This window comes from Acinetobacter brisouioides, assembly GCF_004331075.1.
Lineage (GTDB): Bacteria > Pseudomonadota > Gammaproteobacteria > Pseudomonadales > Moraxellaceae > Acinetobacter.
Window position 1 is genome coordinate 288,358 of the sequence record NZ_SJNX01000002.1, and the last position, 57,671, is coordinate 346,028.

Annotated in this window: 54 protein-coding genes, 1 tRNA gene and 1 other RNA gene (1 of these 56 running past the window's edge); 15 read left to right on the forward strand and 41 right to left on the reverse strand. The window is 42.0% G+C overall.

Going from position 1 to position 57,671, the window contains the following annotated elements; all coding sequences use genetic code 11:
• Positions 1-36: 36 nt before the first annotated feature.
• The 3 genes from E0H77_RS04280 to pheA all read right to left on the reverse strand — a co-directional run bounded on the left by E0H77_RS04280 (position 37) and on the right by pheA (position 5,056).
• Positions 37-1,497 carry an aminoacyl-histidine dipeptidase gene (locus tag E0H77_RS04280; RefSeq protein WP_131375291.1) on the reverse strand — a complete coding sequence of 487 codons (1,461 nt, stop codon included), beginning with the start codon at positions 1,495-1,497 and terminating at the stop codon, positions 37-39.
• Positions 1,498-1,641: 144 nt separating this feature from the next.
• On the reverse strand, positions 1,642-3,900 hold the full coding sequence (locus tag E0H77_RS04285; RefSeq protein ID WP_131375293.1) for a bifunctional prephenate dehydrogenase/3-phosphoshikimate 1-carboxyvinyltransferase: 2,259 nt from the start codon (positions 3,898-3,900) through the stop codon (positions 1,642-1,644).
• A 49-nt stretch (positions 3,901-3,949) separates the two neighbouring features.
• Positions 3,950-5,056: a prephenate dehydratase gene (gene pheA, locus E0H77_RS04290; RefSeq protein WP_131375295.1), complete on the reverse strand. Its 1,107-nt coding sequence runs from the start codon at positions 5,054-5,056 to the stop codon at positions 3,950-3,952.
• A gap of 336 nt (positions 5,057-5,392) precedes the next feature.
• Here pheA and E0H77_RS04295 point away from each other — a divergent pair, with 336 nt between their 5' ends.
• Positions 5,393-6,391, forward strand: a complete 999-nt coding sequence (locus tag E0H77_RS04295; RefSeq protein ID WP_131375297.1) for a glycosyl transferase family protein — start codon at positions 5,393-5,395, stop codon at positions 6,389-6,391.
• A 44-nt stretch (positions 6,392-6,435) separates the two neighbouring features.
• On the opposite strand, the gene E0H77_RS04300 is transcribed toward E0H77_RS04295, so the two are convergent.
• Both E0H77_RS04300 and E0H77_RS04305 read right to left on the reverse strand, forming a co-directional pair.
• Complete coding sequence (locus E0H77_RS04300; protein ID WP_131375299.1) at positions 6,436-6,702, reverse strand: YeaC family protein; 267 nt, start codon at positions 6,700-6,702, stop codon at positions 6,436-6,438.
• Positions 6,699-7,610, reverse strand: a complete 912-nt coding sequence (locus E0H77_RS04305) for an NAD(+) kinase (protein WP_171063163.1) — start codon at positions 7,608-7,610, stop codon at positions 6,699-6,701. Before E0H77_RS04305 ends, E0H77_RS04300 begins: the two co-directional genes overlap by 4 nt.
• A gap of 190 nt (positions 7,611-7,800) precedes the next feature.
• Between E0H77_RS04305 and mrcB the strand changes: the two genes are divergently transcribed.
• Positions 7,801-10,191 (forward strand): penicillin-binding protein 1B, encoded by a 2,391-nt coding sequence (gene mrcB, locus E0H77_RS04310; RefSeq protein WP_131375301.1) that lies wholly within the window; start codon positions 7,801-7,803, stop codon positions 10,189-10,191.
• Between the two features lie 73 nt (positions 10,192-10,264).
• Complete coding sequence (locus E0H77_RS04315) at positions 10,265-10,828, forward strand: tetratricopeptide repeat protein (RefSeq protein WP_131375303.1); 564 nt, start codon at positions 10,265-10,267, stop codon at positions 10,826-10,828.
• Here the strand turns inward: E0H77_RS04315 and E0H77_RS04320 are convergent.
• Positions 10,825-11,721, reverse strand: a complete 897-nt coding sequence (locus tag E0H77_RS04320) for an NUDIX domain-containing protein (RefSeq protein ID WP_131375305.1) — start codon at positions 11,719-11,721, stop codon at positions 10,825-10,827. The genes E0H77_RS04315 and E0H77_RS04320 overlap by 4 nt on opposite strands.
• Positions 11,722-11,870: 149 nt before the next feature.
• Here E0H77_RS04320 and hemP point away from each other — a divergent pair, with 149 nt between their 5' ends.
• Positions 11,871-12,041 carry a hemin uptake protein HemP gene (gene hemP / locus E0H77_RS04325; protein ID WP_131375307.1) on the forward strand — a complete coding sequence of 57 codons (171 nt, stop codon included), beginning with the start codon at positions 11,871-11,873 and terminating at the stop codon, positions 12,039-12,041.
• Positions 12,042-12,338: 297 nt separating this feature from the next.
• Here the strand turns inward: hemP and tfpB are convergent, their stop codons facing one another.
• Together tfpB and tsaA are read right to left on the reverse strand one after the other, a co-directional pair.
• Positions 12,339-14,120 (reverse strand): type IV pilus assembly ATPase TfpB, encoded by a 1,782-nt coding sequence (tfpB, locus tag E0H77_RS04330; protein WP_131375309.1) that lies wholly within the window; start codon positions 14,118-14,120, stop codon positions 12,339-12,341.
• Between the two features lie 107 nt (positions 14,121-14,227).
• Positions 14,228-14,944 carry a tRNA (N6-threonylcarbamoyladenosine(37)-N6)-methyltransferase TrmO gene (gene tsaA, locus E0H77_RS04335; protein WP_171478308.1) on the reverse strand — a complete coding sequence of 239 codons (717 nt, stop codon included), beginning with the start codon at positions 14,942-14,944 and terminating at the stop codon, positions 14,228-14,230.
• Positions 14,945-15,045: 101 nt separating this feature from the next.
• Between tsaA and E0H77_RS04340 the strand changes: the two genes are divergently transcribed.
• The 3 genes from E0H77_RS04340 to nth all read left to right on the forward strand — a co-directional run bounded on the left by E0H77_RS04340 (position 15,046) and on the right by nth (position 17,466).
• Entirely contained in the window at positions 15,046-15,825 is a 780-nt protein-coding gene (locus tag E0H77_RS04340; protein WP_004900174.1) for a ferredoxin--NADP reductase, read from the forward strand.
• A 157-nt stretch (positions 15,826-15,982) separates the two neighbouring features.
• Complete coding sequence (locus E0H77_RS04345) at positions 15,983-16,780, forward strand: RnfABCDGE type electron transport complex subunit B (protein WP_131375311.1); 798 nt, start codon at positions 15,983-15,985, stop codon at positions 16,778-16,780.
• Entirely contained in the window at positions 16,780-17,466 is a 687-nt protein-coding gene (gene nth, locus E0H77_RS04350; protein WP_131375313.1) for an endonuclease III, read from the forward strand. Before E0H77_RS04345 ends, nth begins: the two co-directional genes overlap by 1 nt.
• Positions 17,467-17,554: 88 nt before the next feature.
• Here the strand turns inward: nth and E0H77_RS13740 are convergent, their stop codons facing one another.
• The 3 genes from E0H77_RS13740 to E0H77_RS04360 form a co-directional block, all read right to left on the reverse strand.
• A complete protein-coding gene (locus E0H77_RS13740; protein WP_165491491.1) occupies positions 17,555-17,731 on the reverse strand; it encodes a hypothetical protein in 177 nt (58 codons plus the stop codon).
• A gap of 68 nt (positions 17,732-17,799) precedes the next feature.
• On the reverse strand, positions 17,800-18,459 hold the full coding sequence (gene adk, locus E0H77_RS04355; RefSeq protein WP_004900163.1) for an adenylate kinase: 660 nt from the start codon (positions 18,457-18,459) through the stop codon (positions 17,800-17,802).
• Between the two features lie 74 nt (positions 18,460-18,533).
• Complete coding sequence (locus E0H77_RS04360) at positions 18,534-19,850, reverse strand: DUF445 domain-containing protein (protein ID WP_131375316.1); 1,317 nt, start codon at positions 19,848-19,850, stop codon at positions 18,534-18,536.
• A 315-nt stretch (positions 19,851-20,165) separates the two neighbouring features.
• On the opposite strand from E0H77_RS04360, the gene mrdA reads away from it, so the two are divergent.
• Together mrdA and rsmD are read left to right on the forward strand one after the other, a co-directional pair.
• Positions 20,166-22,187 carry a penicillin-binding protein 2 gene (mrdA, locus tag E0H77_RS04365; RefSeq protein WP_131375318.1) on the forward strand — a complete coding sequence of 674 codons (2,022 nt, stop codon included), beginning with the start codon at positions 20,166-20,168 and terminating at the stop codon, positions 22,185-22,187.
• Positions 22,188-22,189: 2 nt separating this feature from the next.
• Entirely contained in the window at positions 22,190-22,741 is a 552-nt protein-coding gene (gene rsmD / locus E0H77_RS04370; RefSeq protein WP_131375320.1) for a 16S rRNA (guanine(966)-N(2))-methyltransferase RsmD, read from the forward strand.
• Here rsmD and E0H77_RS13835 read toward each other — a convergent pair.
• The 10 genes from E0H77_RS13835 to E0H77_RS04415 all read right to left on the reverse strand — a co-directional run bounded on the left by E0H77_RS13835 (position 22,736) and on the right by E0H77_RS04415 (position 28,858).
• Positions 22,736-23,008, reverse strand: a complete 273-nt coding sequence (locus E0H77_RS13835) for a hypothetical protein (RefSeq protein ID WP_228258290.1) — start codon at positions 23,006-23,008, stop codon at positions 22,736-22,738. The genes rsmD and E0H77_RS13835 overlap by 6 nt on opposite strands.
• 13 nt (positions 23,009-23,021) lie before the next feature.
• Positions 23,022-23,204 (reverse strand): HupE/UreJ family protein, encoded by a 183-nt coding sequence (locus E0H77_RS13840; RefSeq protein WP_228258291.1) that lies wholly within the window; start codon positions 23,202-23,204, stop codon positions 23,022-23,024.
• Between the two features lie 10 nt (positions 23,205-23,214).
• Positions 23,215-23,829, reverse strand: coding sequence for an urease accessory protein UreG (ureG, locus tag E0H77_RS04380; protein ID WP_131314353.1), 615 nt, complete (start codon positions 23,827-23,829; stop codon positions 23,215-23,217).
• A gap of 51 nt (positions 23,830-23,880) precedes the next feature.
• Positions 23,881-24,546: an urease accessory protein UreF gene (locus E0H77_RS04385; protein WP_131375322.1), complete on the reverse strand. Its 666-nt coding sequence runs from the start codon at positions 24,544-24,546 to the stop codon at positions 23,881-23,883.
• On the reverse strand, positions 24,533-25,015 hold the full coding sequence (gene ureE, locus E0H77_RS04390; protein ID WP_131375324.1) for an urease accessory protein UreE: 483 nt from the start codon (positions 25,013-25,015) through the stop codon (positions 24,533-24,535). The genes E0H77_RS04385 and ureE overlap by 14 nt, the downstream gene beginning before the upstream one ends.
• A gap of 68 nt (positions 25,016-25,083) precedes the next feature.
• Positions 25,084-26,784, reverse strand: a complete 1,701-nt coding sequence (ureC, locus tag E0H77_RS04395) for an urease subunit alpha (RefSeq protein ID WP_131375326.1) — start codon at positions 26,782-26,784, stop codon at positions 25,084-25,086.
• A gap of 19 nt (positions 26,785-26,803) precedes the next feature.
• Positions 26,804-27,247 (reverse strand): GNAT family N-acetyltransferase, encoded by a 444-nt coding sequence (locus tag E0H77_RS04400; protein WP_131375328.1) that lies wholly within the window; start codon positions 27,245-27,247, stop codon positions 26,804-26,806.
• Positions 27,248-27,251: 4 nt separating this feature from the next.
• Positions 27,252-27,560 (reverse strand): urease subunit beta, encoded by a 309-nt coding sequence (locus E0H77_RS04405; protein ID WP_131314362.1) that lies wholly within the window; start codon positions 27,558-27,560, stop codon positions 27,252-27,254.
• Positions 27,561-27,574: 14 nt separating this feature from the next.
• Positions 27,575-27,877, reverse strand: a complete 303-nt coding sequence (ureA, locus tag E0H77_RS04410) for an urease subunit gamma (protein ID WP_004900122.1) — start codon at positions 27,875-27,877, stop codon at positions 27,575-27,577.
• Between the two features lie 99 nt (positions 27,878-27,976).
• Positions 27,977-28,858: an urease accessory protein UreD gene (locus tag E0H77_RS04415; RefSeq protein WP_131375330.1), complete on the reverse strand. Its 882-nt coding sequence runs from the start codon at positions 28,856-28,858 to the stop codon at positions 27,977-27,979.
• A 416-nt stretch (positions 28,859-29,274) separates the two neighbouring features.
• Here E0H77_RS04415 and E0H77_RS04420 point away from each other — a divergent pair, with 416 nt between their 5' ends.
• Positions 29,275-30,501 (forward strand): GGDEF domain-containing protein, encoded by a 1,227-nt coding sequence (locus E0H77_RS04420; protein ID WP_131375332.1) that lies wholly within the window; start codon positions 29,275-29,277, stop codon positions 30,499-30,501.
• A 9-nt stretch (positions 30,502-30,510) separates the two neighbouring features.
• On the opposite strand, the gene sthA is transcribed toward E0H77_RS04420, so the two are convergent.
• On the reverse strand, positions 30,511-31,926 hold the full coding sequence (gene sthA, locus E0H77_RS04425; RefSeq protein WP_131375334.1) for a Si-specific NAD(P)(+) transhydrogenase: 1,416 nt from the start codon (positions 31,924-31,926) through the stop codon (positions 30,511-30,513).
• A gap of 196 nt (positions 31,927-32,122) precedes the next feature.
• On the opposite strand from sthA, the gene lipA reads away from it, so the two are divergent.
• Positions 32,123-33,136, forward strand: coding sequence for a lipoyl synthase (gene lipA / locus E0H77_RS04430; protein ID WP_131375336.1), 1,014 nt, complete (start codon positions 32,123-32,125; stop codon positions 33,134-33,136).
• A gap of 159 nt (positions 33,137-33,295) precedes the next feature.
• On the opposite strand, the gene rapA is transcribed toward lipA, so the two are convergent.
• The 5 genes from rapA to E0H77_RS04455 all read right to left on the reverse strand — a co-directional run bounded on the left by rapA (position 33,296) and on the right by E0H77_RS04455 (position 39,870).
• Complete coding sequence (gene rapA / locus E0H77_RS04435; RefSeq protein WP_131375337.1) at positions 33,296-36,133, reverse strand: RNA polymerase-associated protein RapA; 2,838 nt, start codon at positions 36,131-36,133, stop codon at positions 33,296-33,298.
• A 101-nt stretch (positions 36,134-36,234) separates the two neighbouring features.
• A complete protein-coding gene (locus E0H77_RS04440; RefSeq protein ID WP_131375338.1) occupies positions 36,235-36,879 on the reverse strand; it encodes an RluA family pseudouridine synthase in 645 nt (214 codons plus the stop codon).
• A gap of 164 nt (positions 36,880-37,043) precedes the next feature.
• Positions 37,044-38,342: a glutamate-1-semialdehyde 2,1-aminomutase gene (hemL, locus tag E0H77_RS04445; protein ID WP_131375339.1), complete on the reverse strand. Its 1,299-nt coding sequence runs from the start codon at positions 38,340-38,342 to the stop codon at positions 37,044-37,046.
• 26 nt (positions 38,343-38,368) lie between these two features.
• Positions 38,369-38,992, reverse strand: coding sequence for a thiamine phosphate synthase (thiE, locus tag E0H77_RS04450; RefSeq protein WP_131375340.1), 624 nt, complete (start codon positions 38,990-38,992; stop codon positions 38,369-38,371).
• A gap of 122 nt (positions 38,993-39,114) precedes the next feature.
• Positions 39,115-39,870 (reverse strand): OmpW/AlkL family protein, encoded by a 756-nt coding sequence (locus E0H77_RS04455; protein ID WP_131375342.1) that lies wholly within the window; start codon positions 39,868-39,870, stop codon positions 39,115-39,117.
• Between the two features lie 420 nt (positions 39,871-40,290).
• On the opposite strand from E0H77_RS04455, the gene E0H77_RS04460 reads away from it, so the two are divergent.
• The gene (locus E0H77_RS04460; RefSeq protein WP_131375344.1) at positions 40,291-41,715 is read left to right on the forward strand and encodes a CYTH domain-containing protein; all 1,425 of its coding nucleotides are present in this window, start codon (positions 40,291-40,293) and stop codon (positions 41,713-41,715) included.
• 54 nt (positions 41,716-41,769) lie between these two features.
• On the opposite strand, the gene E0H77_RS04465 is transcribed toward E0H77_RS04460, so the two are convergent.
• Complete coding sequence (locus E0H77_RS04465; RefSeq protein WP_131375346.1) at positions 41,770-42,402, reverse strand: hypothetical protein; 633 nt, start codon at positions 42,400-42,402, stop codon at positions 41,770-41,772.
• A gap of 105 nt (positions 42,403-42,507) precedes the next feature.
• Between E0H77_RS04465 and E0H77_RS04470 the strand changes: the two genes are divergently transcribed.
• Complete coding sequence (locus E0H77_RS04470) at positions 42,508-42,903, forward strand: DUF3144 domain-containing protein (RefSeq protein ID WP_131314387.1); 396 nt, start codon at positions 42,508-42,510, stop codon at positions 42,901-42,903.
• Between the two features lie 68 nt (positions 42,904-42,971).
• Here E0H77_RS04470 and E0H77_RS04475 read toward each other — a convergent pair whose 3' ends face one another.
• The 9 genes from E0H77_RS04475 to E0H77_RS04515 form a co-directional block, all read right to left on the reverse strand.
• Positions 42,972-45,764 (reverse strand): M16 family metallopeptidase, encoded by a 2,793-nt coding sequence (locus E0H77_RS04475; protein WP_131375347.1) that lies wholly within the window; start codon positions 45,762-45,764, stop codon positions 42,972-42,974.
• Between the two features lie 162 nt (positions 45,765-45,926).
• The gene (pnuC, locus tag E0H77_RS04480; RefSeq protein ID WP_131375349.1) at positions 45,927-46,517 is read right to left on the reverse strand and encodes a nicotinamide riboside transporter PnuC; all 591 of its coding nucleotides are present in this window, start codon (positions 46,515-46,517) and stop codon (positions 45,927-45,929) included.
• A gap of 65 nt (positions 46,518-46,582) precedes the next feature.
• Positions 46,583-47,704: an acyltransferase family protein gene (locus E0H77_RS04485; RefSeq protein WP_165491497.1), complete on the reverse strand. Its 1,122-nt coding sequence runs from the start codon at positions 47,702-47,704 to the stop codon at positions 46,583-46,585.
• A 118-nt stretch (positions 47,705-47,822) separates the two neighbouring features.
• The gene (gene pgaD, locus E0H77_RS04490) at positions 47,823-48,236 is read right to left on the reverse strand and encodes a poly-beta-1,6-N-acetyl-D-glucosamine biosynthesis protein PgaD (RefSeq protein WP_131314395.1); all 414 of its coding nucleotides are present in this window, start codon (positions 48,234-48,236) and stop codon (positions 47,823-47,825) included.
• A 33-nt stretch (positions 48,237-48,269) separates the two neighbouring features.
• Complete coding sequence (gene pgaC, locus E0H77_RS04495) at positions 48,270-49,526, reverse strand: poly-beta-1,6-N-acetyl-D-glucosamine synthase (protein ID WP_131314397.1); 1,257 nt, start codon at positions 49,524-49,526, stop codon at positions 48,270-48,272.
• Positions 49,527-49,539: 13 nt separating this feature from the next.
• Positions 49,540-51,534 carry a poly-beta-1,6-N-acetyl-D-glucosamine N-deacetylase PgaB gene (pgaB, locus tag E0H77_RS04500; RefSeq protein ID WP_131375353.1) on the reverse strand — a complete coding sequence of 665 codons (1,995 nt, stop codon included), beginning with the start codon at positions 51,532-51,534 and terminating at the stop codon, positions 49,540-49,542.
• A 457-nt stretch (positions 51,535-51,991) separates the two neighbouring features.
• The gene (locus E0H77_RS04505) at positions 51,992-52,330 is read right to left on the reverse strand and encodes an FKBP-type peptidyl-prolyl cis-trans isomerase (RefSeq protein ID WP_131314401.1); all 339 of its coding nucleotides are present in this window, start codon (positions 52,328-52,330) and stop codon (positions 51,992-51,994) included.
• Positions 52,331-52,509: 179 nt separating this feature from the next.
• Positions 52,510-53,037, reverse strand: coding sequence for an acyl-CoA thioesterase (locus E0H77_RS04510; protein ID WP_116726432.1), 528 nt, complete (start codon positions 53,035-53,037; stop codon positions 52,510-52,512).
• Between the two features lie 182 nt (positions 53,038-53,219).
• Positions 53,220-54,209: a patatin-like phospholipase family protein gene (locus E0H77_RS04515; protein WP_131375356.1), complete on the reverse strand. Its 990-nt coding sequence runs from the start codon at positions 54,207-54,209 to the stop codon at positions 53,220-53,222.
• A 134-nt stretch (positions 54,210-54,343) separates the two neighbouring features.
• On the opposite strand from E0H77_RS04515, the gene E0H77_RS04520 reads away from it, so the two are divergent.
• Positions 54,344-55,138: a YdcF family protein gene (locus tag E0H77_RS04520; RefSeq protein ID WP_131375358.1), complete on the forward strand. Its 795-nt coding sequence runs from the start codon at positions 54,344-54,346 to the stop codon at positions 55,136-55,138.
• Positions 55,139-55,291: 153 nt separating this feature from the next.
• The gene (locus E0H77_RS13980) at positions 55,292-55,426 is read left to right on the forward strand and encodes a hypothetical protein (RefSeq protein WP_265937311.1); all 135 of its coding nucleotides are present in this window, start codon (positions 55,292-55,294) and stop codon (positions 55,424-55,426) included.
• Here the strand turns inward: E0H77_RS13980 and E0H77_RS04525 are convergent.
• The 4 genes from E0H77_RS04525 to E0H77_RS04540 all read right to left on the reverse strand — a co-directional run.
• Positions 55,423-56,880: a sensor domain-containing diguanylate cyclase gene (locus tag E0H77_RS04525; protein ID WP_131375360.1), complete on the reverse strand. Its 1,458-nt coding sequence runs from the start codon at positions 56,878-56,880 to the stop codon at positions 55,423-55,425. The genes E0H77_RS13980 and E0H77_RS04525 overlap by 4 nt on opposite strands.
• Before the next feature lie 142 nt (positions 56,881-57,022).
• Positions 57,023-57,099 (reverse strand) — tRNA-Met (locus E0H77_RS04530).
• Between the two features lie 61 nt (positions 57,100-57,160).
• Positions 57,161-57,516: RNase P RNA component class A (gene rnpB / locus E0H77_RS04535), an RNA gene on the reverse strand.
• A gap of 20 nt (positions 57,517-57,536) precedes the next feature.
• Positions 57,537-57,671: the 3' portion of a YfhL family 4Fe-4S dicluster ferredoxin gene (locus E0H77_RS04540; RefSeq protein WP_004751130.1), read on the reverse strand. It continues 135 nt past the right edge of the window; only the last 135 of its 270 coding nucleotides appear in the window; its start codon lies off the right edge, out of view; it ends in the stop codon at positions 57,537-57,539.

Sequence of the window (57,671 nt, forward strand, 5' to 3'; positions counted from 1 at the left end):
CAGCACAGTAACACTGCCTGATCAGGTGCATTTTTTTTAATCAACATTTGCCAATGCAGTGACCAATAACTGCCAGCATTTTTCTACTGTATCGACTTTGACTCGTTCGCCTGGTGCATGCGCACCTTGAATATCAGGGCCAAAAGACACCATTTGCAAGTCAGGATAATGCTCGGCAATAATTCCACACTCTAAACCTGCATGAATGACTTTGAGTTCAGGTTCAATCTGGAAAGTGTCCTGATAAGCGCGTTGCAAACATTTTAAGGCAGCCGATTCTGGGTTCGGTGTCCAACCCGAAACGAATGGCGCAAGGCTCGAATGTAATCCATAATATTCAAAATGCTGCTGAATCCGATGCGCATGCGCTTCAAGTTCATCATTGACCATTGAACGCACCATGATCAGCGCACTGGCTTGTTCACGATTTAAACGTACCACACCAATATTATTTGAGGTTTCCACCACATCAGGCAGTGCCTGACTCATCTGTGCCACGCCATACGGACAGCTCGACAAAGCAGCCAACCACGCCTGTTGCTGCTCAAGGGCAATCACTTCAGTTACTGCATCATCAATTGATTGAGCACGCAATTCAAGCGCCTCATCCACACCTTTGAGTTGCACTCGCCAATCCGTTTGCGCCTGTTGTAGCAGAGTGTCTAATTGAGAAAGTTTTGATTTTGGTAAAGCAATCTTGGCAGTCGCTTCACGTGGTAAGGCATTACGCGCCGTACCGCCTGAGAACTCAACCAGATGTGCTTGTAGTTCAGGCAAATGTTGCTGTAAAAACTGCGCTAAAATCACATTGGCATTGCCACGCCCCAAATGAATATCAACACCCGAATGTCCACCCTTAAGTCCGAGTACCTGTACTTCAACTGCGGTCAGTTCGGCATCAGTTTGCACATAAGTCAGGGTTTGCGCGACTTCGATATCCTGACTACCTGCACAACCCAGATACAGTTGTCCCCACTCTTCGGTATCAATATTAAATAACCATTTGCCTTGCAGGACATTTTCTTCAAGAAAACGTGCACCACTCATGCCCGCCTCTTCATCGACCGTTAGCAATACTTCAATTGCTCCGTGAGCAATATCATCAGCATCCAGTACAGCCAACGCCAGTGCAACGCCAATACCATTGTCTGCACCAAGTGTAGTATTGGGTGCAATCATCCAGCCATTTTCCAAAATCGGCTGAATCGGGTCACGACTAAAATCATGCACCGTACCACGATTGGCTTGGGTCACCATATCCAGATGTCCTTGCAAAATCACGGCTGTTTTATGCTGCATGCCTGCTGTTGCAGGTTTACTGATAATTAAATTTCCGACAACATCCACATAGGTATCTAAACCTTTGTTTTTTGCCCAGTCTTGTAAATATTGGCGTAGTTGTTGTTCTTGTTTGGACTGACGCGGAATACGGCATAAAGTGGCAAAATGCTGCCAGACGTTTTGTGGTGAGAGTTGAGAAAAATCAACGACGTTCATGATCTGGTCTCGTGAGAAAAATAAGTATGTTTGGTTTCACTATACTGCAAAATGAACTGACAAGGTTAAACCTTGCCGAAAGAGAACTACGGATATAAAAAAAGCCAAGCAGATGCTTGGCTTTTAATTTTAAAACAGGTCGAATTATTCAGAGACTTCGATGCTTAAACCTGCCTGATTTGCCAGTTCAGTAAAGGTTGGGAAACTGGTCGCAACCGTTTCTGTACCAATAATCGTGATCGCTTGCGCAGCGCGTAGACCTGCAATACTAAAGCTCATCGCAATACGGTGGTCATGATGCGATTCAATCTGAGCGCCTTTAAAAATTGGTGACCAGTCGCCAGATTTACCCTGACCTTGAATGATAATACCATCTTCAGTTGGAGTACATTGGATACCCATCGCCTGCAAACCATCTGCCATCACCTGAATACGGTCTGACTCTTTGACACGCAGTTCAGCAGCACCTGTCAGTACCGTTTCGCCTTCTGCGCACGCAGCAGCAATAAACAAGGCTGGGAATTCATCAATCGCCAATGGCACTTGGTCTTCAGGAATATGAATGCCTTTTAATGTCCGTGTTGCACGAATACGAATGTCCGCAATCGGTTCACCGCCTGCAACACGCTCATTCAACACTTCAAGATCAGCACCCATGGCTTTGAGAATTTCAATCACGCCTGTACGGGTTGGGTTAATGCCGACCGCTTCCAATGTCACATCGGCATTTTCACAAATCGCTGCACCGACCATAAAGAATGCCGCAGAAGAAATATCTGAAGGTACTTGGATGTCTGTACCGACCAATTTACCACCGCCTTGCAGGCTAATACGGTTACCTTCGGTTTTTACTTCATAACCAAAGGCACGCAACATACGTTCAGTATGGTCACGCGTTGGCTCAGGTTCAGTCACTGAAGTTTCACCTTCTGCCCACAAGCCTGCCAGTAAAATTCCTGATTTGACCTGAGCTGATGCCATTGGCAAATCATACTGAATACCTTTAAGCGCTTGCGAACCTGTAATGCTGACTGGTGGTGTGCCTCTCTCACCTGTAGTCTGGATTTGCGCACCCATTAAACGCAGTGGCTTGGCAATACGCTCCATCGGGCGTTTTGACAACGATGCATCGCCCGTCATGACCGTATCAAATTTTTGTGCCGACAACATACCCGACAACAAACGCATACTGGTGCCCGAGTTACCCATATACAACGCGCTTGCAGGTGCTTTCAAACCCTGCATGCCCACACCATGAATGGTGACTTCACCATTTTTAGGCCCTTCAATCGACACACCCATATCACGAAAGGCTTGCAAGGTTGCCAAAGCATCTTCACCTTCAAGGAAGCCTGTGACATGTGTTGTGCCTTCAGCAATTGCACCAAACATAATCGAACGATGTGACACCGATTTATCACCCGGAACAGTAAATATTCCCTGAAAACGATGCTGTTGAGGTTGAATGGTAAATTGTTGGGTCACCTTGTCTTTCTCCATTAAAGGTTTTTGGGCAAGCATATGGTTAAAATGTTGTCGCGCAGCTTGAGCATGTCCAAGCAAGCCCATCAGCGCTTGTGAATCTTCTTGTTCGATCAAACGGCGAATAGTCGCAAGTTGCTGCTCAAACCCATCCACTGCTTTTAAAATAGCGGTTTTGTTGGCAAAGAAAATGTCATGCCACATTTGTGGATCAGATGCTGCAATTCGTGAAAAATCGCGAAAACCACCTGCGGCATAACGGAAAATATCCAGATTATCTTCGCGGTTTGCCAGTTGCTCCACCAAATTAAATGCCATGAGATGCGGCAAATGACTGGTATGTGCCAACACTTCATCGTGCTTTTGCACATCCATGCAAATCACTTCGGCTTTTGCTGCTTGCCATAGCGTGACCAGCTTTTCAACTGCCCAATCTGCACTACTTGGCAATGGAGTCAAAATCACTTTGTGATGCGCAAACAGATCTACTTTACCTGCATGCACACCGGTGTGTTCACTGCCTGCAATCGGATGCCCTGGCACAAAACCGACAGGCAACTCATCACCAAATACTCGCTGTGCAGCAGCAACTACATTGCCTTTGGTACTGCCCACATCGGTTAAAATTGCATCGGCTTTTAAATACGGTTTAATCTGCATCAAGACTTTTTCAGTGGCTTGTACAGGCAACGCCAGTACCACCAAATCTGCATCTTGGACGGCATCAATTGCCGAGGTATAGCCTGCCTGAATCAACCCCAGTGCTTTTGCATCTTGCAAGGTTTTGGCTGAACGCGTTGATGCCACCACTTCAGTTGCCAAACCTTCAGCTTGAATCACTCGTGCCAAACTTGAACCAATCAAGCCCAGCCCAATAAATGCCACTTTATGAAACAAGGGCTGTGTTTCTGAAACTACCACCAAAATTTGCCTCTATGCTCAATACGATAAAAATGCTTAACCAGCAGGATTACAACACGGCAACAGGATATGAACCCAGTACACGCAACTCTTTAACCAGTGGGCGAATTTCATCGAGCGCAGCCGCAACATTTGGCTGATCAATATGCCCCTCCAAATCAACAAAGAACACATACGCCCATTTTTCAGGAAGCGCTGGACGGGTTTCAATACTGGTCAGGCTAATGTTGTGCTTGGCAAATGGCTCTAAAATATCAAGCAATGCCCCTGCACGATTATGCGCAGAAATCAACAATGAGGTTTTGTCATTACCGCTTGCAGGAATTTTCTCACGGCCAATCACCAAGAAGCGTGTGGTATTTTCAGGGTTATCTTCAATATTGCTGTGTAAAATTTCTAAACCATACGTGCTTGCTGCAATATCAGAAGCAATCGCAGCCGAATGCCATTCATTGCGGATACGGCGCGCTGCTTCAGCATTTGAGCTCATTGCGACACGTTCCACACCAGGATAATGAATATCCAGCCAATTGCGGCATTGAGCCAAGGTTTGCTGGTGGGCATAAATCTGTTTAATACTGTCTTTACGGGTATTTTCCGATACTAAAAACTGGTGATGAATACGTAATTCAACTTCACCAATTACATTCAGGTTCGATGATTTAAAACAGTCTAGGGTATGGTTAACCACACCTTCTGATGAGTTTTCGACAGGGACAACACCATAATGCGCGCTACCTGCTTCAACTTCACGAAATACTTCATCAATAGTCGCAATCGGGCGTACAATCGCATCCTGACCAAAATGCTTTAAGGCCGCCGCTTGGGTAAATGTGCCTTCAGGGCCTAAAAAAGCAATACTCTGCGGTGCTTCAAGTGCCAAACATGCAGACATAATTTCACGGAACAAACGTGCCATAGTCGCATCAGACAACGGACCTACATTGCGTTCCATTACTTTACGTAACACTTGCGCTTCGCGTTCAGGACGATAAAACACAGGATTCTCTTCAGTTGCAAATTTAGCTTTGGCAACCGCTTCGGCTAAACGTGCGCGACGATTCAATAAATCCTGAATCTGTTGGTCTACACTGTCGATATCCGAACGCAATTGTTCTAAATTCAGAGAAGTCGTTTTCTGATCGTCATGGATCATGTCATTTCGCCCCGTGCTCATGTTTTTTTCTGCCTGCAAGTATAACCACATTCAACTGAAAAATGTCATCACATCCTAAGTGGCAAATTAAGTTTTTCGAGTAGATCAGTGCATTTAGCAACTGTACCAAGCTCAATCTCGATCCTGCACTGATGTTGAATCTAAACTGTAAAGCCTGCATTAACAGGTTAGATAAAAAAATACAGTGGCATTGCTCACACAACAAAGTATCCCATCACATTTATTTTTGTCATGATCTTCACCATGCAGCAGCACTTGGTTCTGGCACGGCTTGTGCTAGTATGTCGAATATCTTTCATTACTTGCGATTTCGTCATGACCACTAAACGCAATATCTATCAAGATCTTGAACATCCTTTTGCGCAGTACATTCGTATTATTGGCAAAGGAAAGACTGGTGCACGTTCACTGACTTTTCAAGAAGCATATGATGCGTTTAGTATGATTCTTAAAGGCGATGTACTTGATGTACAGTTGGGTGCATTTTTAATGCTGCTACGTGTCAAAGAAGAATCGGTGGAAGAACTAGCAGGCTTTGTACAAGCCACCAAAGACCAGTTGCAATACCGCCCACTTGAGGTTGATCTGGACTGGTCGTCGTATGCAGGCAAGCGCAAACATTATCCGTGGTTTTTACTGGCGGCTCTGACTTTGGCACAGCATGGCTATCGCGTGGTGATGCATGGCGCTGCTGGGCATACCTTAAACCGCGTTTATACCGAGCAGGTTTTAGAATTCCTCAATTACCCAATTTGCCATACTCAAGAAGACGTCGAACAACAATTACAACAACGCAATTTTGCCTATTTACCCCTTGCTGCAATTTCACCTGTACTGGATGAGTTGATTGGCTTACGCAATGTCATGGGGCTGCGTTCACCTATTCATACACTAGCGCGTTTAATCAACCCGTTTAATGCCAAAGCCACCTTACAGGCAATTTTCCATCCTGCCTATCGTAGTTCACATCAGCGTGCAGCATTTACTTTAGGCTATAAAAATAGTGCGGTGATTAAAGGCGAAGGTGGTGAGTTTGAACGTAATCCCGATGCCAAGACGTTAATTTGCGGTATTCGTGATGGTGAAATGTACGAACATGAACTACCTAAACTCACACCAGAACGCAGTGCAACTGAAGAAGAACTAGATTTAGCTGTGTTTAAAGCAGTTTGGGAAGGTCAGCAACAGCATAGCTATGGTGAGATGGCGGTAGTTGAAACGATGGGCATTGCTTTATATAGCATGGGTGTGGTCGACAGTTATGACGCTGCCATGCAAAAAGCCCAAACTTTATGGAAAACCCGTCATCAATAAAAACTAATTGGCATAAAAAAATCCCCGTTTGGGGATTTTTTTATTTAAACAAAACGAATCGGTTTTTCCTGATTGTGATCGTGGTCATCGTCACACACTTCACCTTCTTCTTTCGTACCACGGTCAATATACCCTGTACGTTCTTCTTCAGGTAAATGTTTATATTCCCATGCCAATACTGCTTGCATACAAATTTCGCGCTGTTCTTGGGTCAAGGCAACACCATTAGGCCATTTACCAATTTCAACTGCTGTTTTTAGACGTTGTACAATTTCGGGGTCTAAGACCGAGAGCATTTGTTCAATATTCATGACTCTTCCTGCTGCTGCAATGCTTCAAAATCCTGATGCCATCCCAACTTGGTACGACATGCCATATAGAAGTCATAACCAGGTGGATGCAATAAGCTTAATTTAAAGGGATGTTTGCGAATATACAAAACATCTCCGACATTTAGCGCCACGCTATGCTGCGCATCGGCACTGACCATCGGTAAAATACGGTTTTTACGGACGGTAATTTTGATTTCACTTTGATCACCAACAATAATTGGTCGAGATGAAAGTGTATGCGGATGCATCGGTACTAAGACAATTGCATCCATACTTGGGTGAATAATTGGGCCACCGCCTGACAATGCATAAGCCGTCGAACCTGTCGGAGTCGCAACAATTAAACCATCGCTATGCTGGCGGTAAACAAACTGTCCATCTATGGAGAGTTCAAAATCCACCATATGCACCGACTTGCCTGAGTGCAATACAATATCGTTCAATGCAATGGCACTATAAACAGTTTCGCCCGCAGTGCGAACTTCCATTTCCAGCAAAAAGCGCCGATCAAGCTGGAAATTTCCCTTGAGCACCAAGTCCAGTTTTTGTAGCACTTCAACTGGATTAATATCAGTTAAAAATCCCAAACGTCCACGGTTGACCCCAATTACAGGTGTATTGTACTTCACCAGTGCGCGTGCGGCATGCAATAAAGAACCATCACCGCCTACAACGACAACCAAATCCGCCACTTCACCCATCAGATTACGGCTGACAATCTGGCAATTTTGATAAGGGACAAGTTTTGCTGTTTCGACATCAAAAATTGGATGCAATCCCAATTTCAGCAAATGGTCATAAATAAGACAAAGTGTTTCTACAACAGCGGCTTTTTCTGGTCGTCCAATTAGCCCAATGTTGCGAAACGACTTGTGTGAGATTTTCACCAACTCAAGCGCTCCGTTCGGATTCGCAGCCATAATAACACGTTGTTTCAGGTTTGAAAAAACAATACAAAGTCTCTGATAAAACGCTAAATTATTGCTTAATTTTGTATTGTTTCACGAATAATCATTGCAAAATAAATAAAAGCTTCGCATGATTACAGGGTTTATGTCGGATAGCTTATCACTTTTTATGAAGTCACAACGCGGTCTTGGTTTATTTCCCCTGATTTTTTGTATTGTTGTTATCGCAGGATTTCTCGCCTTTAGCGCGTATGTTATTCATATTGATAGTGTTATTCGAAAGAAATTTGAAGGTCAACGCTGGGATATTCCAGCCAAAGTATATGCACGCCCTTTAGAAGTATACAATCAGGCACCTGTAAATGAACCTGATTTTCTACAAGAGCTAGGAATGCTGGGTTATAAAAAAGCCGATGGTTATACTCAACCAGGTAGTTATGTACTGAATGGTAATAGCGTTTATGTACATACTCGTGGCTTTGACTTTGGTGATAGTAACGAACCTGAGCAAGTATTGCATATTACCTTTGGCGATGACCAAATGCAGGACGTGCGCACAACCAAGCCATCAAGTACAGGAATGACTCGCCTCGAACCGTTATTGATTGGTGGAATCTATCCGCAACATAACGAAGACCGCGTCCTCATCAAGCTAAAAAATGTACCCAAGCCTCTCATTGATGCGCTGGTTTCGACAGAAGATCGTAATTTTTATGAGCATCATGGGATTTCGATTCGTGGTACTGCTCGTGCAATTGTCAGTAACATTACAGGCGGTAAACGTCAGGGTGGATCAACACTCACCCAGCAGTTGGTAAAAAACTTCTACTTATCTCCAGAAAAAACCTTAAAGCGTAAGGTCAATGAAGCCTTAATGTCTATATTGCTGGAAATGCACTACAACAAAGATGAAATTCTAGAAGCATATTTAAATGAAGTGCATCTGGGGCAAAATGGTAACTATTCTATCAATGGTTATGGTTTAGCCTCACAGTTTTATTTTGGTCTACCTTTAGGTGAACTGAATATTGCTCAACAAGCTTATTTGGTTGGTTTGGTACAAGGACCATCTTTATATAATCCTTGGCGCAATCCTGAAGGTGCAAAAAACCGTCGTGATACCGTTTTGCACAACATGCTGGTGATGGGCTATCTAACTCAAGCGCAATATGAACAAGAAAGCGCTCGCCCACTTGGTGTCGTGGCAAAACCTGCCTTGGGCCCAACTCGCTTCCCAGACTTTATGGATATTGTGCGCCGTCAACTACGCAGTGAATACCAAGAATCTGACCTGACCAATCAGGGCTTACGTATTTTCACCACGCTTGACCCGATTGCACAAACCAAAGTTCAAAGCAGCTTTAAAGATACCGTAGACAATCTGTCAAAACGTAATCCTCGTGTGTTAGCCGATTTACAAGGTGCAGTACTGATTCAGCGCCCAGACAATGGCGAACTGGTTGCAGCTGTGGGTTCAACACAAAACTTTACTGGCTTTAACCGTACCATTGATGCCAAACGCCAAGTTGGTTCATTACTCAAGCCTGTGATTTATCTCAGTGCAATTGAATCGGGCCGTTATAACTGGGCATCCGCGATTCAAGACAATTCTATTAGCATTCCAACTCAAGGGAAGGCTTGGACACCTAAAAACTATGATGGTGGTGAGCATGGTATGGTGCCGATGGTACAGGCCTTACAACATTCTTATAACCTTGCGGCTGTACGTTTAGGACAAGAATTTGGGATTCCAACATTCACCAATCAGTTACGCAAATTTGGTGTGACCAGTGATATTCCATCTTACCAATCTGTTTTCTTGGGTGCAGTTAACTTGTCTCCAATGGAAGTTTTAGGTCTTTACAACAACTTTGCAACAGGTGGTTTTAAATACCCAACCAAAGCCATTCGCTCAGTTGTTGACCAAAATGGTAGAACGCTCAACCGTTATGGTTTAGAAGTTCAGCAAACTGTTGATCCAGCAGCAGCCTATGTTCTGAACTATGGTTTACAGCAAGTCATGAACAACGGTACAGGTAAAGCAGCGTATAGCAGTTTGCCATCTAGTCTAAAACTGGCGGGTAAATCGGGAACAACCAATGACACCCGTGATTCATGGTTTGCAGGCTATTCAGGCAATTATTTAACAGTCGTATGGCTAGGTCTAGACAACAACAAAGTGACAGGCTTAACAGGGTCTTCTGGCGCACTTCCAGTATGGATTAATGTCATGAAACAGTTACGCCAGCAACCTGTCAATATCAAACAACCTAACAATGTTCAGTGGCAATGGGTTGATACACGTTCAGGGCGCTTGTCAGGAGCCAATTGCTCAGGTTCGATGTATATTCCATTACTTGCAGATCACCTGCCTGAACATGGAGGTAGCTGCGGGTTTTCAAATCATCAAGCACCTACTGATGAAGCTAGTGCATCTGCACCAGCTACAAGCGCAACCAGCCCAGATAATCTCGAAAACCTGATTCGGGAAAGTAACAATAGCGACACTAACTCCAATACACCAACACGCGTCATTTCAAGCGGCAGTTACGAACAGTAATTTCATCTTTGGGCAATAGTCATTACTATTGCCCAATTCTTTTTTAAAGTATCTAGATGGAGAACTCTCGCGAATGCATTTAAAACTGATCAGTAGTTGTGTATTAAGTTTGAGTCTGATCGGCTGTAGCCAACTGACACAACAGCCCCAATCTAAGCATCAACGAAGCACTCCACCGACAGAGAAAAAAACCACCCAACATTCTCACGCCAATGGCGTTCAGATTACACCTTATCACGTTCCTGAAATTAAACGTGAATCTATACCTGTAAAAAACCATTCTGTTCATCCACAACCTGCTGCAACTCCAGATGGTTCAGAAAAACCCGTTTTTCGTCAGCTCATTCAACAAGCGCGACAAGCTTTGCAACAAAACAATCTAACCAAGGCTGAACATTTGGCATTGCAGGCACAGCGTATTTCACCGCAAGCGGCACAAAGTTATGTGATCTTGGCACAAATAGCTCAGAAACAACGTAACTATAATCATGCAGAGGCTTTGCTACAACGCGGTCTAAGTTTGGCAAATGACAATGCGACCAAGAAGCAGCTTTGGCTGATTCGCTTGCAGATCGCACAGACTCAGCATAACCAAAATGCTATTCAACAAGCCAAACGTGCTTTACAGCAATTCTAAACTTGAGAAATACCTGCAATTCCATAAGCAGCATGTTGCTGGGCAATTGCTAAATCCTCAGCTTTAAGCCCACCCAAAGCAATCACGGGTAAATCAACCTGTTCTGCCCAGTTCTGAAATTGTACCCAGCCTAATCCTGTGGCTTCAGGGTGCGTTGCTGTAGCCAATACTGGGCTGAGTAACGCTGCATCACAACCAATCTGCTGAGCATGTTTTAAACTATGCAAATCATGACAGGCTGCCAAATAGCATTGCCCTACTCGCAGTTCGCCTTGCTGAGTTGCCAAAAGTTGTGACTGTTTGAGATGAATGGCGGCGAGTTGATGTTGTTGCTCAAGGCTCAACTGTGCTGCCAAGGTTTGATTAAGAATTAACTTGCCTAATTGTTCTGCTGGTAAACTTTTAATACTTTCCAATTCGGGCTGCTGTTCAGGGCGATAATAAATTGCTTGCCCCTCAGTCAAACTGGCAAGTTCCTGTAACTGAGTCCGAATTTTAATTTGCTGTGGAAACAACAAACGTTGGATTAATGCACGATTGGCTTTAGGGAAATTCAATGTCGCCAACTCAGAACGCGAATACCATTGCCACGGTTGCTGAATCTGCGTTAACAATGCTTCAGGCACATAACTGAAAAACACATGTAACTGCACGATAATATCGTCATATTCATGCTGAATTTTCTCAAATGGATGCCAGTCTACAAGGTCAATTCCGACTTCTTCTAGCACTTCACGGCGACATGCTTGCTGTGCAGTTTCACCTTGTTCAAATTTACCTCCAGGAAATTCTGCTTTATTCCCCTGATGCTGGTTTGCATCACGCCACCCCACCAAAACTCGTGTTTTAGAAAATAATAATCCAATAGCAACATCTACGTGGGATTTTTGCATCACTGCTCCTTTGTACACTTCATCATGCTTAACCTTGACACTGAGCATGTTACAAAGTTTTTACTTAGAGTACTAAATTTTCGTTGACAGTTTTACTTGATAATAATTATCATTTAAAGCACCAATTAACACCACGAGAACACAATAACATGAACGCACCATTTAACTTATTTACTCGTCATACCGATACAGCTCAATCTTTACCGATGCTTCATTCCAATAATTTATTTGCACTCGGGCGTGAAATTCGCATTATGCACGCAGGAGAAGAATATCGCTTGCGCCTGACCCGCAATAATCGACTTATTCTCACCAAATAATAAGACTGTTGAAAATAGCGGTGTTTATCATAAACGTGGAGAAAAGCAGCACATTCAAGCACTGTGCTGCTTTTTTACTGGAGCAATTATATGCTCACAGGTAATTTATTACATTCAGGATTTAAAAACGACTATAAGATTTTTATGATCAGAAACCCTAGATTCAACTCAAAAAATCACTATAAATTCAAAATTTTAAATTATTTCTTAATCTAAATTCTTGATAAATGCACTGATTCTACTGCAATCGCAACAAAACCAGATCATTTGAATTTTGAGATGAAGACTCTGCCAAAATTAACTTAATGGCACAACCCGCAGCACTTCTTCAAGCGACGTTACACCCGCCATGATTTTACGCGCACCCGCGATACGAAGAGGTTCAATTCCCTCTTTTTTTGACTGAAAGCGCAAGGCATTTAAAGATACATTTTCACTGATCATTTGTTTGAGTTGGAGACTAATCGGCATAAACTCATAAATTCCGATGCGCCCTTTATAGCCTGTATAACGACAGGCTTCACAGCCAACAGGCATATAAGCCGTTTGTGGCACATCAACCGTGTAGTCCGTCGTGAGGTGCATCCATTGTTGTTCATTAATCGGTGCATTCTGCTTGCACTGCGGGCAAAGTTTCCGCACCAGACGCTGCGCCAGCACCCCAAGCAGCGTTGCTGAAGATAAAAATGGCTGTACACCCAAATCATGTAAACGTGTCAAACTTGAAGGTGCATCGTTGGTATGTAAAGTCGAGAGTACCAAGTGCCCTGTAAGCGCTGCCTGAATCGCCATATCGGCGGTATCTTGGTCACGTACCTCGCCCACCATAATAATGTCAGGGTCTTGACGCATGAGTGCGCGAATTCCATCGGCAAACCCCAGCTCAATGCCATGATTGACCTGCATCTGGTTAAAACTGCCTTCAATCATTTCAATCGGATCTTCAATGGTACAGACATTAACCTCTTCGGTTGCCAGTTGTTTCAATGTTGAATACAAAGTCGTGGTTTTCCCAGAACCTGTAGGCCCTGTCACCAAAATAATGCCATGACTATGTTGGGTCAGTGCCTGCCACTGACTCAATAATTTCTGGTCAAATCCTAACTGCTCAAAATTACGTACCAACACTTCTGGGTCAAAAATACGCATCACCATTTTCTCACCGAAGGCTGTTGGTAAAGTCGCCAGACGCAACTCGGTTTCGAGACCACGTGGTGTACGGGTTTTTAAACGACCATCTTGTGGTTTACGTTTTTCGGCAACATTCATCCGCCCCAAAATTTTAATTCGGGCAATGACTGCACCTAAAGTATTGGAAGGCATTTTATAGATGGTATGTAAAATTCCATCAATACGGAAACGCACTTTACTATGTTCGCGGCGTGGTTCAAGGTGAATATCACTCGCGCCTTGTTCAAAGGCAAACTGTAAAATCCAGTCCACCAATTTCACAATATGCTGATCATTGGCATCGGGGTTTTGGCTAATATCTCCCAGTTGCAATAAAGCTTCTACACCACGACCATCACGTTCGTAGTTCTGGCTTTTTTGTGATGAATGAACCGCACGACTGACTTGATAATATTCAGATAAATAACGCTGTAACTGCTCTGGGCTTAAAAAAACTCGCTGGATTTTCTTCGGCTTTAAGCCGTTTTCCAAATACCCGACCCAATCGGTTAAAAAGGGTTGATCTGTCCCAATCAGCACTTCGGCGTCATTGACTTCAACCGCCAAAATATGATTACGGATGGCGAACTCTTGAGACATAACCTCCGTAAGCGCTGGAACATCGGCTTTGAGCGGATCAATCACATAAAATGGTAAACTGGCTTTTTCAGCGAGCCATTGACCAAGTAGACTTAGTGTCAATTTTTTCTCGGAATCTTTTTGATTGACCAAGTCAAATTGTGCAATCCATTGCAAAGGGTGCCATGCCAACTGGCTTTTGTTACGATGTGTGGTTTGTACAAGTACCTGATCCCGCTCGGTAATTATTTCATCCCACAGCAGTTGATCTAGGCACCACGTCAAATCAATCGAATAAGAAAATTGTGTAAGTCGTTGATTTGACTGCATAGAAACCCCAAAAAAATACTGATTATGATTTTATGTGAGCTATGTTAGCACTTTCTGCTATCGGGATTAATGATTTCCTCTGAAACTATATTTTTACAAAGTATCATTCAACTTTTATATTCAATCAGTTCCACAATCACAATTTCTGTAGCACGTACCTGAAAACGCACATCAAATTCAGCAAAATGTAGTCCATAAATTCGTTCAGGGTCATCCTGATAAGCTGGGCGTGGGTCTAATGCCAATACCTGTTCAATTTCCTGATATTGTCGTGATGAGCCTAACCCTCGCTCAGCAAGTTGTGTCCGTTGAGCAAGAGCCGTGTCTGACCAAATCACCTGCTTTAACTGAGGAGCTTGGCTGGCATAACCACTTTGCGCATCTGCAATCGCATCTGAATAGGCAATATACGGTTTAATGTCAACAATTGGCGTACCATCGAGTAAATCTGCACCAGATACATAAACTCGCAATTGCCCATCGCGCTGTTCTACTCGTTTTAGTCGCACCACAGATAAACCGATTTGTGCAGGTCGGTACATGCTACGTGAAGCAAATACCCCAATTTTTTGATTGCCTCCCAAACGTGGGGGACGAATCTGCGGGCGGAAACCTGCCAATGCTTTATTGTGATGAAACTGCCACAGCAACCACAAATGGCTAAATTCTTCAATGCCTGCAAAAGCAAGAATGTCGTCATATGGGGCTTGCATGACAATATAAGACTCGACATCAACCAGATTCGGCTGACGGGGGATACCAAATTTTTCTTTAAAGGGAGAATGCATTAACCCAATGACAGGAACTTGAAGCGGCGTAATCATCACTTTTTCTGATAAACACAATTAAATATATTCAGTTTATCGGCAATCATTTTAGATTAAAATACATCTTAGTTTTTATTATACATATTGAGATTGCTTGAATGGCTGCTTTTAACGTTGAACGTGTCACCCATGTTCACCATTGGAATGACACTTTATTTAGTTTTAAAACAACGCGTGATCAAAGCCTACGCTTTAAAAATGGTCAGTTTGTCATGATCGGTCTTGAAGTTAATGGCAAACCGTTAATGCGTGCCTATTCAATCGCAAGTGCCAACTACGAAGAAGAACTTGAGTTTTTCTCGATTAAAGTGCAAAACGGCCCACTGACTTCGATTTTGCAAAAAATCCAAGTGGGTGATGAAATTTTAGTTTCTAAAAAACCAACAGGAACTTTAGTTCTTGATGATTTGTTGCCAGGTAAAAACTTATACCTTCTTTCTTCAGGTACAGGTTTGGCTCCATTCTTGTCTGTTATTCGTGACCCTGAAACTTATGAACGCTTTGAAAAAGTGATCGTCGTTCATGGCACACGTTTCATCAGCGAATTGGCTTACCAAGACTTGATTTTGAATGAACTTCCAAACAACGAATTCTTCGAAGAGTTAGGCATTAAAGATAAATTGGTCTATTACCCAACTGTCACGCGTGAACCATTCCATACTCAAGGTCGTGTCACAGCAGCGATTGAATCTGGTCAGATTTTTGAAAAAATTGGCTTGCCACGTTTCAACCCTGAAACTGACCGTGCCATGCTTTGTGGTAGCCCGCACTTCCTGAAAGATGTAGCTGCACTGCTTGACCAGCACGGTTTGAAAGAATCTCCGCGCATGGGTGAAATGGGTGACTACGTGATTGAACGTGCATTCGTAGACAAATAATTTGCTGAAATCTGTCATAATAAAAAACCGAGGCTCTGTGCTTCGGTTTTTTTACGTGTACATATTGAAAAACCAGACTTAGCCAGTAAAAAGGCTTGTCGAGTTCACTATTTTTCTGCACAATTCTTGCCTTTGTATTTAGCATAGCCGTAGCCAAATGAGTTTGCCATTCCCTCTCATCCAGCAAATAGATGCCTTATTGCCACAAACCCAGTGCGGTTTATGTGGACATCGTGATGGATGTTTGCCTTATGCCAAAGCGATTAGTGAAGGTGAAGAAGCCAACAAATGCGTACCTGGCGGTCAGCCTGTTGCCGATGCGATTGCACAGCTTCTAAAGCGCCCTTTGCTGAAAGCCGAAGAAAGTGTATGGGACATTCAAGCCGATGGTCGACCACAGCGCATGAAAGCGATTATTCGCGAAGACGAATGTATTGGTTGTACCAAATGTATTAATGCCTGCCCTGTGGATGCAATTATTGGTAGCGGCAAACTGATGCACAGTATTTTGAGTGATTTGTGTACAGGCTGTGAACTCTGTATTCCACCATGCCCTGTCGACTGTATTGACTTGATAGAAGATACTCAGCCTTTACCAACAGCAACACAGCAAATCGAGCAGCAAGATGATTTGCGTTATCGTTATTACGCGCATATTCAACGTGAAGAACAGCGTCGCATCCAACGTAAAGGCCCTATTGTACGTGCCGCGATTGATAGCGAATTGTTTGTCCAGTTCTCAAGTTATTTAAATAGCGTTCCGACCATTCAGCGGGCTGAAAAATCTGCTGAACAAGATTTGGTTGCCGATGCAAAAACCACAATTGAACTGGCAAAACTACGCACACAAATTAAAAAACTGGAAAAACAGCTCAGCGTTCGGGACAACCCTGCTAAACGCGAACAGCTACAACAGCTCAATGCTCAGTTGGATGCATTACAAGGTGATGCTTAATGTCTAGTAAAAACATGACCAAAAAGCAGGTATATACGTTTTTTGAACGCCTGCGTGAACAGCGTCCTAAACCATCGACTGAGCTAAATTTTTCCTCATCATTTGAGCTGCTCATCGCGGTGATGCTCTCTGCCCAAGCCACCGATGTGAGTGTCAATAAAGCCACTGACAAACTCTTTCCTGTTGCCAGTACACCAGAACAGATTCTGGCACTCGGTTTAGAAGGCTTAAAAAGTTATATTAAAACCATCGGCTTATATAATTCAAAAGCCGAAAATGTCATTAAAACCTGTGAGATTCTGATCGGTCAGCATAGCAGTCAAGTTCCTGACAATCGCAAAGATTTGGAAGCCTTACCTGGGGTTGGGCGAAAAACTGCGAATGTCGTGCTAAACACTGCTTTTGGGCAACCGACCATGGCAGTAGACACGCATATTTTTCGCTTAGGCAATCGCACAGGTTTAGCTGTCGGGAAAAATGTGCTTGAAGTTGAACAGCGTTTAATTAAAGTCATTCCAGAAGAATTTATGTTAGATGCCCATCACTGGCTGATTTTGCATGGACGTTACTGCTGTATTGCACGTAAACCCAAATGTGCCGAATGCGTGGTTTCAGATGTCTGTAATTGGAGAGACCGCTTTGATTTCGGTGCAGTAAAACCTGAAAAGTCTAAAGCAGAAGACTAATTTAATAGGACTGAAGTTCCTGCTAAAACGGCGTCAATCACTTTTAAAAAGCAATTTTGGCCAACTCACATCATTTGCTATGCTTCAATTAGCGTTTCTTTTTAGAATGAACCAATGGTTTGGTTGACTGAGGTTTATCTTGAGATTTAGGCATTGGTTTATGCTGCTTCACTGTATCATTCAGCAGTTTTTTGCTTTGCAAAATCAGAAAGATTAAAGCAGCTAAACTCAAAACAATCAGTAAAATCAGTGCCAATTTCAACATATTGAGCCTTTTCCAGCATAAAAAAAGAGCCCTACTATGAATGAGGGCTCTTCACATGTCAAAGTCGATTATTTCGCTTGATCTAAAATCGCGAACAAATCAGCTTGCACGTTATCAATCGGACGTAAGCCGTTTAATTTGTCGTAGCTTGGCGCGTTATCACCAGAAGCCGCACGACCTTGGTAAAAACCAACCAATTGTTCAGTTTCAGTATGATATGAAGCTAAACGCTTACGAATGGTTTCTTCTTGGTCATCTGGACGTTGCACAAGCTCTTCACCTGTTTCATCGTCTTTACCTTCCACTTTTGGTGGGTTATAAACGACGTGATAAACACGCCCAGACGCAGGATGCTGACGACGACCAGAAAGACGTTTTACGATTTCTTCGTCTGGAACATCAATCTCAATAACATGATCAATGTTAATGCCCTCTTTCTCTAGCGCTTCTGCTTGAGGAATAGTACGAGGGAAACCATCGAAAATACAGCCATTGACACAATCAGGTTGGGCAATACGCTCTTTGACTAAGCCGATAATTAAATCGTCAGAAACCAAACCACCAGATTCCATTACACTTTTCGCTTTCAACCCTAATTCGGTTCCTTCACGAATTGCGGCACGGAGCATATCACCAGTTGAAATTTGTGGGATATCATAGCGCTTACAGATCAGCTGAGCTTGAGTACCTTTACCTGCGCCAGGTGGTCCGAGTAAGATAATGCGCATCTAATAAATCCTCATCTAAAATAAAAACAGTCTTAACCCGTCCAGAAAGTTTAACCTTCTGAAAGTGCTAAGTATTATAAAAAAGCAACAAACAAATGTATTGTACCAGCAATAAAGCCAGTCACCCCCCCCAATACAATCAAAATCCACTCATCCTCTTTAAACGCGGGACGTAACAAATTTTGAAATTCGTTTGGAGTTAACTCACGAATACGGTCTCGAAACATTTGAAATATTTTGCGTGCACGACTCGCATTAAATGCGGGATCGCTTACAGGTACCATCGTAATTTCAATTGAGCGGTCAATCAAGTCTGTTTTTAACTTCGCGTACTCTCTTAGTCCTAAAGACAATTGTAATGTAGTACGTACCAGTGGCGTATCCATGATCTGATTAACATGCTGTTTGACAATACGTCGAGTTTTTTCCTTGTGATGACCATACATCATTTCGCTCATGATGGTTTTTAAAGTAATTAACTCTTCAGTCACCACTTTAGCAAAGACGTCGGATACTTCCTCTTGACGCTTCATAAAAGCACCCTGAATGTTATACGTGCCAATACGAGGAATTACAGGCACAATCCAAGGAAACTGGTGGTTCTGGGTACGTCTAAAAAACTGGGGGTAGCGAACATAGTGCGGATACATCGGATTAAAGACCATCCAGATTGCAATCCAGTTGGTCAGAAAACCCCAAATCGAGGCCCAAAAAGGAACGGTCCAATGCCAAGGCACTAAAAACCAGACAATCATCTGAAATAGACCAAAGACACAGCCAATCAGTGCACTAATATGCCAGATAAAATTAATCTCTTTTTGTCCGACTTTAAGAAACATCCGCACCATAAGTTTGCGATCCGCTTCCATTTGGCGAACCACCATTTCTCGCATATCTACCAGCGATTCAACCTTGTAGGTCAATTCAGTGACCAAATGCTCAAGTACGGCAGGTAACTGTTTATGCGCCTGATCATAAATACGGCGGCGAATTGAATAAGGAATATTTTCCCAAAGCACAGGATTACGCTCAAGCATAATTTCGTCAATTAGGTTTTCCAGTTCGTGGTTGACCTGTTCCCCAATGACCTTTGCCATTTCTTCAGGGTCCATCGCCTCAAGAAACTCACTCAGAGAACCAATTTTCCTGAGGGTATTATCAGTAATAATTCCTGAAATACGTCCAGCTTTACGTGGCACAATACCCTGCCAGCCCACTGGCAGATTGCCAATATGGAAACCCCAAAACTGGATTGGATAGAACACCATTTTCAATGCCATCCATACATGTGCCCATGTTACAAATGCAGTCACCGGGATAATACTTATTATCGCCCAGTGATCCGGACGATGCATAAAAACTTGCCACAAATGACTAATAAATTCGAACATGAATGCTCTCGTACGCTATAACTTCAGGTGTTCAATAGAGAAAGGCTATTTTGAACGAATACAATTGCTTAAAATATACCAAATTTGTAAGACTGAGATTTGACTGCTTTACAAGGATGATTTTTTAATGTTGTTCTGTGCTGCACTGTAGCAGATTTTCACTATTCACTGTAGCAACATTGAGCAAAAAATTGCTGTCAAATCAGCCAAACTACAAGTTTTACACAGAATGAGTAAAATACTTGCGACTTTCATTCTCATGTTGAGTTAAAATAATCCGCCTTTATTCTCCCATGGCTCATTGACGACACGAATATGAAGCAGCATCTTCCCTTAAAGAATGTTCAAGAAGAAAAACGCCTTTTTCGTAGTCGCATTTTCATCGCCATAGGTTTGGTGTTTTTATGCTTCGGGACGTTGATTGCCCGTTATATTTATTTGCAGATTTTTCATTACCAAGAATTTCAGACTGCTTCTGACAATAATCGAATTCGCTTACAACCGCTTCCTCCTGCACGTGGTTATATTTATGACCGCAACGGTATTTTGCTTGCTGACAACTACCCCGTTTTTACTGCAACACTCAGTAAAGCCGATATTGAAGACATTGATGGTACAGTCAAACAACTGATTCCAATTTTGAACCTGAATCAAGACGATATTGAACGCTTTGACAGCCGGATTAAAACTGCCAAAAAAACTGAACGGGTGGCGCTAAAACTAAATCTGAATGAGACTGAAATTGCGAAATTCAGCGAGGTTAAATACCAGTTTCCTGGCGTAAATATTGAAACGCAAATGACACGCTACTATCCGTATGGAGAACTGTTTGCGCATGTGATTGGCTATGTCGGACGAATTAACGACCGAGAACTAAAAAACATCAACAAAGATGTCTACGCAGGCACCAACCTGATCGGTAAAATCGGGATTGAAAAATCTTATGAAGATTTACTGCATGGTATTCCGGGCAATGAATCGGTTGAAGCCGATGCACACGGTAATGTCCTGCGCCATTTAGGACGTAAAGACCCTGTTCGTGGTAATGACCTGTATTTGTCGATTGATTATGGTCTGCAAATGGTTGCTTCTGAGCAACTGGCAGGTCGCCGTGGCGCAATCGTGGCGATGGATCCGCATACTGGGGAAATTTTGGCAATGGTGTCTAGCCCGAGCTTCAACCCCAATTTGTTCGTATCAGGGATCAGTTCAAAAGATTATGTTGCCCTGCGTGACAACCTTGATCAGCCTCTTTATAACCGTTCTTTACAGGGGGTTTATCCGCCTGGTTCAACCATTAAACCTGTTGAAGGTTTAGGTGGGATTAATTATGGTGTGATTGACTGGTCAACTGCCATTAATGACCCAGGTTATTTCCATTTACCTGGTGACTCACATAAATTCCGTGACTGGAAGAAAAATGGACACGGTGTTGTCGATCTAAACAAAGCCATTCAAGAATCGTGTGACACTTATTTTTATATCCTGTCGAGCCAGATGGGTATTGACCGCATGAATTCATGGATGCGCCAGTTTGGTTTTGGGGAAAAAACAGGCGTTGACCTGCCCAATGAAAGTACTGGTCTATACCCAAACCCAGAGTGGAAACTGCGCACCCGTAAGGCGAAATGGCTCAAGGGTGAAACTATTTCGGTGAGTATTGGGCAAGGGGCATTTACCGCAACGCCAATTCAGTTGGCAATGGCAACCTCGATTGTCTCCAATCACGGTTTTCACCTTATCCCGCATGTGGTCAGCAATACTCGCGGTGCAAAACCGTTCCCCGTGCGTAATGCTCCTGATGGTCGCGTACAATTTAAAGGAACTGATGAGGACTGGGGGAAAATGCGTGATGCCATGGTCAATGTAATTAACTCAGGTACAGGACGTGGTATTCGTACCAATGCATATCAAATTGCAGGTAAAACAGGGACAGCACAGGTTAAAAGTATTGCACAAGGTAAAAAATATAATGAAGCTTCACTGACTGACCGTCAGCTTGACCATGGTTTATTTGTGGGCTTTGCACCAGCGGACAACCCACAAATTGCAATCGCAGTCATTTTGGAAAATGGTCGGCACGGGGGTGCAGCAGCACAATTGGCACGCCCTGTGTTTGATTACTGGATGGTACAACGCAAAACCAACCCGCTTCGCCCAACGACACATCAAATTACAGGTAGCCTGATGACCGCGGGAATTCAGCCAAGCCAATTGCCAAGTGGGCAAAGCATTTTACAGGCTGACCCAAATGCGATTCCAAAAAAACAAAAACCGCAACAAGAGCAAAAACCTAAACCTGCGGCAGCTACACAACCAGTAGATATTACGGAATAAGCATGAAAAATCAGTTACGTATTATTGGTGGACAGTGGAAACGACGTCAATTGAGTTTTGCTTCGATTGAGGGTTTACGCCCCACCCCAGACCGTGTGCGTGAAACCTTGTTTAACTGGTTGATGTGGGATATTCAAAATGCAGTCGTGCTAGATGTTTGCACGGGCTCAGGAGCACTCGGGTTTGAAGCCCTGTCACGTGGCGCAGCGCAAGTGGTGATGATTGAGCCTGATCGCAGCCAAGCCAAATTTCTCAAAGACAACATCCAGTTGCTCAAAGCTGAAAATTGTCAACTTTATAACAGTACAGCAGAAAATGTTTTACCAAAGCTAAATCAAGAATTTGATCTAATTTTTCTAGACCCGCCGTATAGCCTAGATTTGTGGCAAAACTTGGCAGAACTTGCTGATTTGCATCTAAAAAATCAAGGATTGATTTATGTTGAAGCTGATCGAGCGCTGAACAGTCTAAAATTACCTGTCACATGGCAGCTCCTGAAACAAACCAAAGCAGGTCAGGTTCAGGCTGGTTTATTCCAAAAACAGCTTTCATAACAGTTCAATAGTTTCCTCCTGATCAGATGGGTCATCACGGCGTAAATCTTCCGCATAAACTGGTTCACGTCGTGTATGTTGTGGTTCATGCTCACGTCCATCATCGTCATGAAAACTATTGTCAACATGTAAAAGTTTCGGCTTGAACGGTTCAGATACAAGATTGAGCTGTCTGGGTAATACTGCATGTGAGTGTGGCACCATACAGCCATTTAAAGTCACCAAGCACATCAGCAAGGCTGCGATTAAGCCAAAGACACCTGACATTTGCCACTGGTGCTTACTTTTCCAAAGCAATACGCCTAAAACCTGTTGCCATGAACATGTGATCTAGTCCAGTAAATGGATGCACAAAACCACTTAAAAAACCGAGCTGTGGAAATTCATGCCCTGAATGTGCCATTGCCAGCACAGGAAAAACACTGAGAATGAAAGCACTGCTCAATGTTTTTACAGTTTTCATGCCATTCTTCTTATGATTTAAATAAACCTTGTTTTTCAATAAAACTAATAATCTCGGTTAAACCATCTTGAGTTTTCATATTGGAAAATAGAAATGGTTTATCACCACGCATGCGTTTGGCATCTTGCTCCATCACGTCTAAATTTGCACCCACCATCGGTGCCAAATCTGTTTTATTGATAATCAGCAAGTCTGACTTAGTAATGCCTGGCCCACCTTTACGCGGAATTTTCTCACCACCAGCAACATCAATCACATATAGCGTAAGGTCAGACAATTCTGGACTAAAGGTTGCAGCTAAGTTATCCCCGCCACTTTCAATAATAATCAATTCTAAGCCATCGAATTTTTCACACAAGTCATCAATTGCTGCGAGGTTAATCGAAGCGTCTTCACGAATCGCGGTATGTGGGCAACCACCCGTTTCTACCCCGACAATACGCTCAGGGTTCATGGCTTCATTACGGGTTAAAAAGTTAGAGTCTTCTTTGGTGTAAATATCATTGGTCACAACCGCCATATTGTATTTATCACGTAAGGCACGGCATAGATTTAAAGTTAAAGCGGTTTTACCTGATCCTACTGGACCACCAATTCCAACACGCAATGGGCTACGTTCTGACATTGTTATTTCCTTCTAAATTTATGACTCTCGCACTGAACAAGAAAATCTGTTTTATGATCTAAATAATCGTGAATACTGGGTTTCATGCTGCATACTCAGCATGGCATAGTTCGGCAAGGCACTACTGATGTCATGATCTTGTAATTGCATCGCACGCTGTATGGCATCAGGAATCAAGCCATGGACATGCCATAAAATCCGTTGCCCAGCAATCTGTCCAAGTGGCACGGTTTTCACGGCAGCTAACACCTGATTTTCCAGCACTGTAAACGTGTACGCTGTCAAAACATCTGCCAGCTCAAGCTCTAAACGTCCACACAACTGCGCATACACAGGCACAAAACCAAACTGTTTTTTGACTTGCACTGGAATTTGCAGCACATCTTTAATCCATGCATTTAAGGAAAATGCCAGTTGCTGTGACTCCGCCAAAAATTCTTTGCTCTCTCGACTAGCTCGGTATATTTCTGCCCATGCCTCAAACTGTTCCGTGTCTGCATAACTCTGCATCAAACGTTGTAACATCGGTAGTTCAAAACGTACCAGCAGCATTTCCAGTACTTCTTCAAAATAAGCCTTACTACTGGCTTCATCCTGAATCAGTCCAATCTGAATTGCACTTTCCACACCTTGCGAATAACAGTACGCACCAACTGGCAGCGCAGTCGAAGACAGGGTCAATAATTTCAGCAGTTGCGCTGCATTAGTGATGGACATGATGCAAAGCCTTAATCGGGCTTAAACGATGATCATGGCTATGCTGTGCATAAGCGCCACTTTCGGGTTCAAACGGATGTTCAACTTCATTCACTGCCAAACCTAGACCTTCCACCATTTCAGCCAAGACATGGTCAGGCTCGAAATACAATGCTGTAGTTGTCAGCATCAATGGCACATGACGATTACCTAAATGATAAGCAGCTTTAAGTAGATCGAACTGAGTGGGTGCAGTCACACACATCAGGCGTTCAGCTTTGGCATCGACACGTAAAATCTCACCCTGTGCTGTCGCAATAAATGAACCACTACGTAAAATGCCTGTGCGTGGCAAGTCTGCACCAATGTCTATTCCACTGTTTAATGTGGCACGAAAACGTGATTTCTGGCGCGTATCAAAGCTGAGTTCTACCACTTCAAAAGGCTGTTCTGCTGCGATATTGTCAAGACGTTGGGTATAAATTTTCATATCGTCATACTCACTTTCATGGCTTTTGTTCTTGCACAATATTGCAAAGGTTTTTTATAAAACCTTTTTTAAAATAAGAAGTAACGCTGTGCCATCGGCAGCACATCCGCAGGCTCACAGGTGAGTAACTCACCATCGGCACGTACTTCATAAGTTTCAGGATGCACATCCATCACTGGGCAATAACTGTTATGTTTCATGTCCTGCTTGCTGATATTGCGAGTGTTTTTACATGGACTAATCATTTTTTTCAGTTCTAACTGCTCAGCCACACCAGCATCAATCGCCACCTGTGGTAAGAAAGTCAGGCAGGTACGATGTACACTGCGTGGAAACGCGCCAAACATCAGACGATAATGCACAGGCTGCGGTGTTGGAATTGAGGCATTAATATCGCCCATTGGCGCAGCGGCAATCATGCCACCTTTAATGATCATGGATGGTTTCACCCCAAAAAAGGCAGGCTTCCACAACACCAGATCTGCCAGTTTACCTTCTTCGACCGAACCAATTTCATGGCTTAAACCATGCGTAATCGCTGGGTTAATCGTATATTTGGCAATATAACGTTTCACACGGTTGTTATCGTGCTGGGCATTGTCACCTTCCAGACTGCCACGCTGCAGTTTCATTTTATGTGCAGTTTGCCATGTGCGAATAATCACCTCACCGACCCGCCCCATAGCTTGCGAATCCGAAGACATCATGGCAATCGCGCCCATATCCTGCAAAATATCTTCGGCAGCAATGGTTTCACGGCGAATACGGCTTTCAGCAAATGCCACATCTTCCGCAATAGCAGGGTCAAGGTGATGACACACCATCAGCATATCTAAATGTTCATCAATGGTATTGATGGTATATGGACGGGTTGGGTTGGTTGACGATGGCAAGACATTACTTTGCCCAATGGCTTTTAAAATATCAGGTGCGTGTCCACCACCTGCGCCTTCGGTATGGTAGGTATGAATGGTACGCCCTTTAAATGCCGCAAGAGTTTCTTCCAAAAAGCCACCTTCATTTAAGGTATCGGTATGAATCGCCACTTGCACATCGTATTCATCGGCAACGCTTAAACAGTTATCAATGGCTGCAGGCGTTGAACCCCAGTCCTCATGCAGTTTCAGCCCGATTACTCCTGCTTGAATCTGCTCACGAATCGGGGCAGGCAGGCTCAAATTCCCTTTACCAAGTAACCCGATATTCATTGGCAGATCATCAATGGCTTGTAGCATGGTGCCAATATGCCAAGGACCAGGGGTCACAGTCGTTGCCGATGTACCTGCGGCAGGTCCTGTTCCACCACCCACCATAGTGGTCACGCCAGACATCAGTGCAGTTTCTACTTGCTGCGGGCAAATCCAGTGAATATGGGTATCGACTCCCCCTGCAGTCAAAATCTGCCCTTCGCCTGCAATCACTTCAGTGGCTGCACCGAGTGGAATCGTAATATTCGGCTGAATGTCAGGATTGCCTGCCTTGCCAATTTTCCAGATGCGCCCATTTTTCAGCCCCACATCGGCTTTAACAATACCCCACCAATCCACAATCAAGGCATTGGTAATCACGGTGTCCGCCACGTCATCGGCAAGTAATTGAGATTGCCCCATACCATCTCGGATGACTTTACCACCACCAAATTTGACTTCTTCACCATAGGTCGTGAAATCTTGTTCCACTTCAATAAACAGCTCGGTATCGGCTAAACGAACACGATCCCCCACCGTAGGGCCGAACATTTCAGCATACGCACGACGTGACATTTTCATGATTTGCACCCTAATTTTATTATGTTGCGGGATAAGTCTTTTTCATTGGAATAAAGCGCAGTCCATGTGATTCGGTAACATCTTTTGTAGTTTCAAAGCCAAAGCGACGATACACGTCTTGCGCAGCACAACTCGAATTGACTGTAAATTCCTGAATCGACTGCTGCAAAGCATGCTGCTCTGCCCATTGCCATAACTGCCGACCGATGCCCTGTAACTGATGGCGCTGATCCACAAAAAAATGCAACAGATGTGCAGGTTCCCGGTAGGCAATCACCCCTAAAATTTGCTGAGACTGCTCTGCAACAAAAGAATGTACCTCTGGATGATTGATAAAGTCCGTTACGACTTGCTCACTAAAATGAGCCAAACCAGATTCATCCACCACAAAATCTACCAAATAGGGCTGAATCAAACTTTGAATAGCGGGAATATCACGAAGCGTTGTCTGACGAATTTGCATATAGTTAATCCAATTTACCCATAACACGCCCAGCAAAGCCATACACTTCTCGCTTACCTGCTAAAGCCACCAATTCGACGTCACGACGTTGCCCTGGTTCAAAACGTACGGCTGTACCCGCAGCAATATTCAAGCGAAAGCCCTTGCTGGCTTCACGGTCAAACTGCAAGGCATCATTGGCTTCATAAAAATGAAAATGTGAACCGACTTGAATTGGACGATCCCCCAGATTACTCACTGAGATCTTTAAAGTGGTACGTCCTGTATTGAGTTCAATGTCTGTCCCCGAGGTCAGTACTTCACCAGGAATCATGTCTATTCTCCTGTTTAAACAATTGGTTGATGAACGGTAACCAGTTTTGAACCATCGGGAAAAGTCGCTTCAACTTGCACTTCGGCAATCATCTCTGCGATACCCTCCATGACATCGTCGCGGCTCAGCAAGGTCGTTCCATAATGCATCAGTTCCGCAACGCTCATGCCATCGCGCGCGCCTTCCAGCAAAGCTGCTGAAATATAAGCAATCGCTTCAGGGTAATTCAGTTTCAAACCACGTGCCTTACGACGCTCTGCCAGCAATCCAGCCGTAAAAATGAGTAACTTATCTTTTTCTGTGGGATTGAGTTCCATATCTCTTTCCTGATTTATTTGCCTTTAAATAAGCAAAATATGTGCTAAAACACAGCTTAACCAAATTGGATGTTTTGAAAATAAGCAATATGACGTAATTTAAGTCCGCCAGATGCGTGGAAATTCTTCATCCAGATCAAACCAATAGCGACGTAAACGTGCCCGAATTGCCGCAAAGGCATCATGACATTGCCGTGCATCTTGTCCTAGATAACGCGCACTGACGACATCATTCAACAGAGTTAATGTGACAGGTACTTGCATACGCATCATCAGTTCACGAATCAGCTCAATCTGTTCTTCTAAAATCACAGCTGCACGAAACTGTTCAGGCGCAACCGCCCACAAATTTCCAAGTACCGCTTGTCGGTTCATGCCCAAACACGAGCTTAACCAGCGGTCATTGCCTTGAAACTGCAAGGTATCTGCAAGCAATAATTTCCCTGCGCGCCATAAACGCAGCTGATTATGGTACTGCCCAGTTGAAAAGCTTTCCTGACGTGCCTGACGCCCGAGTACCAACATGTCCCAACCGATAAAATTTGCCGACTGTGCCAGATGAATGTGCGTTTCTGAATAAGCATTCGCACCATTAAAAAGCATGGTTTCTTGAGGCAACCATTCCAAGGTTGCGTGATCATCTACCTGTAAATGAATATGCTGAAAGGCTTGTTTCGTATTGGTTTTATACCACTTTCCTGCACCAGGAGTTGTCAGCAAAGCATGTGCTCGTACTTGTACTTCAACGTCAAAAGTTAGATGATCACCCCCCGCAATACCCGCAGGTGGATGCACAATAATGCTATGACAAACGCCTGTTTTTTCTGGCCATAACATCTTTTGCACTCTAAGTGGGCCATAGTGTTTTCTATGCACTAAAACGGTTCGTTGCTCTTGTGCAGAAAATTTTAATTCTAAACAGGCATACCAATGTTCAGGTCGCTTTAGTTTTGTAATTAAAGTATTTTGTATATGACTCATATATTTAACTTCATTTCATCTGCTATTTTATAGTGCTAAAATTACGCCAACTTTCAACATTAGACGTTGTTTATAAACTCATTTTTATTTGTCTTGCGTTTTATTAAAATACACGACAGTTTGCTTGAGAAGAAAACAGAGAGAATATAAACAATGATGCAAGACACCAATTAAAACCATGATATTCAACCAAATGGTAATTTTTTTTAATCGATTAATAAATTAAAATAAAGAAATTATTTTAAACCTCACATAATAGATGATTTAAAATTTAAATGGTGATAAGATTTTATTATTGATACTCATCAGATTTTAAATAAAAAATAATTTATCCACGATTAAAAAAACTCTCATTTACGGCATTATTTTTGTACAATAGCAGTTGTGTAGTGGTTTAAGCTATAGAAATAATATCTATGTTCAATCTCCCTGAATGTAACAATGAAATCATCATTAGTGCAATGCAAGAATTAGAGCGCCGTGCTTTTATCAGTGCGTTCATTTACTTACCTTGCTGGCTAATTATCGCCTTAAATAATCAAAATAATGTTTTTATTCAGGAAACATTTTATAGTATTTCATTTTTCTTCCTGACCATACTCATCTTTCACATCATTTTACACTATCGTTTTAGTCGACTTTTAGAAAATAATTTTCATCGTGCACGTTTATTTCTTGCCATATTAATTATTATCCCCTGTTTAATGCTTGGCTCAATTTGTTCGTGGTGTATTTATCTTCATATTAATTACACAATTACTGTTCCCTTTATTATTATTACTGCGGTGTTATGCACAGCAACATCATTACTGTTAACTATTGACCCTATCTATAAGATTATGGTTCCACTTGCCATGATTTTGCCTGCATTAACGGCTGTATTGGTGGAGAATTCTTCAGAAAATCTGGTGTTCTTACCTTTAGCAAGCCTCAATATTTTGTATATTATTCGCTCATCTCAACTTAAGTGTCGAGATTACTGGCAGGCACTCATTACTTTTTCCTATTTTAAGCAAAAGTCTATTACTCTGGAAAATATGGCTTTTACCGATTTTCTAACTCAAAAGCCCAATCGATTACATGCAGACAAACAGCTCAGCATATTATGGGATCAAACCAAAGCTCAGCAGCAATGCCTTGCATGGATGATGATTGATATTGATAACTTTAAAAATATCAACGATACCTATGGACACCCGTTTGGCGATATTTGTCTAATGCTGGTTGCAGATGCATTGGACAGCTATAGTCAAAAGGTGAATGGTTTTTTTGCGCGCTATGGCGGAGAAGAATTTGTTTTTATTAAGGTTTGTCGTTCAGGCACTGAAATTCATCAACTGGCACAAGGCTTAATGCAGCAATCATCAAAAACCCGTATTTGCCATGATGATGTTACGATTAACATTACTTACAGTATTGGGGTATCCAGTTTATGCCCACATATGACCAGCCAAAATTTCAATGATCTTATCGTGCAAGCTGATCTGGCGCTTTATATTGCTAAGCACGAAGGAAAAAATCAGTATCGTTGCTATGGCGAAACACAAGATTATATTGAACAGCAAATGAAAACACCGAGTCCTAATGCCACATGTTGTTCAATAGAAAATAAGCAGGGAAACTCCTGTTCCCCTACTTCTTAACGCAACCGATTAGAATAAACGGTTTAAACCATTCAATGCTGCAACGCGATAGGCTTCAGCCATGGTCGGATAGTTAAATGTCGTTTCAATAAAATATTTCAACGTATTGTTCGGGCTTTGCATAATCGCCTGTCCAATATGGATAATTTCAGAGGCATTGTTCCCAAAGCAATGAATCCCTAAAATTTCCAAGGTATCACGATGGAACAAAACTTTTAACTCACCAACTGTATCACCTGTAATTTGCGCACGCGCCAAGTGACGGAATGATGACTGCCCTACTTCATATGGAACTTTTTCCTCAGTCAATTGCTGCTCAGTTTTACCAAAGCAAGAAATTTCTGGAATGGTATAAATTCCTGTTGGAATATCAGTTACAGGTTTTACATTTTCTTCGCCGCTCATGTTCGCGCCCGCACAGCGCCCTTGGTCATAAGCTGCCGAAGCAAGCGATGGCCAACCCACCACGTCACCTGCTGCAAAAATGTTTTCAACTTCAGTCTGATATTTTTCGTTGACAGTCAACTGACCGCGGCTATTTGGGGTCAAGCCGACATTTTCCAAACCTAAGCCATCGGTATTGCCTGAACGTCCGTTACACCACAAAATCGCATCAGCTTTGATTTTTTTACCACTTTTCAAATGCAATACGATGTGATCATCAAATGTTTCCAAATGATCCATTTGTTCGTTATGGCGAATCAAAACCCCTTGTTCACGTAAGTGATAAGACAAGGCATCTGAAATTTCAGCATCTAAGTAGCTGAGTAATTTGGGTTGGGTATTGATCAGATCAACTTTATGGTTCAAACCAATGAAAATAGAAGCATATTCACAACCAATCACCCCTGCGCCATAAATAATGATTTTATTAATGGTGTAATCCAGATCAAGAATTTTGTCTGAATCGAAAACACGAGGATGGTTAAAATCTAGACCTTGTGGCTGGTATGGACGGCTACCTGTTGCAATGACCAATTCGTTAAAAACAATGGTTTCTTTAATCCCTTCTGGAGTGAAAACCAAGAGGGTGTTTCTGTCCTGAACATAAGCGCGACCATGAAAAACATCGATGTTATTGCGGTCATAAAAACGAGAGTGGGTTGCAACCTGCTGCTGAATCACACGGTGAGCATGACTGAGCACCTGTTTCATGGTAAATTTTTTCCATTCACCTACTTTTTGAAACATCGGATCACGTTGATAACGGATAATGCTCGATACTGTCTGACGTAATGCTTTACTTGGAATTGTTCCAACATGGGCACAGTTACCACCTAGCTGATCACGCATTTCAACAATCGCAACGCGCTTGCCAGATTTGGCAAGTTTCATTGCAGAGCCTTCACCCGCAGGGCCTGAGCCAAGCACGACGGCATCGTATTTGATAAAACTCCCTCTCATGACCTCTTTTTTACGTGACATTCAATGCTCCTTTACTTTCATGTTTAGACCATAGTTTAGCTGAATTCCTCAAGATTTAGTTTATTTCGACCACATATATATTTAATGTCAACATTTATTTTATGAATATCTTTTTCACCCTAAAAGTTTTGCTTTCCGCTATAATTGTGAGCCTAAGCAGTAAAAAGTTCATCGTCAAACAGTGGAAAAGTTGAATATGACCAGTAGCCGTAAACCTGAACAGGGTGTCAAACTTCGTGGCGCAGAGAAAGTCGCTAGAATTCCTGTAAAAGTGATTCCTACGGTTGAAGTGCCACGAAAACCAGACTGGATTCGTGTCAAGATGACAGCACCAGATGAAGTTCAACGGATTAAAACCACATTACGCGCACAAAAACTACATACCGTATGTGAAGAGGCAGCCTGCCCGAACTTGCCTGAATGCTTTGGTGGCGGTACAGCAACCTTTATGATTATGGGTGATATTTGTACCCGTCGTTGCCCGTTCTGTGACGTTGCACATGGTCGTCCAAATGCACTTGATCCTGATGAACCACGCCATATGGCAGAAACCATTGCCAATTTGGGTTTAAAATATGCAGTGATTACCTCTGTTGACCGTGACGACCTATTAGATGGTGGCGCACAACACTTTGTAGACTGTATTAAAGAAGCACGCGAGCTTAGCCCAAAAACTTTACTCGAAATTTTGGTGCCTGACTTCCGTGGACGTATGGATATTGCTTTACGCATTATGACTGAATGTCCACCAGACGTATTTAACCACAATATTGAAACTGTACCTCGCCTCTACAAAGCGATGCGCCCAGGTTCAGATTATCAGCACTCTTTAAACTTGCTGAAGATGTTTAAAGAATACTGTCCAAATGTTCCAACCAAATGTGGTTTGATGGTCGGTATTGGTGAAACTGAAGAAGAAGTGATTTCACTGCTTGATGATCTACGCGCGCACGATGTTGACTATGTCACCATTGGTCAGTATTTGCAGCCATCTAAAGAACATGCACCAATTGACCGCTTTGTTACGCCAGAAGAGTTTGAGCGTTATGCAGAACATGGTCGTAAACTTGGCTTCAGAAATATCTGGTCTGCACCTATGGTACGTTCAAGCTACTTTGCCGACCGTCAATACCACGGCGAGCCTGTACCAGAAGTGCGTCGTAAAGTAGATCCTGCGAAAAAAATTACAGTTCAAACCATCGAAGCTTAAGCTTTGGTGGTTTTACCCCCCTGTACCGCAATAAAAAAAAGCTGCGTCTTGTAAAATACAGAACTCAGCTTTTTCTTTGAAAGAAAAAACACTTTATTCGACTATGCAATTTTTGAAGAGCGATCTCGAATAAAGGGCTTTTTACTTTCAGCTCTCATTTTATGGTTTCACAACCACCAAGACCTGAATAGCTTCTGGACTAATCGACAAACTATCGAGCAAGCTCAAACCTTCTTGCTGCAACTTTTGCAAACGTTCGATTTCATCTTGACGGATACTTGGGTTGAACTGTTTTAAATAGCTTAAGCGCTCAATTTCGTACTGCCACTGCTGACCATAGTTGCTTTTCGCCTGTTGCTGCAATTCAGGCAATACAGTTTTAGCAATATCTAACGCTTGACGATAGCGCGTTTCAATCACGTCACGGCGTGCCTTAACAACTTGACGGCAACTGTTACCATCTAAATGATGCAGATATGGCTTCAGAATCATTGGATCAATTTTAGCCGACAAATCCTGACCAGTCTCACTCAGCAATACACGTACTAGCTGCTGTGGCAAACTTGCAGGCAAGTTCAATGCCTTCGGTGCAATCACATCGACTTTAAACCAGACTTCAAGCAAGACAGAACCTTGTTTCAAGGCATTCGATTTCAACAATGCGACGTTGGTACTACCAAACGATTGCGTGTTGATCATTTCCATCATACTTTCAATAAATGGATGTTCAAGCGTCAAATACTGCGCATCTTCACGAATTTGTGCCTGATCACGATAGAACGTCGCGGTCATGCCCTCTTCATCAAGTGTTAAACCTTGAACCTGCATTTGGTCCGTCGGTTTAATGATGACCGTACCATTGCTTTGCTCATCAAAATCAATGTTAGTCGATGACATGAAACGTTTTACAAACATTGGCAATGTCGTGTTGTCATCATAATCTTCGAGTGCCTGCACAATTTCCTGTGCAATCACTGGACGACAAGAATTGTACTCAAGCAAACGGTCACGACCTGCCTGTAATTCGGTTTCTAGCGCTTCACGTTGTACATTCACTTCTTCAAGCAAATCTTCAAACTTCTGCCCCAAATCAGACAGTAAGCATTCTTTTAGATCGACAATGAAGTTTTCTTGTAAAGTCTGCGCTGTGGGTGAAATATTCCCAAAAATATTTAAGGCTTCATTATACCAGCGGAACATACGCTCCTGTGCTGTACCTTGCAAATACGGCACATGAATCTGGATACGATTCTGCTGACCAATACGGTCTAAACGACCAATACGCTGCTCCAGTACATCTGGGTTCGCAGGTAAATCAAATAAAATTAGGTCGCTAGCAAACTGGAAGTTACGTCCCTCTGAACCAATTTCAGAACACAGTAAAATCTGTGCACCATAACTGTCTTCAGCAAAATATGCCGCAGCCTGATCACGTTCAAGCAAGCTCATACCTTCATGGAACAACGCTGTACGCACACCTGCATGCAAACGCAATGCACTTTCTAACGCTTCAACCACTGGCCCACTACGTGCAATTAGCAAGACTTTTTTGTGTTTTAAATCTTTACGTAAAATCTCTATCAGCCAAGCGACACGCGGATCGGTTTCCATCCAAGAACCATCGAGCTGATTCTCTTCTGGCCACATCTGTTCACGTAGCTTACCATCGGTTGACCAATCAGCAGGTGCAGGCAATGGTGCAGGCTGACAATCACGACCTGGGAAACCCTGAATCGCTTCACGGGTGTTACGGAACAAAATACGTCCAGTACCATGACGATCCAGTAACTCATGAATGGCTTGATAACGCTGCTCTGGCTGATCTTCGATCCGATGACCAAGTAAGCCTTCAAGCGCAGTTAAATGCTGCTCAGTCAAGGCTTCATCAGACATGAGTACTTCAGCAATTTTAGCGGTGTGCTGATATTGCTCTTCTTCATCTAGGAAACGATCTAGACTGCTGAAACGTTGTGGATCAAGTAAACGTAACCGAGCGAAATGACTTTCTACACCCAACTGTTCAGGGGTTGCTGTCAGCAATAATACGCCTGCGGTGTTCTCTGCCAGCTCTTCAACCAGATCATAACGATCATTGCCGCCTTCTTCTTCACTCCACATCAAGTGGTGTGCTTCATCGACAACCAATAAATCAAAACCTGCTTCAACGGCCTGTTCACGCAAATCATCATGGTCAATCATCAAATCGACACTGGCAATAATGCATTGCTCAGTCAGGAATGGATTGAGTTCAGGGTCATGCTCTTTAATGGACGCTGTACGAGTCAGATCAAACAACGAGAAATTCAGATTGAAACGACGACGCATTTCAATCATCCATTGATACTGCAATGAATCAGGCACTAAAATCAAAATACGCTCAGCACGCCCTGTTTTAAGCTGCTGATGAATGATCAAACCCGCTTCAATGGTTTTACCTAAACCGACTTCATCGGCCAGTAAAACACGCGGTGCAAAGCGCTTACCCACTTCATGTGCAATGTATAATTGATGCGGGATCAGTCCTACACGTGCGCCAAGCAATCCACGTAATCGGCTGGTTTTCATACTGGCTTGTAACTGTAAAGCTTCAATACGCAAGTCATACCAAGCCTTGATATCGACTTGGCTGGCAAGTAAGCGATCAAGTGGTTTAGACAACTGAATCTGCGCGCCAATACGCGTTTCATTTAAGGTTTTGCGCTCTTGCTCACCACTGTCTAAATTACGTATAGCATTGTAGCGAATCACGCCAAATTGTTCTTCAAATGACTCAACCAACCACAGATTGCCTTCCTGATCGTAGATTTCGTCATTGATATTAAAAATAATTCGAGATAAAGGTGCATTGCTACGTGCATATACTCGTGTTTCGTCACTTTTTGGAAATAAAATGCTGAGGGAACGCTCATCTACATCAATGACAACGCCCAAACCAAGTTCCGTTTCAGTATCGGATAACCAACGTTGACCAATAGCAAACTGTTGCAATTTTTTCACCTTTATTTCAAGTTTGCACTAAAAGCACATGCGGCTTTTAGCTTCAATCTAAATATTTTCGCACAAAGCATAACAAAACGTCAGGTTATGCTGATGATTTTTTAAAATGGTACGGCACATTCAAAGTTTAGCAATTCATCTGTTTTAGGATGATAAAAACTGAGCTGCTTGGCGTGTAAGCATAAGCGATCAGTCAATTGCTGTTGTTGCTCTGTTGCATACAAAGTATCTCCGACAATCGGATGTCCCAAGTATTGCATATGTACCCGAAGTTGATGTGAACGCCCAGTAATTGGGGTTAATTTGACACGCGTCACCACTTGACCTTCCAGCTCAAACTGCTCTAAAGCCTGCCAATGTGTCAACGCTGGCTTGGAATGCTGTGGATCGACAATATGAAGTGGTGGTCGATCTGGGTCATACACCACAGGAATATCAATGGTTCCTTCGCCTGAAAGCGAACCTGCGACCAAGGCTTGATAGGTTTTTTCGGTGTGGCGTTCTTGAAACTGCCGTGAAATTCGGTTTTGCCCGAAGCGTGACAATCCAAAGACCAAAATGCCTGAAGTATCACGATCAAGACGGTGAATCAATAAGGTTTTCGGTTCTATCGCAAGCAAGCGCGTCAGCATGCTGTCTTGTAAGGCTTCACCTTTGCCTGGAACACTGAGTAAACCTGCGGGTTTATGGATGACCATAAAATCTTCATCTCGATGAATCAGATGATCGGTTAAAAAATTACTCAAAATTTAATCCCAAGCTGACCACGAAAACAAGCGGGCAATAATAAAAAGCTTACGCCTGAAATACAATAGACAATCTGCAACAAAAGCATAAATTCCTGTTATTTCATCCGAAAGCATCACCAAATAAAAACGGAATCTTGTGATTCCGTTTTCTGAGCCATGATTTATGCCTGTTTCATCTCGGCAAAGACTTCTTTTGCCGCTGCAATGGTATAGGCAATATCTTCATCACTATGTGCAGATGAGATAAAACCAGCTTCAAATGCTGAAGGTGCAAAGTGAATTCCACGATCTAACATACCGTGGAAAAACTGTTTAAAGGCATTTACATCACACTTCAAAATATCATCGAAGCTGGTGATTTCAGTTTGATCAGTAAAATACAAACCGAACATGCCACCAATTTGCTCGGTTTTTAAAGCAATGCCTGTTTCCTGAGCAACTTGCTGAAAACCAGACAATAATTTTGCCAGTTTTGCAGATAAATCAGTATAGAAATTTTCTTGGCGTAAATGTTTGAACATTTCAATACCCGCACGCATCGCGAGCGGATTACCAGACAATGTCCCTGCCTGATACACACCACCGAGTGGCGCGATGCATTCCATAATTTCGCGCTTACCGCCAAATGCGCCTACAGGTAAACCCGCACCAATAATTTTACCTAGTGTGGTTAAATCTGGTTTCACATTATAAACCGATTGTGCGCCGCCTAGCGCTACACGGAAACCGGTCATCACTTCATCAATAATAAAGACAGATTTGTGCTCATCACACATTTCACGAATGCTTTCTAAGAAACCTGCAATCGGTTTAACCAAATTCATGTTGCCTGCCACAGGTTCAACAATCACCCCTGCAATTTCACCGCCAAATTTCGCAAAACAGGCTTTTACAGCTTCGATGTCATTGTACGGCAAGGTAATCGTATGTTTGGCAAAATCAGCAGGCACGCCTTTAGAGGTTGGCTCACCCAAAGTCAGCATGCCTGAACCTGCTTTGACCAACAGTGAATCTGAGTGCCCATGATAACAGCCTTCAAACTTCACGATTTTGTCACGTCCAGTATAGCCACGCGCCAAACGGATCGCTGACATGGTGGCTTCTGTACCCGAGTTGGTCATACGCACCATTTCAATCGATGGCATGATTTCGCAGATCACATCTGCCAAAGTGGTCTCATGTACAGTCGGTGCGCCAAAACTTAAACCATCTTGTGCTGCCTCTTGAACAGCCTTCACAATACTTGGATGTGAATGTCCTAAAATCATCGGCCCCCATGAACCAATGTAGTCGACATAGCGCTTGCCATCGACATCCCACAAATATGCGCCTTGCGCTTTTTCAATAAAAACAGGTGTTCCACCCACACCATTAAATGCACGTACTGGTGAGTTCACTCCACCTGGAATATGTTTGCTGGCTTGCTTAAAAAGTTGCTGTTGTTTTGCAGAAAGGCTCATAGCATTACTCAAATAAACTGAATGATTTAGGAATGATTAACAAATAAATTCGCCCATGCATTCACACGTGCAGGAATCTCAGCGACTGACCGCCCTAATATATCACTAATCACGGCACATAAGTCTGCCCCCGAATCGACCACGACCTGAGAATTTTCAACGGTTAACCCTCCAATCGCGCAGATTGGTACATTTTTAAACTGCAATGATGCTTGCTTTAAAGTCTCCAAACCAATATTGCCCGCTTCAGGTTTGGTCGATGTGGCATAAATCGCACCAAATGCCACATAGGTTGCTCCTTGAGCAATAGCGAGTTCAGCCAGTTCAAGTGAATTGGCACAAGTCCGACCAATAATTGCACCTTCAGCAAGTTGAGCTTTAGCATCGGTAATTTCACCGTCTGTTTGCCCCAAATGTACACCGAAACCAAATTGGGCTGCCAGTTCCAAATCATCATTAATAACAAACGGCGTTTGGTATTTTTCACAAAGCTGCTTAATCTGCTCAACCTCAACAGGCTGATCGCTTCTAGCGACTTTTTTACGGCGATATTGCAAAATTGCCACCTGTTCTGTCGCCAGCGCAGCGTCTAATTTTTCAAGTAATATTTCTAAAGAATCATCATTGGTAATGAGATATAAACCACGCATATAAACTCTAAATATCAAGCGAATTTGAGTTTAGTGTAACGCTCACATCTCTTAAGCTCAAACTTCCAATAAAAAAACCGAGAAGTTAACTTCTCAGTTTATTGTCTAAATCATATTAGATATTAGAAACGGTAACCAACACCAAGGTAAGTCACGATTGGGTTAATTTCGATTTTACTGCGACCTGTAACCAATGTAGCCCCTGTTGCATTACTAGCAACATCAAGTTTGGCATTAGTACTTAGATGAACGTAGCTCACAGAAGCTGTTGCAAACCAGTTTTTCGTAATATTGTAGTCTGCACCGACGAAAGCAACAGGAGCAACAGCGTCATCAATTTTTACGTTACGGATACTTATACCTTTTGAAGCGGTATCAGAAACCACTGCAGAGTCTAATTTAAAGTTACTAAAGTGCGCATACATAAGACCTGCACCAACATATGGGCGCAATTTATTGTTTACAGCACCAAAAGTATATTTACCTGTTACAACTGGGCTATAAACTTTAACGTCGCCCACTTTACTAAATTTATCTAGATTTAACGCGCCGCCCAATAATTGTCCTTTACCTTTAATATCAAAGGTTGGTGGCACGCCTACAATTAACCCCAAACTGACATTGTCATCTACTAAATAATCAAATTTAAACTCAGCAGTATCAGAATCTTTCAATTCAAAACCAGCAGATGGTGTAAACGGCAAATATGTACCTGTACTCGCCAATTGAGTAGACACACCTTGTTTAGTCCCTTGCGGCATAATATGTGCCCAGCCTGCAGAAACAGCCAAGACCTTGCCCTCTGAAGTCTCAGCATGCGTTGCAAAGCTAACTGCAAATAAAGCAGCTGGAATGAGTGCTTTAGTTAATTTTTTCATAAATTAAGATTCCATCATCATGGTTAAACAGCGATCACGAGGCTTCCAAGCCTTCATCATTTGTTTTTAATATTAGAATAATTACTTTAAATAGCAATACGATAAAGTCAATATTTATTTACCAATAAATCTAAAAGCTATTTTATTAAATAAAAAAATATGTTTTTCAATGATTTAAAAAAACATACTCATCAGTCGCGATTCTGTTAAATGCTTATCTTTTAAACCCTAAAAAACTATGTAAGTAACTATAAAATATATAAAATTAAGATTGATCGCACTATTTGAACAGAGTTCATTGAAAATCACTGCCGAGATATATAAAAAAAATTTAGCTTAAATCTGATTTTTTAAATGTTCAACTGAAGCATCTCGGTCTATAGTGACATTATCTTCAAAAGAACTCATAGGGCTTAGCTCATGCATGAAATTGAATTAAAACTACAAATTCCTGAGCAGAAACGTGCTGCAATCGTTAAAGCGTTTGAAACAAAAACCACTCAGCATATTGAGTTACATGCGCGTTATTTTGACACTGCTGACTCAAAACTAGCAGCACATCAGATTGCAATCCGCATTCGTAAAGAAGGAAATTTCTGGGTTCAGACCCTCAAAGGTGCAGGTGAAAATCCATTACAGCGTTATGAACATGAAATCAACTTAGGAGAATCCACGCAAGCACCTGAGCTAGATTTAAGTGCCTATAAACAAGAACCATATGCACTTAAATTACTCAAAAATGCATTGGGTGATGATTTTGATGGCTTAATCTTAAAATTCGAAACGATTGTGCAACGTGCTTACCGTGTTGTGCAATTCAACAACTCCAAAATTGAAATTTGCCTTGACCGAGGCGTTGTACAAAATGTTGACGAACAACGTGAAATTTATGAAGTTGAGTTTGAACTAAAACAAGGGCAAATTTCTGACTTAATTCAACTGACCCAACAATGGGTTAAGAAGTACCATATTTGGCTTGATGTTCGCAGTAAAGCTGAACGTGGCAATTTGTTGGCTCAAAAATTACAGGTCAGCCCAGCAACCACCGCCTCCTCTGTAAAATATGACAAGAAAGCTCAGCCCGATTTTATTTTAAAACAGTTGATTGCCGCTGCATTACGTCATGCTTTACCTAACTTTGCTGCAATTGCAGATCAGATTGCTGAATCAGCTCATTATTATCAGGCTTATTTGGCACTATGCCAACTCGCCAGCAGCTTGCAATTATTTCAAGGTTTTGCCCCAGCCACGCTGATTGAGCATGTTGCACAGTTACAACATTTATTAAAGACCGCTCACCAAGCGTATTTGGCAACTACGCTCTATCCTGCAATTTTGCTACATAGTGAACATGCCGAGAGCGTTGAGTTAGAGTTACATCATGCCAATCATATATTTACGCAAACGGGTTGTACATTATTGATACTGGAACTCTTGGCATTTAGCTTAAGTGACTCTAGCGCCGAATCACATAGCAAAGTGAAAGGAGGCATAAAAAAGCAGTTCAAACAACAAATTGAACAGTTCACAACAGATTTTGCTAACTTTGCACAACTCAATGTCAATGAAAAATGTCAGGTCTTGAGCCATATTCAGTGTTGGGGCGATGCTTTGGCACTTTGCACACCATTTACAACAAAAAAACACTTGGCACTTTATGTACAGCTACAGCCTGAACTGAGTGAAAGTCTAGATCTATGGGTTGCACAGCAACATGCAAACAAGTATTTGGTATCCGCAGAGCAACGGTATTTTGTTTTAGGTTGGCTCGCCAATCAAATCCCTTCGCAACAAGCTCATCTAGAAATTACTATAAAAAAATTACTAAAGAAAATAAATACTTAATTTAATGATCTAAAAATACTGTGCTGTTTCGCCAAGCAACAGCACAGTATATATTCAACGGTATTTACCAAAGATTTTCCAGACCCCATTATCAGCAAGTGGGTCACTATAGCTATCGCTACGTGCTTTACGCGGTTTTTCCCGTGCATCAACCACCTTAAAATGTTTTTCCCCACCCAAAACAATGCCATTGTTATAAAAACGAGTTCGGGTATATTCACTCTGCCCATGCTGAAATACATAAGTTCTTAAATCAATAAACTCACGGTGCGCAACCAAAGCTGCGGTGTCATCACTTTCCAGCCATGTTTTCATTGCCAGCATGTGTTCTGGCTCAAACTGCCCACATTTTTCCACGACACTCAACACACCCCGAAAAGTTTTGGACTCTTTGGCACGAGTTTTATTAATGCGAATACGGTCTACATGAAAGAAAAATAAAGGCAAATTCAAATGGCTTGGCAAATGAATCGCATCAATCACTTCGTCTTGTAAAAACGGTTGGCACAACTGTTGTGCCCGTTCAATTAACTCGCGCCACTGACTAAAATAATGCTCTGCCTCGGTTTGCGATGCATAATAAATCGGTAAACCTTCAACATGTTCAAGTTGTTCAGGTGGCCAAATTTGCTGGCGCAAGAATTGGATCTCTTGTTTTAGGTTTTGTATCGCAATTGAATCTTGCATGCATTTGACTCATTATGCTTAGGCTATTTAAAGATTAAGCCAACTGTTTAGTTTCCGCAAGGCTTTGCCTATAATAGACTGTCATTTTTGTGTTGGAACTTTCCCATGACCCAAAAAATTCAAGCGACGGATATCACTGAAGAAGAAGCACAGAATGCGGTCTTTTTCGAGCGTACCGATGAATTTATCAAATTGGCAAACGATTTTTGCCGTCCTGAAAAAGGTCAACAACCTCAACCTGCTGAATTACGTGGACAAGTAAGCGCAGCCATGCTTTTTGCGACTGCTCGCTTTAATACATGGGTTGCTGCCAACAATTTTAAAGATGGCAATGAAATGCGCGATGCCAAAGATCAAGTTATGTCTTACTTGATGCAGCAGTTTCAAATGATGCTCGATGACAATTATGATGAGTATTGTGAGCAGTTTGAGAATTATCTACGTTTCCGTAAAAATGAAGATTTTCATACGCACAAACACGATCATGAACACAATCACTGATTAAGTCTGTTTGAAAAACAAAAAAGAGCTTGAATTCAAGCTCTTTTTTTATTGAGATATACTACTTTTTATTTGCTCAATGCCGCTACTTTTAGCTCAGTTTGTGGTTGACCATACTGATCTGCCATGACTTCAACATAATGATCAAGTTGGATATATTTTTTAATGACGCTATCAACATCAGCTTTGCTGAGCCGTGCAATCGCCTGATCACGCTGTTCACGACTCAACATGGTTTTACCACGTTCAAGCTGACTATTGAGCATCTGATGAATAATGCGACTATCTTCAAGACTGGTAACACGTTGTTTTAAAATATTGGCTTTTGCAGCAGCAAGCTCCTGTGGCGTGATACCCTTTTGAATCAAGTCCTGCAATACATGATGCACAGCTTGCGAGGTTTGTTTCGCTTTATTTGCGGTGTAATTTGCTTGAATGGTCAAAACACCTACTGAATCATGTAAATCCAGATTTAAGTCACTCGAAAAACCATAAACTAAATGGTTTTTCTCACGAAGCTCTTGCCCTAAACGAGATGAAAGCTGCGAGTCACCTAAAATATAACTCAAGACTTGCAACGCAGGTGCATCGGCATCGTCTATGCCGACAGGCAACACCAGTAAACCCTGATAATTCCCAAATTCACGCTGCTCTGCTAATGCATGGATTTGCGTTGCGGGATAGCTTTTGTATTTAGATGATAAGCGCTGGTAACTCTGTTTCGATGACCATGTCGCAAACTGGCGAGTAATCAAGTCATGCATTTGCTTCGCATTAAACTCCCCAGTCATTGCCAATTCGGCATGATTAAATCCCATAAACTGTCGATACAGTTGTTGAACTTGAGGCTGCGTTACGGCCTGAAGTTGTTGTTTAACTTGTTCAGGCTCAAAGTGGTAACGCAAATCACCCGCCGAATACTGTTCCACTAATCGGGACATGGTTAAGCCCGCCACAGTTTCAGGTTCAGTATATGGTCTGTTCAGGCTAGCCAGACTTTGTGACTTGATCAGATCAAACTGGCTTTGCTCAAAACTCGGGCGCTGCATAATGCCAACAATATATTGAAAATAATCAGCAAAGTGCTGTTTATTGGCTTGAATCTGAATCAGCATCCCATTGTCTTGACTTACCGCAGTTGCCTGCCCATCGGCAGCAATGGATTGATCCATCACCTGCTGCAAGGTTTGCTGATCTGAACCGCGCAACAACAAATAAGCGGTTAAATCCAGTATTTGCCCTTTGTTCCATAAAGATTTTTCTGTACCAAAGTTCAAGCTAATGGTGGCATAGACTTTGTTGTCATGCGTAGGCACTGAAAATAAGGCATAGCGCAAGCCATTCTTCAACTTGCCACGCTGAATCTGCTGTTCAGTTGCTTGCAAGTGCTGTTTGGAGCGTGTCAGATAATCTTGGATTTCTTGTTGATATTGCTGGATATTTTTAACAGGCTCTGAGTCAGCACTTTGGGCTGCCTGCAACGGTTTTTTCGGTTGTGATGGCTGAAGCTGCATCGCTTTTTTTTGCGAATCAGGCGTTGGCTGAATATCACCAGAAATTCGATGCTGAGGTTGGAAAAATGTATTCAGGCTCTGATTGACCTGTTGTGTTGACAGATTTTGAACTGCCTGCACATCATTAAAATATTGTTCCCAATGTCCATGTGAAGACACTACATAGTCGCTCAGGCGATTGCCTAGCGCTACCGCATTAGTTGCAATACTGTCAGCCTGATTTTTAAATACACTTTTAACACGGTTCAAATCAGCATCATTAAAATGTGCTGGAGTTTCAATATCCTGTGCCAAGTTTTTGGAAATTTGTTGAGCATCTTGGGTGGGCGCATAAATCGCTCCCATAAATACCACATTAAAATCCTGATCAAGCCATGTGGTCGATTGCACCGTCGTGGTCATACCTGTTTCTACCATGGCTTTATACAACTGTCCGCTTGGCTGTAACGTATACAAGTATGGTGCAACAGCAAGCACAGGCTGGATTTTCAAGTCGCGACCATTTAGGTACATATTGACTTTAGCCAGATCACTGCCCTTTTGTACACTCAATTGGCGCTGTTGAATTTTACTGGCATTCAGTAAAGGAACTTTAGCCATGGCAGGTACAGTATGTGCCTGAATTTTTCCAAAGTTTTGCTCAATACGCTGCAATACCTGTGCCTGATCAAACTTACCTGTAACCACCATTACCGCATTATTAGGTGCATACCATTTACGATAAAATTGATTAAGTTCCTTCATCTGAATAGATTTCAGTTCATTCAGATCACCAATCGGCAAGCGCCCCAAATCGCGATTGCCATAAGCTGCTTTAAACATCTGATCCATGAGTACAGCAAAAGGTTGATCGAGACGCAACTCACGTTCACGGCGCACAGTTTCAATTTCTGAAGGTACAAATTTTTGCTGTAAAACCAGTTTGTCCATGCGCTGCGCTTCAAGATACAGCACTTGATCAATCGCTTTTTGGTCAGGACGAATAATGTTGGTATATTTGGTCGAATAGTAATCCGTACTGGCATTGGTAGCTAAGGTGTACTGATCGAGTCTGCGCTGAAATTCTTCACCCTGCACATCTTGTGTGCCTTTAAATGCAAGATGTTCCAGTAAATGTGCTAACCCACCTTTACCCTGTGGGTCGTTCAAAGAACCCGTCAAATAAACGGTATTCATAAACACTTTATTTTCATTGTTATTTGGCGCCAGAATCACTCGCAAGCCATTGTCTAATTGATATTCTTTAATCTGATGCTGGCTTCTCACTAAAACAGTCTGGGCAAATGTTGTAGTGGCCACCCCAATCAAACACAAAGACCAAGTTAGTTGTTTCAGGCGTATTAACATAAAAATTGTCCAATCAAGCGAAATGCTGCAACTCAAGCCCGTTATAGTAGAAAATGTTCAAAAAGAATTATAGTGAAGTTTTGCAAAATCAAAATCTTATTATTTTTTATAGATAAAATGGATAGCCTGTAATTTTCAGGCTATCTATTGAAATTGATTGATTTAATTTTCGGTGGTCGGCATAAGTTCCGCATGTTGTTGACTTTGTACACGTAACCACTGATACCAGCCATACGCCGCCATGACCACAAATGCGGCATATAAGCCTGCGGTTAGATACAAGTCTTTATAAATAAACATGCCCACATAAATAATGTCGACTACTACCCACAGCACCCATGTTGCAATATGTTTACGACTTGTCCAGTAGGTTGCCAATAAACTAAACGCCGCTAGTTGTGCATCTAACATTGGAACCGCAGCATTGGTAAAACTTTTCAAGATCAAACCAAAAGCCAGACCCGCAATTGCTGAGACAATCAGTTGTAAAAGAATCTTAGAGATGGCTAATGGTTCGATTTTAATATCATGATCGACTTGCTTGCCTTTCATCCAGACATAGAAGCCATAGAAATTCATGCCAGAAAAGAAAATTTGCAGAATGACTTCACCATAAAGCTGGTAGGTAAAGAATAGGTAGCCATATAAAATATAGGCCAGCATATTAAACGGCCAGCACCACATATTGCGAATAATCGTTAATCCAACACCGATTAAGCTAATAATGACCGCAAAAATTTCTAGATTTGACATAAACAAACATCACTATACAGCCGAGTTTCGCCAACAAAAGTTGGACTAAAAAACGGACACAAAACTCAAGATTTCATGGCCCATTTCGCCAACTTATTACTGATCTTAACGGCTAAACTATCGACGTATTCACTATAAAATGCAGAAGCTAGTAAAATACTGCTCAGGCAAGTCAGCACGGCTAACAGTACAGAAAGATCATAGTTGAATCCCATGCCCATCAACCAATTAAATGCAGGAATACACACCAAATAAATCAGCATCATGTGTAATAAGTAAATCGAGAATGATAATTTACCTAAATAAACCAATGGCTTTTTATCGAAAATATCGGACAGTTGGGTAGACAGTAAAATGCTATAGACAATCAAAATTCCTGAAAAGAAATTACTATAGTCGTAGGTTCTCCAACCTAGGATCTTATATAACCAGTGATAAGCATGACTGCTATTATGTGCGCCTGCAAAATATAATCCTGCAAAAAACATTGACCATGCAAAAACAGGTTTAATTTGCCGTCCATACAAGTACATATAAGAGCCAATCACAAAGCTCAACAGACCCAAATAAAAGCGCTCATCATCCCATAAACCAAGCATTGGCAAAAGTATTGAGGCTATATAAAACAACGGTTTTTTATAATGATAAAGCAACAATAAAACAAACAAGAGAATTGAACCAAATAGCTCAATTTGCATGGTCCACAAAACCCAGTTAGTGCTACTTTCAGCAAACAAAAATGCGCCTATACTGCCTTCATAAGCTGCTTGTTTCAGGCTAACTTGCTGTGTTGCATAGGCTTGTAGCCAATCATTGACTAGATCACTGTTAATACTGGTATAACTGAGTGCTAACCAAGCTAAAATACAGGAAAAAAATGCAGGAATTGCCAATCGCGGATAACGCTTGATCGCCATTTCAGTGACTTTTCTGGGAACATCGTCATGTCTTAAAATGGCATAACTTAATACAAAACCACTCAATACAAAAAATACAAAAACCGCGGCAGTACCCGAATACCAGAAAGCAAATGGCGAGTGGTGCATAAAATAGTCCCAATGACCATGCGCTCGATCATCTGGGCTGAAGTGATGTAAGTATGGGTAAAAGCTTAAGGAGAGGTGTGAAAACACCACAGCTAAACATGCCAAACCACGAATACTTTCCGCTGCGTTTAATTTTGCCATAGTGGGAGCAATCAAGAAATTTTTTAAACGTGCCAAGCATAGGACTGAATCCGCGCTCATGCAACCTTAAATCGCAAAAAGCCCCTAATTTAGGGGCTCATGTCATCATTTAGATATTTTATTCTACGCGAATAATTTGACCTTGTTCATTGTGATGTACCACGGTCACTTTTTGCTGACGACCTTGTACAATTTCTTGCTCAGGCAAATCAAAATGGCGTGCATAATCATTGGTCGATTTCACTTTGGCATGCTTCACACTATGTGCAGGAATTAACTTACACCATAAGCACAAAATTGCGGCGCAAGTCAGCAAAGTAATCATATCCATTTGCAGACCAAACCAAAAAGCATTGAACAAGCGATGAAATCCATACGGCTTGTTATAACTCATGAGAGTAAACAACACTAGCATTGGACGCCAAAGCAAGAACCACACACCCCACAAGACTGCAGTTGAGGTTGTAGACATATAACGTCTGTGCCAAGGTAACTGTGCACGCAAGTCAATAATTAACGAATTTGTACTCATGAGAATCTATATACACCTAAGTTATCGACGATTTTAGCGAATACCGCGATCTGGGCTTACCCAGCGCGCACGTTTACCATCCCCTCTTATAAGTACTTTTGGAAAGGCAATAATGCTAGCAGTCACGGTGATTAGCCAAAATACGAATGGATACCAAATCATCCAGTAATAATTTTTAAGTAGACCTGGTTCATAACGGCTATCCATCCATTTACTAATCATGAATTGGAATAAGCAGGTCGCACCTAACAAAATACCTGTACCGTATGGGAGAAATGGTGAGCTCATGACAGGTAAGAAATGGTTAGGAACAATAAGATCCACTAACCAAATACAAGCTACCAATAACATTAAATATGACCATACTAATGTTAGAAGTAATTCTATCATGAGTGGCCATAAAAAGTTCAAACTAGGTCTAAATATTACATCAAAATTTTTGATCAGAACTTGTGCACCACCCATTGCCCAACGCAAACGTTGTTTGTACAAACCTTTTAACGTTTCAGGCATCAAGATCCAAACCAATGCATTGGGTTCAAATTCTACATCCCAACCTGCACGTTGCAATTTCCAAGTGATGTCAATATCTTCAGTCAGCATATTCGGAGACCAATAGCCAACTTCATGCACTGCACTTTTACGAAAAGCAGTAATGACACCAGAAACCGTAAATAATCGTCCAAATACCCGCTGGGCACGTTTGATCATGCCCACAATGGATGAAAACTCACCCACCTGAATCCGTCCAAGCAATGTTGAACGGGTACGGATACGTGGATTACCTGTTACGGCTGCAATTTTTTCATCAGCAAGAAAATGGCGAATCATCCACTTTGCCGCATGTGGATCAAGCAAGGCATCACCATCAATCCCGATCAGGAATTCAGCATCAGTCATTAAACTACCTGCCTGAAGCCCCATAGCTTTGCCTTGATTTTGCGCCAAATGCACCACGCGTAATTTATCAAATTTTTCCGCCAGTCGATCTAGCACTTCGCCCGTATTGTCTGAACTACCATCATTAATTGCAATCACTTCAAAATCTGGATAATCCAGTTTCAGTGCATGGCTGATGGTTTCTTCAGCATTATCTCCTTCATTAAAACAAGGAACAAGAACTGCTACCTTTGGATATGAAGGTAAATCCTTTGGCTGATTGTATGCAGGCTCTTTGCGTTCTTTCATATAGAACACAATCGCCCCGATCATCCACAAATAGGACATAAACAATGGATAATAAAACACGAACTCTAAGGCAGACCGCCAAAAGTGCTGTAGCGCAGACATAATGCTCAAACTCCTACGGCACTATGCGATCTGGTTTAGAATCAAAAGCTTTACGCATAATATCGACATCAGGGTGTTGCTTGACTGGATCATCTGGGTAATACGCAATATGCAAAGCACCTTGCTTATACAATGATTCAATCGTATCACCCAATTCTTCTGAAGGTACAGGTTCATTGGTACGCCAATTTTCTGCTTGCAGCTCAAATACTGTTTTATGCAAACCATTTGGATAGGATTTGACATTATTCACAATATCTTGATAGAACTTGTCTTTATCTGGTGCCTGCTCCATGTATGGCATTGCCATAATGGCAGTAAAATCATAGCGTTTTAAAGATTGCTCTAATGATTGTGCATACCAGTTTTCAGCATACGGGTTCAATGCCACTTGTGCGTATAAATTACGGGCAGTCACTAAAAATGGTTGATACTGGCGAACTTCACCTGCCAACTGTAAAGCAAAGTTGTCAATATAGTTGGTTTTGAATTTCGTCCATTTTTCCATTTTAGCTTCATTATTTCGCATTTCTTCCAAGTCAGTTGGAAGACCTGCTTTTGCATAAGCCTTTAAAGCATCCGGGCTTGCATCTTCATAATCTGACAACGTCGTATCATCATGGAACAAGATACCGTTAAAAGTTGAAGACTTCGCCAAATCTTGATACAGACCTTCAATCACACGACGTGCTGGCGCAGAGAACGGGCTTAAACGAATATAACCCATGTTCAAATGATCACTGCTTTTAGGCTGCTGTGTTACCACCAGATCTTGAGATACAGGGTTAGATTTTGGTAATTCCCATGCTAAAAGTGGCATCCACGCATATAAACGAGTCACTTGGGTACGGCTTTGGATTTGCCAAGATACACGGTTAAACAAGTCAGCACGCACTGGAAGATAACGGTTCGGGAAATACACCATATCGGCTGAACCATTAGCATCTGGATCAGAGAATGCTTGCAAATACACAGTCGTAATGTGCATTTTTTGAATACGGTCGAGTAAATCACCCAAGTTATGTTCTTGCTGTTCAGGATCTGGATCATAGATATAATCTAGGTCAACATGCATGATTTTTTGTGGACGATAATTATCACCCAAGTTTTTATCACGTATAGTGATCTCTTTTGACAAACCGTCTAAGGTCATGTCATGTTCAACCAAAATACGGTTGATTGCACCCAATGACTTTTTCAAATATACAGGCCCGTCGTCAAGACTAACGGTAATCGGCATACCCAGTCCTTTTGCGATACGAACTGTTTCTAGATTATAACGCCCATACGGCCAAACCATGACACGCGGTGATGGAATTCCATGCGCCTTGATCAAATCATTATTTTTCTTTAAATCATCATAAATACGTTTAGCATATGCTCCATCACCTTCATAGGTTTTAGTTTCTGGATCATATAAACGCGTAGTTGCAGCAGGTTCAGAGTTACCTTGTGGATTACCTAAGATACCATGGTGCAAATCGTAACTGTGGCTTGCAATTTCAACATAACCACTTTTGCTCATTTCTTTAAGCTGTGGCCAAGTCACAATTTTGCTACGAGGAATTTTATCATCCCCAAAATTTACCATTTCATCCGCTTTTGGCTCTAACCAAGAACCAACAACAGCCAAAACGATAGGAATTTTGTTCGCTTTTACAAATGGGTAAACATTGGTGTAAAAATTCTCATATCCATCATCGACTGTTAATAGCACAGGTTTTTCTGGCAATACAGTTTTGCCTTGATGAGCTTTTAATAACTGATCCACACTAATAAAGTGAAAACCACTTTTCTGTAACCAACGAACTTGTTCTTCAAAGCGTGACGTACTCACCGAATACATCGGAATCAACGCATCTTTATCATCGGTAACTTCATGGTAACCAATCACTGTAAGCGTTGTTGGATTAATTTTTGGCTTCTTTGCAGAAACGGCTTGAGTCATACCCACTGCTGCCATACCAACGCACGTTGCAAGCACTGAACTTAAAAAGCGATTAAACATAATATGCCTGTTTTAAAAATCGTGATGTAACCAATCTGACATTACACTTCAAACACTCAAGTCGTGAAAACAATCTTTTATATTGCATGACTATTCAGATTAGTAATTACAATATATTTTCAAAAAGTAAACTGAAAACTAGCTTAAAAGCTTGGTTCTTCCTATGTCACTGATTTAGATATTTCCATCACAAGAACTGTGTTTAGCTAACCGATAAAATAACTTAGAATTATACATTAAATTCAAACAAAATCAAAAACTTAGTAAAAATTTACATGACTTTCTTTGAAGATTAAAACACAAGAAATCATAAACATCCTTGTAGTACACTTACATGATACTGCATATTTTTACAATTTAGTACATCTTCGACGCTAAATAGTAATAGGCAAACATGTCAATTCTTTGACAATGATCATTCAACCTTAGAACTGAATGATCACCACATCAAGTTAGGTTATTGGTCTCGGGTTTTAACATCAAACAATTCAATTTCAAAAATCAGGTTAGAATTGGCAGGAATGACCTTACCCATTTTGCGTTCACCATAAGCTAAACGTGCAGGCACCTTCAATTTTCGTTTACCCCCCACACGCATTCCCATAATGCCTTGATCCCAACCCTTAATTACTCGCCCTGTACCAATCACACATTCAAAATACTGACCACGATCAATTGAAGAATCAAATTTCGTTCCATCTTCCAACCAGCCTGTATAATGCGTAGTAATCAGCGCACCTTTCACAGCTTCTTTACCTTCACCGACTTTTAGATCAATAATTTCTAACTCTTGCATGACTGTTCAGCCCCTAATCTAAATAAAAGAAACTTATTTTACGGGCTTCTTAGCAACAAGCCGATGGCTAGTTTTTTATTTTTAGTAAAAAAATAAAATCTGCTGTATTTTCACTCCAGGTGCAATAAAAAAGACCGTCGCGTTAGACACTGACAGTCTTTTTTTTACACAAACAGGATTCATTCGCCCTGTTTGGCACTTTCTTTATAGATACTACAAGAAGGATGATGATTTTCATGTAAACGTAATTTTTTACGCTGTTCAGCAGCTTCAAAACGGCAACGCTTCCACTCGTTGTCTAATTTTAATGGTGGAACTGCTTGAGGTTGACCATGTTCATCAACCGCAACCATGGTAAAGAAGCAGCTATTGGTATGACGCATGCTACGGCTACGAATATTTTGAGCTTCAACGCGAATCCCAATTTCCATAGAAGTACGACCTACATGGTTGACACTTGCAAGGAATGTTACCAGTTCACCTACATAAATCGGTTCTTTAAAAGTTACCTTATCGACAGATAAAGTCACGACATAGCTACCTGAATAGCGGCTTGCACATGCATACGCCACTTGGTCAAGTAATTTTAAGACGGCTCCACCATGTACATTCCCTGAGAAATTCGCCATATCAGGTGTCATAAGAACCGTCATGGTTAATTCAGATTGGTCATCCGCTGACTGTAGAACTTGATCTAAAGGTGACATTAAAACACTCTTCGACTAAAGAATAATTGACAGTTATCAATTATAGCCGATTTTTTTATAATTATTGTTCTGATTATTTATCAATATTTCAGATATAAACACTCAGGATTATACAACGTATCTTATCAAGATGCGCTGCATTTTTAATATTTTTATAAAATCAATGTCTTAATCTTGATCAGTTACGACCGGGCAGCCACAAGTAACTGCTCTTCTTTATCATGAATGACTTGCTGAATGTCCTCAAGCTTAGCCTGAGTGGCATAAACTCCAGCTAAACGGGTGCGGTCTCGTTCAGTAACATCAAAAATATGGGCTTTTTCTCGTAGATCAGGTTGAATGATCACATCGGCATGACTAAGTTCAACGCGAGATAGCTGTTGCTGCATAATATTAATATTTTGGTTAAACAACCCCCACATATTGGTGGTTTCGGTATATTGTGGTTGTGCCAAAATATCCACTGCAATCACAATATCCGCGCCAAGCTGACGGGCGACATCAACAGGCACAGGACTGACCAGACCACCATCGACATATTCTTTGTTCTGAATCATTGTCGGAATGAACATACTCGGAATAGCCGAGGAAGCGCGCACAGCTTGCCCTGTATTGCCATAATTGAATACAACTTTTTTACCTTCTTTAAGTTCGGTTGCGACGACAAACAACGGAATTTTCATCTTTTCTAAAGGTAGATGATCAATCTGATCATTAATAAAATTTTCAACTTTACTGCCGTCTAAAAATCCGTTTTTGCGCAAAGTAATTTCACGTACATCCTGCACTTTCATATTTAGGGCAATGTCTCTAATTTGTTCAGGAGACTTTCCACTGGCATACAATGCACCCACTATGCTGCCCACACTGGTTCCCACAATAAAATCAGGATGAATACCATGTTCTTCAAGTACCTGTATTGCCCCGATATGCGCATAGCCACGCGCACCACCACTGCCAAGCACAAGCGCCACCACTGGGCGATGTTGTTGTTGCTTAATTTGGGCAAAGTTAATCAGATTTGGGCGTGATTGTGCTTCTTCATTTGCAATGACCGCAGTAGTCTCTATAGGTAAAGCAACAGCCTGAGCTGTATTGTGAGGAACACTTTGACACCCCACTAACATGCCCAAACAAGTCGCGGTCAGAATCCAGTATTTCATAGGCAGCATCTTTAAAATTACAATAAAAAAGATAATCCACGGCATCTTACTGTGAAAGAATAACCCGATTTTAAACTGTTTCTTTACAGTATTGTTTCAATATAATTAATCGTTGCATTTTTCAAAAAAACAACCGAGCTACTATGATAATTTTTCTAACAATCTGTTTTCGCATTATTTTATTTTTTGTTGGTGGCATTTTACTGACAGATGCTTTGTATTTATTGTTACAAGGTAAAATTCATATTGGGATTGTATTGCCTTTAATAATAGGTATTGGGTTTCTTTTTATTGCTTTAGCGTGGCAGTTTTTACATGGCTATTTGGCACAGCACCCTGTACTGCAATCTGCCTATTTCATTCTTTGGGGATTATTTGCCATTTGGCTGATTTCTTTTGCAGTTTTCATTTACCAGCTCAAAATCCATATGAAAGCTCAAACACAGATTACATCACCTGTACGAGCGATTATTGTCTTGGGAAGTGGTGTCATTCAGGGGCAGCCAAGCCCGACTTTGGAACTGCGTCTTGACCGTGCGGCACAGCTTGCCAAGCAACAACCTCAGGCGTGGATGGTGCTGTCTGGTGGATTAGATTTTGCAGAAAGCCAGACCGAAGCACAGGTCATGGCAACTTATTTACAGCAGAAGTATGGACTATCTAGACAGCATATGATTTTGGAAGATCAAAGTACCAGCACCGAACTCAATCTGAAAAATAGCGCAGTCTTGCTAGCACAACATCAAATTGATAAAGACATGCCCATTGCGATTGTGACCAGTGATTTTCATACCATTCGTGCGCAAGCGATTGCCCGTAAACAGCAATATCGTCATAGCATCATGTTTGCAGCCGAAACGCCATTACAAACGCGCTATAACGCATGGCTTCGAGAATATTTTGCTTTTATTAGTGGCAAGATCTTACGTGAGTATTAACGTCTAGTTTGCCAATATTTTACCTCTTAGCTGTGCTAATGACCTTGTCGAACTCGCCATTTCATTCATTTTTAGCACAAGAATCAAATCTCAATCCGCGCAAAAATAAAGCCCGAAAAATCGGGCTTTATGCTCTAAACATCAAACTCAATTATGAATGCTCAGGTAATTGCTGAACATCAACTTCAAAGTCATGAAGTTTCGATGCTGATTAGCAACCAAGAAGCGCGACACGATGTGGACTTGGCAACTTATCAACAAAGTTTTCAGCACATCATTTGGGCTTAAAAGTTTATAAATACCGAGCTTTTGGCATAGTAACGGTTTTTATCTAGATACATCTGATGATCGGCGCGTTTCATCATATCTTCCAGAGTTTCATTAGGTTCACTGGTTGCCGTACCAATCGCAACACTCATCGGCAAACTGGCATAATATTGATTATCTAGACGAAATAGCTCTCCGAGTGTGATCACCAGTTTTTCGGCGGTCTGCTGGTCAGCGTGTGGCAGCAGCAAAACAAACTCATCTCCGCCAATTCTTGAACCTGAATATGGCGTAGTAATCACCTGTTGTAGGACTTCTCCAGTTCGCCGCAAAATATCATCGCCAGCATCGTGACCAAATTCATCATTGACTAACTTTAAGGCATTGAGATCTAGATAAATTGCCGACACAGGAAATACTTTTTTCCGAGTTAGTCGTTTTAGTTCTTCATGGAAAAATGCACGGTTATACAATTTGGTTAACACATCATGTTTACCCAAATATTCCAAATAAGACTCCGCTTTTTTGCGTGCAGTAATATCCGTCATCGCCAGCTGCACCATAGACCAGTCATGTTCATAGTTAGGAAAGATGGAAAATTGCAGTAATACATGTCGCTCTGAACCATCGAGTGCATGATTGACCACTTCATGCTGATGAAATAGGTTGCCCTCCCAAAGTTCCAGCAACTGTTCACGAAATGAATTCAGCATTTCAGGACAACCCAAAACCTTGTCGATATTCTCCAGTAAAATGTATTTATTGGGTGCTAAAAATAAATCTAGTGTTTTCTGATTCACATCAAGCACCCGAATGCCGTCGATACTATCGCGCACAAATTCAGGATGCACATCCAAGAAAGTCCGCAAGTCCTCAATACCAATATATTTAAGATGATCGAGCTTTTTCTTTACGACGCTAAAATCTTCCACCCACAATGCAACAGGTGAATACACAAACCGCGCCTCTGCCAAAGTACGGTTTTTAAATTCCTGACGGCGTGCATTTTGATAGGCTGTAATATCTTCAGTCGTGACTAAAATACGACTTAAATCTTGCTCCGCCTCTGGCAAAATTTGCCCACGCAGTTGAATATCAATCCGTTTTCCAGAAATTGAATAATTGACTTGCTCACTGGCAAACTGCAAATTGCCTTCCCACACAGCAACTAGACCCTCTATTTGCAAGTTATACATTTCATCGCGAAAAATATCGGGCAGATGTGCTGACAAATGCGCCAAGTCACGTGCTTCAAACAGGGTTAAAGTTGCCTGATTCACTTCTAAAATTCGAATTTTTTCCACACACTGGCGAATATGCTGAACATCTTGTTGTAAAAAATGACGTAAATCTGTAACGCCTTGCGCGTGCCACTGGGCAAACTGCTGTGCAATACCACTCCAGTCTTCAATCCACATGGCAATCGGTGCAAGCTGAAAAATATGGAAAGAATCTATGGCATCAATATGTGGCATAGTTTGTCCTTATTGTTATAAATGTGAAATATGTAGAGTTATTCTCTGTAATAGCATAATCACAACATCAAGAAAAACCAAAACTTAGATTTAAATGTAAAAATTATTCAAAAAAAACCACGCATGAGCGTGGTCTATAAAATGGTGGCTATGACGAGACTTGAACTTGTGACCCCCGCATTATGAGTGCGGTGCTCTAACCAACTGAGCTACATAGCCAAAAACTGTGCGCGCATTATCTTTACTTTTTGTTACAGCGTCAAGCATTTTTTCAAAAAATAAGGGAAGTGAGCCTGTAAGCCGGGTTCTGTCGAGGACGATCATTCCTCTAGGCGTACAATCACTCATACGCTCAAGCGACCTACCCGAATCCAGTACGGGCCGTACCTCAGGATTCCTATTTGGTCTTGCTTCTGGTGGGGTTTGCCATGCCGTGAACTGTTGCCAGACACGCGGTGCGCTCTTACCGCACCCTTTCACCCTTACCTCACGAATGAGGCGGTCTACTCTCTGCTGCACTTTCCGTCGGCTCGCGCCGCCCAGGCGTTACCTGGCACCCTGCCCTTTGAAGCCCGGACTTTCCTCCCCTGCTTTAGTCACGAAGACCTCCACAGCAGCGACCGTCCAGCTCACTTCGGCGCGTATAGTAGCAAATCTTATTCAGAAATGCTTGCGTTTTTTTGCGCAGTCAGTCGCTGATACTTCTCAAATAGCTGCTCTTGGCTTTCTTTATGATTCGGATCGAGAGGAATACAGTCGACAGGACAAAATAATTGACACTGTGGTTGATC

Bases quoted from the DNA above. Each gene is read 5' to 3' on its own strand.
- E0H77_RS04455 (WP_131375342.1), bottom strand. From the start codon at position 39,870: ATGAAAAAATTAACTAAAGCACTCATTCCAGCTGCTTTATTTGCAGTT.
- E0H77_RS04300 (WP_131375299.1), bottom strand. From the start codon at position 6,702: ATGAATATTGAACAAATGCTCTCGGTCTTAGACCCCGAAATTGTACAA.
- mrdA (WP_131375318.1), top strand. From the start codon at position 20,166: ATGAAGCAGCATCTTCCCTTAAAGAATGTTCAAGAAGAAAAACGCCTT.
- thiE (WP_131375340.1), bottom strand. From the start codon at position 38,992: ATGCGTGGTTTATATCTCATTACCAATGATGATTCTTTAGAAATATTA.
- E0H77_RS04510 (WP_116726432.1), bottom strand. From the start codon at position 53,037: ATGTCACCTTTAGATCAAGTTCTACAGTCAGCGGATGACCAATCTGAA.
- hemP (WP_131375307.1), top strand. From the start codon at position 11,871: ATGAACGCACCATTTAACTTATTTACTCGTCATACCGATACAGCTCAA.
- E0H77_RS04505 (WP_131314401.1), bottom strand. From the start codon at position 52,330: ATGCAAGAGTTAGAAATTATTGATCTAAAAGTCGGTGAAGGTAAAGAA.
- E0H77_RS13980 (WP_265937311.1), top strand. From the start codon at position 55,292: ATGAATGCTCAGGTAATTGCTGAACATCAACTTCAAAGTCATGAAGTT.
- adk (WP_004900163.1), bottom strand. From the start codon at position 18,459: ATGCGCATTATCTTACTCGGACCACCTGGCGCAGGTAAAGGTACTCAA.
- E0H77_RS13835 (WP_228258290.1), bottom strand. From the start codon at position 23,008: ATGTCAGGTGTCTTTGGCTTAATCGCAGCCTTGCTGATGTGCTTGGTG.
- rsmD (WP_131375320.1), top strand. From the start codon at position 22,190: ATGAAAAATCAGTTACGTATTATTGGTGGACAGTGGAAACGACGTCAA.
- E0H77_RS04320 (WP_131375305.1), bottom strand. From the start codon at position 11,721: ATGCAAAAATCCCACGTAGATGTTGCTATTGGATTATTATTTTCTAAA.
- pgaC (WP_131314397.1), bottom strand. From the start codon at position 49,526: ATGTCTGCGCTACAGCACTTTTGGCGGTCTGCCTTAGAGTTCGTGTTT.
- E0H77_RS04470 (WP_131314387.1), top strand. From the start codon at position 42,508: ATGACCCAAAAAATTCAAGCGACGGATATCACTGAAGAAGAAGCACAG.
- ureG (WP_131314353.1), bottom strand. From the start codon at position 23,829: ATGTCAGAACGTAGCCCATTGCGTGTTGGAATTGGTGGTCCAGTAGGA.
- tsaA (WP_171478308.1), bottom strand. From the start codon at position 14,944: ATGATTACGCCGCTTCAAGTTCCTGTCATTGGGTTAATGCATTCTCCC.
- E0H77_RS04295 (WP_131375297.1), top strand. From the start codon at position 5,393: ATGACCACTAAACGCAATATCTATCAAGATCTTGAACATCCTTTTGCG.
- E0H77_RS04280 (WP_131375291.1), bottom strand. From the start codon at position 1,497: ATGAACGTCGTTGATTTTTCTCAACTCTCACCACAAAACGTCTGGCAG.
- E0H77_RS04400 (WP_131375328.1), bottom strand. From the start codon at position 27,247: ATGCAAATTCGTCAGACAACGCTTCGTGATATTCCCGCTATTCAAAGT.
- E0H77_RS04475 (WP_131375347.1), bottom strand. From the start codon at position 45,764: ATGTTAATACGCCTGAAACAACTAACTTGGTCTTTGTGTTTGATTGGG.
- E0H77_RS13740 (WP_165491491.1), bottom strand. From the start codon at position 17,731: ATGTTGAAATTGGCACTGATTTTACTGATTGTTTTGAGTTTAGCTGCT.
- E0H77_RS04420 (WP_131375332.1), top strand. From the start codon at position 29,275: ATGTTCAATCTCCCTGAATGTAACAATGAAATCATCATTAGTGCAATG.
- nth (WP_131375313.1), top strand. From the start codon at position 16,780: ATGTCTAGTAAAAACATGACCAAAAAGCAGGTATATACGTTTTTTGAA.
- E0H77_RS04385 (WP_131375322.1), bottom strand. From the start codon at position 24,546: ATGTCCATCACTAATGCAGCGCAACTGCTGAAATTATTGACCCTGTCT.
- lipA (WP_131375336.1), top strand. From the start codon at position 32,123: ATGACCAGTAGCCGTAAACCTGAACAGGGTGTCAAACTTCGTGGCGCA.
- E0H77_RS04360 (WP_131375316.1), bottom strand. From the start codon at position 19,850: ATGTTCGAATTTATTAGTCATTTGTGGCAAGTTTTTATGCATCGTCCG.
- E0H77_RS04515 (WP_131375356.1), bottom strand. From the start codon at position 54,209: ATGCTGCCTATGAAATACTGGATTCTGACCGCGACTTGTTTGGGCATG.
- pgaD (WP_131314395.1), bottom strand. From the start codon at position 48,236: ATGAGTACAAATTCGTTAATTATTGACTTGCGTGCACAGTTACCTTGG.
- sthA (WP_131375334.1), bottom strand. From the start codon at position 31,926: ATGTCACGTAAAAAAGAGGTCATGAGAGGGAGTTTTATCAAATACGAT.
- E0H77_RS04520 (WP_131375358.1), top strand. From the start codon at position 54,344: ATGATAATTTTTCTAACAATCTGTTTTCGCATTATTTTATTTTTTGTT.
- E0H77_RS04460 (WP_131375344.1), top strand. From the start codon at position 40,291: ATGCATGAAATTGAATTAAAACTACAAATTCCTGAGCAGAAACGTGCT.
- pgaB (WP_131375353.1), bottom strand. From the start codon at position 51,534: ATGTTTAATCGCTTTTTAAGTTCAGTGCTTGCAACGTGCGTTGGTATG.
- ureA (WP_004900122.1), bottom strand. From the start codon at position 27,877: ATGGAACTCAATCCCACAGAAAAAGATAAGTTACTCATTTTTACGGCT.
- E0H77_RS04415 (WP_131375330.1), bottom strand. From the start codon at position 28,858: ATGAGTCATATACAAAATACTTTAATTACAAAACTAAAGCGACCTGAA.
- hemL (WP_131375339.1), bottom strand. From the start codon at position 38,342: ATGAGCCTTTCTGCAAAACAACAGCAACTTTTTAAGCAAGCCAGCAAA.
- mrcB (WP_131375301.1), top strand. From the start codon at position 7,801: ATGAAGTCACAACGCGGTCTTGGTTTATTTCCCCTGATTTTTTGTATT.
- pheA (WP_131375295.1), bottom strand. From the start codon at position 5,056: ATGATCCATGACGATCAGAAAACGACTTCTCTGAATTTAGAACAATTG.
- E0H77_RS04405 (WP_131314362.1), bottom strand. From the start codon at position 27,560: ATGATTCCTGGTGAAGTACTGACCTCGGGGACAGACATTGAACTCAAT.
- ureE (WP_131375324.1), bottom strand. From the start codon at position 25,015: ATGAAAATTTATACCCAACGTCTTGACAATATCGCAGCAGAACAGCCT.
- E0H77_RS13840 (WP_228258291.1), bottom strand. From the start codon at position 23,204: ATGAAAACTGTAAAAACATTGAGCAGTGCTTTCATTCTCAGTGTTTTT.
- E0H77_RS04340 (WP_004900174.1), top strand. From the start codon at position 15,046: ATGGCTGCTTTTAACGTTGAACGTGTCACCCATGTTCACCATTGGAAT.
- pnuC (WP_131375349.1), bottom strand. From the start codon at position 46,517: ATGTCAAATCTAGAAATTTTTGCGGTCATTATTAGCTTAATCGGTGTT.
- E0H77_RS04465 (WP_131375346.1), bottom strand. From the start codon at position 42,402: ATGCAAGATTCAATTGCGATACAAAACCTAAAACAAGAGATCCAATTC.
- E0H77_RS04525 (WP_131375360.1), bottom strand. From the start codon at position 56,880: ATGCCACATATTGATGCCATAGATTCTTTCCATATTTTTCAGCTTGCA.
- E0H77_RS04485 (WP_165491497.1), bottom strand. From the start codon at position 47,704: ATGGCAAAATTAAACGCAGCGGAAAGTATTCGTGGTTTGGCATGTTTA.
- ureC (WP_131375326.1), bottom strand. From the start codon at position 26,784: ATGAAAATGTCACGTCGTGCGTATGCTGAAATGTTCGGCCCTACGGTG.
- tfpB (WP_131375309.1), bottom strand. From the start codon at position 14,120: ATGCAGTCAAATCAACGACTTACACAATTTTCTTATTCGATTGATTTG.
- E0H77_RS04345 (WP_131375311.1), top strand. From the start codon at position 15,983: ATGAGTTTGCCATTCCCTCTCATCCAGCAAATAGATGCCTTATTGCCA.
- E0H77_RS04315 (WP_131375303.1), top strand. From the start codon at position 10,265: ATGCATTTAAAACTGATCAGTAGTTGTGTATTAAGTTTGAGTCTGATC.